The following is a 42,125-nucleotide window of genomic DNA, read 5'->3' on the forward strand; positions in this document are numbered from 1 at the left end:
CAACATTTACGTTAGGGGCTGGCGCTCCGGCGGTCCCTTTCGCGTTTCCGAGGCCGGGTGACATGCGGGCGGAACGGCTGCGCTCTGCATCTGTTCTGTCGGGAATGGATTGCAGACGCAGGAGTAGACGAATGACCCGTTTCGAGAACAGAACCGTCGTCGTGACCGGAGCCGGCTCGGGCATCGGCGCCGCAACCGTGCGCCGCTTTCACGACGAGGGCGCGAACGTGGTGCTCGTCGGACGGACCGAGGAGAAGCTGACGGCGGTTGCCGAGGGGCTGGACCGCACGATCTGCGTGTCGGCCGACGTCGGGGACGAAGAGGATTGCCGGCGCGTCGCCGAGAAGGCGCGCGAGGCGTTCGGGCCGGTCGACGTGCTCGTGAACAATGCCGGCACCGTGGCGCAGGGACGCGTGGACGAGGTCGCGCCCGATGAGTGGGACACGACGATCCGGACCAACCTCACCGGCGTTTACCAGATGAGCCGCGCGGTGATGGGCGATCTCATGGACCGCGGCGGGTCGATCGTGAACACCTCGTCGGTGTCCGGCACCGGCGGCGACTGGTCGATGATGGCCTACAACGCCGCGAAGGGCGGGGTGACCAACATGACCCGGGCGATGGCGCTCGACGCCAAGCGCACGGGGGTGCGCGTGAACGCGGTCTGCCCGTCGATGACCGACACCGACATGGCGGCGGGCATCAAGGACAACGAGGAGAATTTCGAGATCTTCAAGGGGCGCATCCCGCTCGGCCGCCCGGGCGAGCCCGAGGAGGTCGCGGACGTGATCGCGTTTCTCGCCAGTCACGATGCGCGTTTCGTCAACGGCGTCAACCTTCCCGTCGATGGCGGGCTTTCGGCCTCGAACGGACAGCCGGACATGGCCTGAGACGCGGCGCTGTGCTAACCGCTGTCGCGCCGTCCCGGGAGGGGCGGCGCGATTTTCGTGTGCGGAGTGGGCGATGCTGAACAGGCGGTTCGTGCGGGACATGCAGGCGGGCGAGGAGGATGCGGTGGACGCGCTCCTGCGAGCCGCATTCGGAGGTGCGGACGAGGCAAAGCTCGTGCGCGCGCTCCGCCGCTCCGGCGACATCGCGGGCGAATGCGTCGTACCGGGCGAAGACGGGATCGACGGCTATTTTGCGCTCTCTGCGATGCGGAAGCCGGAAGGATGGCTCTGCCTTGCGCCGGTCGCGGTGGCGCCCGAACGGCAGGGCGAGGGCATCGGCCGCCGGATGATGGGGTTTCTCACCGCCTGGGCGATGCAGGCCGGGCAGACGATCGTCGTGCTGGGCGAGCCCGGATTCTACGAGCGCGCCGGGTTTTCCGTCGCGCGTGCGGCGAAGCTGACCTCGCCCTATCCCGTGGACCATACCGCCATCGCGCGGCCGGGCGAGGACGTGCCGGCCGAGACGCTGGTCTACCCGAAGGCCTTCGGATGAGCCGGAAGGATCCGCGCCGGGCGCTTCTGGTGCCGCTCGATGCCAAGGGTGTCGCGGCCTTGCGGGCCATCGCGCGTGGCGGGAGCCTCGGCGATGCGGTGCGGCGGGTTGCCGAGCGTCATTCGGGGCCGGTTCGGGCGGCCCCCGTCGCGCCGCTCCGCAGGCTGCCGGTGCAATTGCCCCGGGCCCTGCTCGCGCGGATCGAGGCGAGCGCCGCCGCGGCGGGACGTACTCCCGCCGATCTGCTTGCCGGGATGGTCGCCGCCGCCGGTCGGTCCGGGCCACCGGAGGTCCGCTGATGCGGCTCTTCCTGCTTGTCGCCCTCACCATGAGCGCGTTTGCGGCCAATTCGGTGCTGAACCGGATGGCGCTGGTGGACGGTGCGATCGATCCCGGGCTCTTCGGGACGGTGCGGCTCTGGTCCGGGGCGTTGATGCTGGCGGTGCTGTGCTTCGTGACGAAGGGTGGTCTGAGGCTCGGCGGGCCGAGGCGCGCGATCGGCGTCGGGGCGCTTCTTCTCTACATCTACGGCTTCTCGGGGGCCTATCTGGTGCTCGATGCCGGGCTCGGGGCGCTGATCCTCTTCGGGTGCGTGCAGGTGACCATGTTCGGCGGCGGGCTGATCGGCGGAGAGCGCCCGCCCGCGCGGCGCTGGGTCGGGGCGGGGCTCGCCTTTGCCGGGCTCGTCTGGCTGCTCTGGCCCGGGGCGGGCGTGGAGGTCTCGCTGCCGCACGGCCTTGCCATGGCGGCGGCGGGGCTCGGCTGGGGCATCTACTCGCTCGCCGGGCGCGGGCAGGGTAATCCGCTGATGAGCACGGCGGCGAATTTCTGTCTCGCGGCGCCGGTCGGGATCCTGATCGGGCTGCTCCTGCCGGGGACGGGGGCGATGAGCCTTGCGGGGCTGGCGCTCGCGGTGCTGTCGGGAGCGGTCACGTCGGGGCTAGGTTACGCGCTCTGGTATACGGTGCTGCCGCGGCTCGCTCCGAGCGTCGCGGCCGTGGCGCAGCTGACCGTTCCGCCGATCGCGATCCTGGGCGGGGCGCTGTTGCTGGGCGAGGCGCCCTCGGCGGCGTTCCTTGCGGCTTGCGGGATCGTCCTCGGGGGCGTCGCGCTGTCGGTGCTGCCGCTCGGACGGGCGCGATGAGCCTGTCGCTGACGCTGCAGGGGGCGGAGGTGCTGCGTCCCGAAGGGTGGAGCGATGCACCGCTCGGGATCTCGGGCGGGGTCATCGTCGAGGCGGACGGACGCGCGGTGGATCTGTCGGGCTACCGCGTGCTGCCGGGGATCGTCGATCTGCACGGCGACGGGTTCGAGCGGCATGTCGCGCCGCGCCGGGGGGCGCTGCGCGAGACGCGGGGCGGCCTGATCGCGACCGAGGCGGAGCTTGCCGCGAACGGGATCACCACCGCGTGGCTGGCGCAGTTCTGGTCCTGGGAGGGCGGCCTGCGTGGCCCCGAGTTTGCCGAGGCGATATTCACTGCCTGGGGCGAGATGCGCGGGAGCGTCGCGACCGATCTGCGCGTGCAGCTCAGGCTCGAGACGCATATGGTGGACGATTTCCACCGCGTCGCCGAGACGGTGGCGCGGCACGGGATCGGGTACCTCGTGTTCAACGACCACCTGCAGCACGGGCGGCTCGCCGAGGGGCGCAGGCCCAAGCAGATGACCGGGCAGGCGCTGAAGAGCGGGCGCAGCCCCGAGGCGCATTTCGAGTACATGCTGGCGCTGCACGGACGGGGCCCCGAGGTGCCGGAGGCCTGCGCGGCGCTCGCGGCCCGGCTGGCGGAGCGGGGAGTCGCGCTCGGCAGCCACGACGATTCGACTGCGGAGGGCCGGGGGGGCTGGCGCGGGATCGGCGCGCGGATCGCGGAGTTTCCCGAGACGCTGGAGGCGGCGGAGGCCGCACGCGCGGGCGGAGACGGCATCGTGATGGGCGCGCCGAACGTGGTGCGCGGGGCGAGCCACAAGGGCAACGTGCGGGCGCTGGAGCTGATCGAGGCGGGGCTCTGCGATGCGCTGGCCTCGGACTACCATTACCCCGCGCCGCTTTCGGCCGTGCGGCGGATCGCGGAGCTGGGGGTGCTGGACCTCGCGGAGGCGTGGAGGCATGTGTCGGAGGGGCCGGCGCGGGTCATGGGGCTGACCGACCGCGGACGGATCGAGGAGGGGCGGCGCGCCGACCTCGTGATCCTCGACGGCGAGGGCCGCGTCGCGGCGACGCTGGCGGGCGGGCGCGTGACCTACATGTCGGGGGCGGTGGCCGAGCGCTTCATCCGCTGATCAGCGCAGGATCCGGTTCACGTGGCCCATCTTGCGGCCCGGGCGCGCCTCGCCCTTGCCGTAGAGATGCAAGGCGGTGTCGGGCTCTCCGGCAAGCTCCTGCGCGCGGGCTATGTCGTCTCCGATCAGGTTCTCCATCACCACGTCGGCGTGCCGCTGCCCGTCGCCGAGCGGCCAGCCCGCGATGGCGCGGATGTGCTGCTCGAACTGGTCGACGGCGCATCCGTTCTGCGTCCAGTGGCCGGAATTGTGCACCCGCGGCGCGATCTCGTTCACGACGAGGCCCGACGGCGTGACGAAGAGCTCGACCCCGAGCACGCCGACATAGTCGAGCGCGTTCAGGATGCGGCCCGCGAGGAGCACCGCGTCGGTGCGCTGCGCGACGGTGAGGCGGGCGGGAACGGAGGTGGTGCGCAGGATGCCGCCCTCGTGCACGTTCTCGCCGGGATCGAAGCAGGCGACCTCGCCGCCGAGGCCGCGGGCGGCGATGACCGAGACCTCGCGCTGGAAATCGACCACGCCTTCGAGCACCGACGGCGCGCCCTGCATCGCGGCGAGTGCTTCCTCGGCCTCACCCCAGGAGCCGATGCGCGCCTGCCCCTTGCCGTCGTAGCCGAAGCGGCGGGTCTTGAGGATCGCGGGCGCGGGGATGCTCTCGAGCGCGGCTTCGAGGGATTGGGCGTCGTGGACGTTGGCGAAGGGCGCGACGGTGAGGCCGAGACCCTCGAGGAATTCCTTTTCGGTCAGCCGGTCCTGGCTGACGCGCAGCGCCTCGCGGCCGGGGCGGATCGGGCGCGCGGCCTCGATCCGGTCGAGCGCGTCCGTGGGGATGTTCTCGAACTCGTAGGTGACGACGTCGACCGAGGCGGCGAAGGCGTCGAGCGCGTCGTGGTCGTCGAAGGCGGCTGTGGTCACGGCATGGGCGACGTCACCGGCGGGGGGCTGCTCTCCGGGGTCGTAGACATGGGTGCGAAAGCCGAGACGGCTCGCCGCGACGGAGAGCATCCGGCCGAGCTGGCCGCCGCCGAGGATGCCGATGGTGCTGCCGGGGGCGAGGGCGTCTGTCATGGGGCGGGCCTTTCGGAAAGCGTTCAGTCGTCCTGCGGGGCGTCGGGGATCGCGGCCGAGAGCTCGGCCCGCCACGCGATCAGGCGTTCGGAGAGGGCGGGGTCACCGAGCGCGAGGATCTGCGCCGCCATCAGGCCCGCATTGGCGGCGCCCGATGGGCCGATGGCCATGGTCGCGACGGGAAAGCCGCGCGGCATCTGGACGATGGAATAGAGGCTGTCGACGCCCGAGAGCGCCTTGGACTGCACCGGCACGCCGATCACCGGCAGGGGCGTCTTGGAGGCCATCATGCCCGGCAGGTGCGCCGCGCCGCCCGCACCCGCGATGATGACGCGGATGCCGCGGCCGGCGGCTTCGGTGCCGTAGGACCAGAGCCGGTCGGGCGTGCGGTGGGCCGAGACGATGCGCGCCTCGTGGGTCACGCCGAGCGTGTCGAGGATCGTTGCCGCCTCCTTCATGGTGGGCCAGTCGGACTGGCTGCCCATGACGATGCCGACCTGCGGCGCGTTCTCCTGGCTCATCTCGGCTCCCTCGTTCTTGGGCGCGGGTTATAGCCGTGCGGGCTGGCCGTGCAATGGGGCCCGGTCAGGCGATGATGTCGGGAAAGAGCCGGTCCTCGATCAGCGCGATGCGATCCTTGAGGTGCAGCTTCTTGCGCTTGAGGCGCTGGATGGTCAGCGCGTCACCGACTCCGCGCTCCTGCATCTCGCGGATTTCCTCGTCGAGATCGCGATGCTCGCGCTTGAACACTCCAAGCTCCACGCGGAGCACCTCGTCGGTCTTCATCGAGAGGTCAGTGAGAGCGTTCATGGCGGTCAGGATCCGTTGGCTGGAAGAGCGAAATTATCTTGCACACCATACCGCATCCCGGTGCCGCAGGGAAGTCTCGTGCGCAGTCCGGGACTTGCAGGACGACACGTCGCGACCCATATTTCCATCGGGTTGCCGGAAAGGGACCCGACAGACGGTCGCTTGCGAAAAGGACGTGTCGATGACCAAACTCACTCTGGGGTCGCATCCCCACATGCTGGGCTTCGAGCAGCTCGAGCGTCTGCTCGAACGGACCGCCAAGACCGGCAACGAAGGATATCCTCCCTACAATATCGAGCAGACGTCGGAGAACTCGTACAGGATCACGCTGGCCGTGGCCGGGTTTTGCGAGGACGACCTCTCGATCACCGTCGAGGACCGCCAGCTCGTCATCCGCGGCCGCCAGGCCGAGGACGAGGAACAGCGCGTCTTCCTGCATCGCGGGATCGCCGCGCGGCAGTTCCAGCGCAGCTTCGTGCTCGCGGACGGGGTCGAGGTGGACGAGGCGCAGATGGAAAACGGTCTGCTGCACGTGGATCTGAGGCTCTCGCGGCCCGAGACCGTGGTGCAGACCATCAATATCAGGAAAGGGTGAGTGTCATGGATACCAAGGTGAATTTCGACGCGCTCGACGAGGGCCGCACGGTCTACGTCCGCCCGGTGACGGTGGACGAGCTGCCCGACGAGGTCAGGAAAGAGGTCGAGGGGATCGACGTTCTCTACGCGGTACACCGCGCGGACGGGGAACGTCTGGCGCTGGTGAAGGATCGCGGGCTGGCCTTCGTGCTGGCGCGGCAGAACGACTTCGCGCCGGTCACGGTGCACTGAGCAGCAGGACGTTGCGGCCCTACCTGGCCTCAGACAATCCGATCGGCTGAAACGAGAACGGCGGGCCCCAGAAGCCCGCCGTTCTTTTTTTGTGTTGCGCTCAGGCTTCAGCCCGCGATGAGACCCATCGCTTCGAGCTTGAGAACCACCTGGTGGGCGCAGTTGTCGACGTCCTGGCCCTCGGTGTCGACGCGCAGCTCGGGGGTCTCGGGCACGTCATAGGGGTCGGAGATGCCGGTGAACTCCTTGATCTTGCCCTCGCGCGCGAGCTTGTAGAGCCCCTTGCGGTCGCGCTTCTCGCATTCCTCAAGAGAGGTTGCGACATGCACTTCGACGAAGGCGCCGTATTGCTCGATCTCCTCGCGGACCGCGCGGCGGGTGGCCGCGTAGGGCGCGATCGGAGCGCAGAGCGCGATGCCGCCGTTCTTGGTGATCTCGGAGGCCACGTAGCCGATGCGGCGGATGTTGAGGTCGCGGTGCTCCTTAGAGAAGCCGAGCTCCGAGGAAAGGTTCTTGCGCACGATGTCGCCGTCGAGCAGCGTCACCGGGCGACCGCCCATCTCCATCAGCTTGACCATGAGCGCGTTGGCGATGGTCGACTTGCCCGAACCCGAGAAACCGGTGAAGAACACCGTGAAGCCCTGCTTGGCCCGCGGCGGACGGGTGCGGCGCAGCTCCTTCACGACTTCCGGGAACGAGAACCATTCGGGGATGTCGATGCCTTCCTGCAGGCGGCGGCGCAGCTCGGTGCCCGAGATCGACAGGATCGTCACCTTGTCCTGGTCGACGATCTCGTCCGCGGGCTCGTACTGGGCGCGCTCCTGCACGTAGACCATGTGTTTGAACGGCACCATCTCGATGCCCATCTCGGCCTCGTGCTCCTTGAAGAGCTCCTGGGCGTCGTAGGGGCCGTAGAAATCCTCGCCCTGGCTGTTCTTGCCGGGGCCGGCATGGTCGCGGCCGACGATGAAGTGGGTGCAGCCGTGGTTGCGGCGGATGAGGCCGTGCCAGACCGCCTCGCGCGGGCCGGCCATGCGCATCGCCAGCGGCAGAAGCGACATGGTCGTGGTCGAGGCCGGGTACTTGTCGAGCACTGCCTCGTAGCAGCGCACGCGGGTGAAGTGGTCGACGTCGCCCGGCTTCGTCATGCCGACGACCGGGTGGATCAGCAGGTTCGCCTGGCTCTCGCGCGCGGCGCGGAAGGTCAGCTCCTGGTGGGCGCGGTGCAGCGGGTTGCGGGTCTGGAACGCGACAACCTTGCGCCAGCCGAGCTTGCGGAAGCGCGCGCGCAGCTCGTTCGGCGTATCGCGGCTGGCGCGGAAATCGTAATGCACCGGCTGCTGGATGCCGGTCACCGGGCCGCCGAGATAGACGGGGCCGGCGGTGTTGTGCAGGTAGTTGACCGCGGGGTGCGCGCTGTCGTCGGCGCCGAAGACCTTCTCGGCCTCGCGCGACTTGTCCGGGCTCCACTTGTCGGTGACGGTCATGGTGGCGAGGATCACGCCTTCCTGGTCGCGGAGCGCGATGTCCTGACCGATCTCGATCTTGTCGGCGAAGGCCTGACCCACGTCCAGCGTGATCGGCATCGGCCAGAGCGAGCCGTCCTTGAGGCGCATGGTCTCGACGACGCTGTCGTAATCCTCCTGGCCGAGGAAGCCTTTCAGCGGCGCGAAGCCGCCGTTCATCAGCAGCTCGAGGTCGCAGATCTGCCGCGGGCTGAGGTCGTGGCTGACGAGATTGCCAGCCTCCACCTTCATCTTCTGGGCACTTTCGTAAGAGACGTAAAGCTCTGGGATCGGGGCGAGGTTCGGAAGGGACATGGCGAATGCCTTCTGGAAAAACGGGGCTTCGGTATCTGCGACCGCGCCGGGAGGGGACGCTGCGTCGCTTGCGCGCCTCCTAGCCCTGCGGAAACCGGATTTGCAAGCTGCACGGCGTTCAGGGTGAACAAAGAGACCAAAAAACCCCGCTTCGTTGCACAACCGGAACACGAGTTCGCCTGCCGATCCCACACGCGAACATTCGGATGCGGAACCACATGTGCCGGATGCCGTCAGGAACGTGGCAACCCCTCGCGGGTTGGGACCGCGTGATCAATTCAGCGGAGGGCAGATGAGCGATACCGATCTGGGCACATGTACGGCGGCGGAATTGTCCCGCCTCTACGCACGCAAGGAGGCCTCGCCGCTGGAGGCGACGCGCGCCGCGCTCGACAGGATCGAGACATTCAACGACGCCGTGAACGCCTATGTCCATGTCGACCGCGAGGGCGCCGAGAAGGCGGCCCGCGCCTCGGCGCAGCGCTGGGGCCGGGGCGAGCAGCGCTCGCCGCTCGATGGCGTCCCGGTGTCGATGAAGGATCTCACCGAGGTTGCCGGCATGCCGGCGCGGGACGGCTCGCTGCTGACCTCGGACGAGCCCTGCGAGACCGACGCGCCGCCGGCGGCGCGGATGCGCGAGGCGGGAGCGGTGATCCTCGGCAAGACCAACACGCCGGAATTCGGTTGGAAAGGCGTGACCGACAACCGGGTCTTCGGTCCGACCCGCAACCCCTGGGATACCCGTCTGACGCCAGGCGGTTCCTCGGGCGGGGCGGCAGCGGCCGCGGCGCTCAACATGGGCGCGCTCCACCAGGGCGGCGATTCGGGCGGGTCGATCCGCATTCCCGCTTCGTTCACCGGGACGTTCGGCTTCAAGCCGACCTTCGGCTGGACACCGCAATGGCCGCCGGCGAACGTGCCGACGCTCAGCCATATCGGTCCGCTCACCCGCACGGTCGAGGATGCGGTGATGATGCTGAACATCATCGGGCGCTACGATCACCGCGACCCGTATGCCACGCGCGGTATGCCGGAGGATTGGGGGCGCGACATCGGCGAGGGGCTGAAAGGTCTCAAGATCGCCTATGCCCCGACGCTGGGAGAGGTCGAGGTCGATGCGGAGGTCGCCGCCCGGGTACTCGAGGCGGCCGAGAAGTTCGAGGCGCTCGGCGCCGAGGTGGTGGAGACCCAGCCGCCCGATTTCGACTGCCCTATCGAGACGTTCAAGAAGATCTGGTGGACCGCGTCGCGCGACGTCTACCTCAAGCTCTCCGAGGCGGATCGCGACAGGCTCGACCCGGGGCTCGTGGACAACGCGATCTCGGCCGAGGCCTGGACCGCCGTCGACCTCTTCCGGGCCGAGGCCGCCCGCGCCGCGCTGACGCAGAAGCTCGAAAAGTTCAATCAGGAGTACAATCTCCTGCTCTGCCCCACCGTGCCGATCCCGCCCTTCCGGGCCGACCACGACGTGCCGCCGGGCTCGGGCATGACCGACTGGATCGAGTGGTCGCCCTTCACCTACCCGTTCAACCTCAGCCAGCAGCCCTGCTGCTCGGTCCCCTGCGGGTTCACCGACGCGGGCCTGCCGGTGGGCTTCCAGCTCTGCGGCGGCAAGTACGACGACGTGCGCGTGCTGCGCGCCGCCCATGCCTACCTGGCCGAGCATCCCGCGCGGTTCCCGACCGTGCCGGACCCGGCCGAGACCGCCTGATATCATCACAGCACTGCAAGGAGATACCGATGATCGTTCGCGACCAGAAGGATGCCGAAAGCACGGCCGTCGACGAGGAGAAGTTCGTCTCGAAGCGCTATACTTTGCGCCGCGACGGGATGGGGCACTCGGTCCACGAGACCTACATCAAGCCCGGGCAGGAGCTGCACATGTGGTACAAGAACCACAAGGAGACGGTGATCTGCACGGAAGGCAAGGGCCGTATCCAGGATCTGACCGAGGGCGGGACCTGGGATCTCGAACCGGGCGTGCTCTATGCGCTCGACAAGCACCAGAAGCACATCCTCTCGAGCGAGGAGGGCATGACGGTGCTCTGCGTCTTCACGCCGTCGCTGGTCGGGCCCGAGGACCACGACGCGGAGGGCAGCTATCCACTCTACGAGGACGACGGCACCGTCGTGAAGCACTGACCTTCGGGCGCGCCGCCCGGGCGGCGCGCTCTTGTGATCCGGGGGGAGTGCCTCCGGCGGGGATATTTCGGTCAAGAAGAAGCGGGCGCGTGGCCACCTGCGGTTGGGGCGGACCGCCTCCGGCGGGAGTATTTCTGCCAAGAAGAAGGGGGCGTGCGCAGGTTCCGGGGGCCTCCGAGATGCCGGCCGGGACCTGGCTTTGACCGCTGCTCGCTGGCCCAAGGGGCGCGCGAGGAAGGCCGCGCCGGGGGCGGCCTTCTCGCTCCGGGGCGCCTTATTCGGCGGCCGAGTCGACCGGGGCGCCGTAGCCGAGCGGTTCGGTCTCGTCCTTGCCCTCGACGATGTCCTGCTCGGAGAGCCAGCGTTCCGCCTCGAGTGCGGCCATGCAGCCCATGCCCGCGGAGGTCACCGCCTGGCGGTACTTGTGATCGGTCAGGTCACCGGCGGCGAAGACGCCCGGGATCGAGGTCTCGGTGCTGTCGGGCTTGGTCACCACGTAGCCGCCCATATGCGTTTCGAGCTTGTCCTTCACGAGCTCGTTTGCTGGGGCGTGGCCGATGGCGATGAAGACGCCCTTGGCGGGGATCTCGCGGATCTCGCCGGTCTTGACGTTCTTCACGCGCACGCCCTCGACGCCGAGCGGGCTCTCGGTGCCGGTCACCTCCTCGAGCCCGTGGTCCCAGAGCATCTCGATCTTGGGGTTCTTGAAGAGGCGGTCCTGCAGGATCTTCTCGGCACGCAGCTCGTCGCGACGGTGCACCAGCGTGACCTTGGAGGCGAAGTTGGTGAGGAACAGCGCCTCCTCGACCGCGGTGTTGCCGCCGCCGACGACGACGATCTCCTGGCCGCGGTAGAAGAAGCCGTCGCAGGTGGCGCAGGCCGACACGCCGAAGCCCTTGAACTTCTCCTCGGAGGGCAGGCCGAGCCATTTCGCCCGCGCGCCGGTGGCGAGGATGATCGCATCGGCCTCGTAGATCGTTCCGCTGTCGCCATGCGCCTTGTAGGGGCGCGTCTCGAGGTCGAGCGAGGTAATGTAGTCGCCGATGATCTCGGTGCCCATGGCGTGGGCATGCGCCTCCATCCGGACCATGAGGTCGGGGCCCTGAACCTCGGTGTCGCCGGGCCAGTTTTCTACGTCTGTCGTGGTGGTGAGCTGGCCGCCGGGCTCGATCCCCTGCACGAGGATCGGCTCGAGCATGGCGCGGCTCGCATAGACGCCCGCGGTGTAGCCCGCGGGGCCGGAGCCGATGATGAGAACCTTCGTGCGGCGCGTGTCGGACATGGGACGGGCCTTTCGTGACTGTGTCCGGGCGATATAGGCGAGATGCCGCAGGCATGAAAGGGTGTGTCGGCGGCGGGCCGACTGCCTCACGGGCCGGCACCGACGCTCTTTTTCTTCGTAATAATCTTGTGCTCCCTTGAAACTTTATTGCGTCCGGACTTAGTCGAGAGTAAGGAAACCGCAGGACCATCAGGGGGACGTCGATGCCGGGCCACCGTCTCGATGAGATCGATCGCAAGATCCTCGCCGAACTGCAGCAGGACGGGCGCATGACCAACGTGGAGCTTGCGCGACGCGTCGGGATCTCGGCGCCGCCGTGCCTGCGTCGGGTGCGCGCGCTCGAGGAACAGGGATTCATCCGCGGATACCATGCCGAGGTCGATCCGAGGGAGCTCGGCTTCGAGGTTCAGGTCTTCGCCATGGTCGGGCTGCAGAGCCAGGCCGAGGCGGATCTGTCGGCATTCGAGGCGCGCTGCCGGTCCTGGCCGCTCGTGCGCGAGTGCCACATGCTGAACGGCGAGGTGGATTTCATCCTGAAATGCGTCTCGCCCGACCTCTCGACCTTCCAGAGCTTCCTGACCTCGCAGCTTCTGACCGCGCCGAATGTCGGGTCGGTCAAGACCTCGCTGGTGATCCGCGGCGCCAAGGACGAACCGGGCGTGCCGTTCGAGGTGCTCGAGGAGCGGCTGTCCCGCTCAGCGTGAGCCGAGGTTCTCCAGCACCTCGCGCGAGGTGCGCGGCAGGCTGAGCTCGCCGAAACCGTCGAGCCCCCTTAGATGCGGGAAGAGCGTCAGGAACGTCTCCGCATGCGCCTCGCCGAGCTGACGGCGGATCCCCGTGCCCGGGTGATAGGTCTCCATCAGCATGCCGCCGACGCGGATCAGCGCGTGTCGACGCGTCGCGAGATGATAAAGCCGGACCGTGCCGGCCGGGGTGACGGGTACGAAACGCTCGCCGTCACGGTAATCCGAGACCGGGACAAGCACCCGCGACAGGCCGATCAGGGTCTTGAGGCGGGCGTTCTCGACCATCATGCGCGCGCCCGGCCCGAGGATCAGGTCGCTGTCCGGCCGCCCCGGGGCGAGCGCGTCTTCGACGACGCGGGTGAGCCCTGTGAGCGCACTGCCCTCGCTCCGGACGCCCGGAACGAAGCTCGTGCCGCCGATCCAGACCACCGGTTCGGGGCCGGTCGTCGTCTCGACATAATCGCCGGGACGGAGATCCTCGACCGCAACCGGGCCGAGCGTGGTCTGCAGGACCGTGCCGCGGGCGAAGGCGGCCGTCGCCTCCTCGAAGACCGGCAGGGCAGGCGCCGTCACGGCGACGTGGACGACGGTCAGATCGGCGCGCAGCGCGGCGGCCTCGTAGTGGCGGGTGTCGCGAGCCGTAGGTCCTGAGCAGGCGGCGGGTCCGTTCGGGTCGCGGAGACGGCGTGCGGCGTCGTGGTCCGTTCGGACAGAGGCAGGACTGGTCATCTGATGTTCCCAAGGGCTTTGGGTCACATCCGTGCTGGCCCCCACCAACAACGACAGACGGACAGGGATTGCTGCTGAGACAGGATCATGGCCTCATCCGGTGCCTGCTGTCAAAAAGGGGCCGCGACTGGGATCGGCACGCGGATCAATGGATGGCGCCGGGAGCCATTGTTATCCGAAGCGGCGGCGATCCTGCCGCAATCGAGGGCGAATCGCGACCGGTCGGGGGCGCTCAGACCCGGATCGCCGAGATCATCCGGCCGTAATCGGCTTCCTGCGCATGGGTGGCGCGGCGGTAGGAGAAGAACCGCTCGGGATCGTGGTAGGTGCAGTGACGCGTCCACTCGGCCTCGATCCCGGCCCGGCGGAGACGGTCGACGCCGAAGCCGGGAAGATCGAATTGCAGGCGATCCTCGGCGCCGCCCGCGAAGAAGCGCGCGTAGTCGGGATCCTCCTCGAGGAAGGCGTCGAGGAATTCGGGGCCGACCTCGTAGGCGCGCTGGCTGATGGTCGGGCCGATGACGGCGCGGATCGCCTCGCGCCGGGCGCCGAGGCGGATCATGGCTTCCACGGTCTCCTCGAGAATGCCGCTCAGCGCCCCGCGCCAGCCGGCATGGGCGGCGCCCACCACACCCGCGGCGGCGTCGGCGAAGAGCACCGGCTGGCAATCGGCGGTGAGCACGCCGACTGCGATGCCCGGCGTTGCGGTGACCATGCCATCGGCGCGCGGACGCGAGCCGTTAAGGGGCGTCGTGACGTGCACGACCTCGGCGGAATGGACCTGGTGCACGGTGACGAGGTTGTCCGTCGCGACGCCCATGGCCTCGGCCACGCGGGCGCGGTTGATGCGGACCATTTCGCTCTGATCGGTGGAGCCGGTGCCGCAATTGAGGCCGGCGAAGATCCCCGACGAGGCACCGCCGCGGCGGGTGAAGAACCCGTGGCGCAGCGGGTGGAGCGACTTGGCGGTGATTGCTTCGAGCGTCATGCGTCCAGTCCGGGTGGCGGGGCCGCGCCCTCGGGGGTGAGTCCGAGGACTTTGAACACCGTTCCCATTTGTCCGGGGTGGGTCAACCGGTGATGCGCGGCGATATGCGCCTCGAGCGCCTCGCCCTCGAGCTTGCGGGCGAGCGCCTGGGCGCGGGCGGTGATTCCGAGCCTCTCGAGGAAGACGCCCTGCGGGGTGAGGCGCGTCGTCCTGGCCGGGGAGGCGGCACTCGCGAGCGCCTCGAAATCCACATGGGCGGTCAGGTCGGCGGTGCCCGGGGCGTCGAGCGGCGGCACGCTCTCGTGACGCCGGACCGCCTGCAGGGTGTCGCCGAGGCTGCGCCAGTCGCCGTAATCGACGACGAGGCCGGCGCCGCCATGAGCCGCGATGCGCGCGCCAAGCGCGGTCACGATGGCGCTCGCGGGGCCGCAGGTCTCGACGATGTCGCCGCCCCTCGTGTCCTCTATCCGGTGGGCGAGTTCCTCGCGCGGCAGGGCGTCGGTCAGCCCGAAGGTGAGTGCGCCGTCCTCGCCGCGTCCAATCATGCGCTCGCGCCAGCCGTCGCCGTCGCGCTGAAACTGGCGGATCGGAAGCGCGTCGAAGAACTCGTTGGCGACGACGAGGAGCGGCGCTTCGGGAAGGCTCGAGACCGTGTCGTGCCAGGTGGGGGAATGGTCCGCGAGCGTCTCGGCCTGCCGGGCGCGGAGCGCGGGCGAGGCCTCGACGAGATGCACGGAGATGGCGTCGTGGAAGCCGGGAACGCGGGCGGTGGCGCGCAGGATGTCGGCCATGAGCGTTCCGCGGCCGGGGCCGAGCTCGGCCAGCACCGCTTTCGTCGGCGATCCCTGGTCCATCCAGGCCTGCGCGAGGGAGAGGCCGACCAGCTCGCCGAACATCTGGCTGATCTCGGGTGCGGTGGTGAAGTCGCCCGCAGCGCCGAGCGGGTCGCGCGTCGCGTAATAGCCGTGCTCGGGATGCCAGAGGCAGGTCGCCATCCAGTCGGCGACGCTCATCGGGCCTTCGGCCCGGATCCGGGCCGTCAGCGTGTCGGTCAGCGGACTCATGCGGGCTGCGTCGCGCCTGCCCGCCTGCGCGCCCGGAGGATGAGGACAACGCCGAGCGCGATCATCGGCAGCGACAGGATCTGGCCCATGGTGAGGCCGTAGCCGCCGATGTGCCAGGCGAGGCCGAGCGGGTTGTCCGGGGTCTGGAACTGGGCGTCGGGCTGGCGGACGAATTCGACGGTGAAGCGCGCGAGGCCGTAGCCCGCGGCGAAGACGCCGGTGACGAGGCCGGGGGACTTCAGCGCGCCGCGGGCGAAGGCGAGCCAGAGGAGGATCGCGCCAAGCACCAGCCCCTCGAGCGCCGCCTCGTAGAGCTGCGAGGGGTGGCGGGCGCAGAGCTCGCCCAATGCCTGCCCGCAATCCTGCGCCGCGGCGCCGGGGAAGATGACGCCCCAGGGCAGGTCGGTCGGTCGGCCCCAGAGCTCGGCATTGACGAAATTGGCGAGGCGGCCGAGCAGGAGGCCGGGCGGCGTCGCCAGTGCCATCATGTCGGCGGTTGGCAGGACCGGCGCGCCGCGCCTGCGGCACCAGAGGAGGAAGGCGATCGTCACGCCGATGAGCCCGCCGTGGAAGGCCATGCCGCCTTGCCAGATCATCGGGATCTGGCTCGGGTTCGCCAGGTAGTAGTCCGGCTGGTAAAAGAACACGAATCCGAGCCGTCCGCCGAGGATCACCCCGAGCACGACCCAGGTCATCAGGTCCTCGACCGCCCCCGGCTTCATCGGCGGCGCGTTTCCGGGCCAGAGCGCGGCGCGCTTCACCGCCTGAACCGCGAGGGCCCAGCCGATCAGGATGCCGACGATGTAGGCGAGCGCGTACCAGCGCAGCGCGATTTCCATGCCGCCGACCTCGAACGAGACGAGGTTCGGGGAGAGGTTCGGGAAGGGGATCGCGGCGAGCATCGATGACTCCTTTGCTGACGCCCCCGGGGGAAGTCAACCTTGTGAGCGGCGGGTGCGAAGGCCATATACGTCGGGATGGCCACACACGCGAGAGACAAGGGATTTCCCGACATGCAGAGCCGCAACAAGGTGTTCGACGACCTCAGCCAGCTGATGACCAACGCGATGGGCGTCGCGCAGGGCGCCCGCGCCGAGGCCGAGACGGCCGTGAAGGGCATGATGGACCGCTGGCTGGCGGACCGCGACCTCGTCACCCGCGACGAGTTCGACGCTGTGCGCGCCATGGCGCAGAAGGCGCGCGAGGAGAACGAGGCGCTGAAGGCGCGGATCGACGCGCTGGAGCAGGGCCGGGGCTGAGGCCCAGGGATCCGGCGGAGCGCGCTGACGCGCGCGCTCGATTGCCGGGGGCTGGCGCCCCCGGACCCCCTCGGGGGCTCTGCCCCCGACACCCCCGGAATATTTGTGCCAAGAAGAAGACGCGGTCTCAGCGCTTTAGGTCGCGCAGGATGACGTTCGTCTGCGCGCTGCGCACGGCCGGGAGCGTGAAGAGAAAGTCCTCGAGAAAGCGGTTGTAGGCGGCGATGTCGGTGGTGCGCACCCGCAGGTGGTAATCCGCAGCGCCGGTCGTCGCGTAGCATTCGCGCACCTCGTCGCGGGCCGTGACGCTCGCGAGGAACGCCTTCAGCGCCTGGCGGTCGTGGCGGGTGAGTTGCACGTGCACGACGGCGTGGAAGGCGAGGCCCATGCGGTCGGGATTGAGGACGGCGCCGTAGCGCTCGATCACGCCCGCTTCCTCCAGCGCCTTGATGCGCCGCCAGCAGGCGGAGGTGGACATGCCGAGCTCGGCGGCGAGATCGGCGTGGCTGCGCCGCGAATCGCGTTCGAGCAGGTAGAGGAGGCGTCTGTCCCGTTCGTCGATCTGCATGTGAACCCTCGTTTCGCGCCTTCCCGATTGCCGGAACGAGGTTCCGGGCATCGGCAATCTCGGGCAACGAATGGAAATACGCAACCGGTGCTGGCGGTCTACATTGTGCTCCTGAGGAGGAGAGTGTCATGTCCGAGCCGCGTCCCGATTTCACCCACTACGATCTTTCCGATCGCTATGCCCGCAGCGAGGGCCGGGTCTTCCTGACGGGCACGCAGGCGCTCGTGCGGATCATGTTCGATCAGGCGCGGCGGGATCGTGCGGCGGGGCTGAAGACGGCGGGCTTCGTGTCGGGCTATCGCGGCTCACCGCTCGGGGCGCTCGACCTGGAGTTCTGGCGCGAGCGGACGCGCTGCGAGGAGACCGGCATCACCTTCATGCCTGCGGTGAACGAGGATCTCGGCGCGACGGCGGTGCTGGGGGCGCAGCAGGCGGTGCTCGATCCCGGCTGCGAGGTGCAGGGCGTCTTTTCCATGTGGTACGGCAAGGGTCCCGGGGTGGACCGGTCGGGCGACGCGCTGCGGCACGGCAACGCCTACGGATCGTCGAAGCATGGCGGCGTGCTGGTGGTCGCAGGGGACGATCACGGCTGTGTCTCGTCTTCGATGCCGCACCAATCCGACGTCGCCTTCATGACGTGGTTCATGCCGACGCTGAACCCCGCCTCGGTGGAGGAATATCTGACCTTCGGCGAGTACGGGATCGCGCTGTCGCGGTTCTCGGGCACCTGGGTCGGGTTCAAGGCGGTGTCGGAGACGGTCGAATCGGGGCGGTCTGTGGAGTTGCCGCAGGACCGGCGTTTCGAGCTGCCGGAGATCGACCTGCCGCCCGGCGGGCTGCATGTGCGGCCCTCGGACCTGCCGTCGCCCGAGATCGAGACGCGGATCGGCCACAAGCTGCGGGCGGTCGAGGCCTTCGTCGAGGCCAATCCGATCGACCGGCGGATCTACGGTATCGAGGATGCGGCTTACGGCTTCGTGACCACGGGCAAGGGGCATCTCGACCTGATGGAGGCGCTGCGGCTCCTCGGCCTCGACGAGGCGGCGTGCCGGAGGCTCGGGATCGACATCTACAAGGTGGGCATGGTCTGGCCTCTGGCGCGGCGGGATGCGCTGGCCTTCGTGAAGGGCAAGGCGGAAGTGCTCGTCGTTGAGGAGAAGCGCGGCATCATCGAGAGCCAGTTCAAGGAGTACTTCTATGACTGGCCGGGCACGAAGCCCGCGAAGATGGTGGGCAAGCATGACGCGGCGGCGACACGCGACCTCATCCCCTGGACCGGCGAGCTGTCGCCGCTCGGGCTCGTGCCGATCGTGGCGGAGCGGCTGGAGAAGTTCTTTCCCGGCGAAGGCCTGCGCGAGAAGGCGGCGGCGCTGACCGCCGAGGAGCCGCCGGTGCTGAACGTTTCTGGCGCGACGCGGACGCCCTATTTCTGCTCCGGCTGCCCGCACAACACCTCGACAAAGGTGCCCGAGGGCAGCCGGGCGCTGTCTGGCATCGGCTGTCACGTGATGGCGAGCTGGATGGGCCGGAACACCGGCGGTTACGCGCAGATGGGCGGCGAGGGGGTGCCGCATGCGGTGTCGTCGAAGTTCTCGGGAATGGGTCACATCTTCCAGAACATCGGGGAGGGGACGTGGTACCATTCGGGCTCGCTTGCGGTGCGGCAATCGGTGGCCTCGGGCGCGAACATCACCTTCAAGATCCTCTTCAACGACGCGGTCGCGATGACCGGCGGGCAGCCGGTGGACGGGCCGGTATCGCCGTCCGGGATCGCGTGGTCTTCGCGGGCCGAGGGTGTGGAGCGGATCGCGCTCGTGTCGAACGACATCGGCAAGTTCTCGAAGGGGGATTTCCCGCCGGGCACGTCATTTCATCCGCGGGACGACATGGATCCGCTGCAGCGCGAGCTGCGGGGCGTGAAGGGCACGAGCGTTCTGATCTACGAGCAGACCTGCGCGACCGAGAAGCGGCGGCGCAGGAAGCGCGGCACGCTCGAGGAGCCGGACGCGATCCCGGTGATCAACGAGCTTGTCTGCGAGGGGTGCGGCGATTGCTCGGTCGAGAGCAATTGCCTGAGCGTCGAGCCGGTCGAGACCGAGTTCGGGGCGAAGCGGCGCATCAACCATTCGTCCTGCAACAAGGATTACTCGTGCCTGAAGGGGTTCTGCCCTTCGTTCGTGACGTTGACCGGCGCGACGCGGAAGAAAGAGGGCGCGGCGCTCGATCTGCCTGCGCTGATGGCGAACGTGCCTGCGCCGGACGTGCCGGGGCTGGAGGAGCCGTTCGATCTGCTGGTGACGGGTGTCGGCGGCACCGGCGTCGTGACCGTGGGCGCACTGATCACCATGGCGGCGCATCTCGAGGGGCTGGGGTCGAGCGTGCTCGACTTCACCGGCTTTGCGCAGAAGTTCGGGACTGTGCTGTCCTACATCCGCATCGGCGCGTCGCCGGAGACGCTCCATCAGGTGCGGATCGAGCGCGGGGCGGCGGACGCAGTGATCGGTTGCGACGTGGTGGTCTCCTCCGCGCCGAAGGCCTCGGCGCATTACCGGCAGGGCACGCGGGTCGCGCTCAACACCGCGGCGATGCCGACGGGGGATCTGGTTCTCAACCGTGACGCGGATCTGAAGATCGGGCAGCGCGAGAGCGAGATACGGTCGGCGGTGGGCGCCGCGAATGTGCGCGCGATGGACGCCAACCGCATGGCCGAGCGGTTCATGGGAGATCAGGTCTTCGCCAACGTGATGATGCTGGGCTTTGCCTGGCAGATGGGCCTCGTGCCGGTGTCGGATGCGGCATTGAAGCAGGCAATCCTGCTGAACGGCGTTGCGGTCGAGAAGAACAACCGGGCCTTCGATCTGGGGCGCGTCATGGCGGCGACGCCCGAGGCGGTGCCGTCGGAGCCCGAGCCGGCTCCCGAGACGCTGGAGGAGGTCATCGCGCGGCGGGTTGAGTTCCTGACCGAGTATCAGGATGCGGCCTATGGCGAGCGGTTCCGGGCGCGGATCGAACGTCTGCGCTCCGCTACCGGCGACGAGGGGCTGGCGCGCGAGGCGGCGAAGTCGCTCTTCCGGCTGATGGCGGTGAAGGACGAATACGAGGTGGCGCGACTGCATACGGAAAGCGGCTTCGAGGAGCGGCTGCGCGAGCAGTTCGACGGCGATTTCGAGGTCCATTACCACATGGCGCCCCCGATCCTGCCGCTCGGGCGCGATGCCCGCGGGCGGCCGAAGAAGGCGCGGTTCGGCGGCAGGGTGCTGCGCCCCGTGCTGGCGCGGATGGCGAAGATGCGGCGGGTGCGGAACACCGCCTTCGATCCGTTCAGGTTCTCGGCGGACCGGAAGCTCGACCGCGAGCTGCTGGCGTGGTTCGAGGCGGCGCTCGACAGGATCGAGGCGCGGTATTCGAGCGAGAGCGCCGCGGAGTTCGCCGCGATCGTGCGCGCGCCGCAGGAGATCCGGGGCTACGGCCCGGTGCGCGAGGCGGCTGCGGAAAAGGTCCGGCCCGCGGCGGACGAGAGGCTCGCGGCGCTCGGCTGAGCTCTCAGCCGCGGAAGGCGCGCAGGAGGGCGAAGGCGGCGTCGACGATGTCGCCCGTCCGCGCGGCGATGTGCTCGGGCGCGAGGCCGCTTTCGGCGCGGCGGTCGAGGCGGGCGAGCAGGCGGTGCAGGCGGCGACGGTGGATGCCGAGGGCGCGCTGCACCGGATCGGCGACGAGCCCCGCGAAGGTGGTGACGACCGAGGCGACCATCGAGAGCGCGATGCCGGTCAGCACGATCCGGTGCGCCGGAATGGTGGCCGGGAAGGTGCCGTACCATGCGCGGCCGAGCGTTTCCCCGGCCCAGAAGTTCCGCGCGGCGGAGTCCTGCGCGATCTGGCCGGCGACGTTCGGGGCCAGCGACACGACCCCCGGTGTCGCGGAATGGAAGATCAGGTAGCCGCAGAGAAGGACGATGAGCGACGTGGTGATCTCCGAGACCGCGCTGCGCACGCCGGTGTAGTCCGCGATCGCCCGGCGGCGGTGCTCGTCGGAGGCGGCGGTGCCCGCGCCGAGCTCGTCGAGGCGGGCGAAAAGGCCGGTCAGCCGGACCGAGACCTCGCGCGCGACGGCGGTCGTCAGGAAGATCTGGCGGCTCGCGAGCCAGCGGGAGGTGCGGCGCAGGCGGATGAGGCGGAGAAGAAGCGCGGTCAGCTGGGTGATCAGGAAGACCGGGGCCAAGGCCACGTTGATCGGGGCGCGGAGAAGATCGAGCCCGAGCGCGGCGCGGTGCAGGCGGAGCGTGCCGCGCAGGCCGAAGGTCTCGCGCACGAAGCGGCGGATCTCGGCGTCGCGGATGGCGAAGCTGGACATCGCGGGACCCCTGGCGGGTGGCGGCGGATGGGCGCCACAGGGATCGAGGTAGCCGCAGACGGGCCCGCGCGCAACGGTGCGGCCCGCGATCGGCGGTCCGCCGCGTCGGGTCCGCCTGTCCGGGAGGCGCCTCTGGCGGCGAGGGCTCTGCCCTCGCGCTCCCGGAGTATTTGTCCCAAGAAGAAGGGTGCCGTCAGGCAATGTCCTTCAGGCGGAAGCGCTGGATCTTGCCGGTCTCGGTCTTGGGGAGGGCGTCGAGATAGGTGATGGCGCGGGGGTACTTGTAGGGGGCGATCTCGGCCTTGACGTGGGCCTTCAGCGCTTCGGTGAGCGCGGCGTCTCCGGCCTGACCTTCCGCGAGCACGACGAAGGCGGCGACGATCATGCCGCGCTCGTCGTCGGGCTGGCCGATCACGGCGCATTCGGCGACGGCGTCGTGCGAGAGGAGCGCGGCCTCCACCTCGGGGCCGGCGATGTTGTAGCCCGAGGACAGGATCATGTCGTCGTTGCGGGCGGCGAAGTGCAGGTAGCCGTCCTCGTCCATCGAGAAGGCGTCGCCGGTGACGTTCCAGCCGTTCTGCACGTAGTCGCGCTGGCGCGGATCGGCGAGGTAGCGGCAGCCCGTCGGACCGCGGACCGCGAGGCGGCCGACGGTGCCGCGGGGGACCTCCGCGCCGTCCTTGCCGATCACCTTCGCCTCGTAGCCGGTGACGGGCTTGCCGGTGCAGGCGGGGCGGTGGTCGTCGAAGCGGTTGGAGATGAAGATGTGCAGCATCTCGGTCGCGCCGATGCCGTCGAGCATGGGCTTGCCGGTCTTCTCCATCCACTCGTCGTAGACCGGGGCGGGGAGGGTCTCTCCGGCGGAGACCGCGGCGCGCAGGGAGCCGAGATCCGCGCCCTCGTCCATCGCGCGGAGCATGACGCGGTAGGCGGTCGGGGCGGTGAAGGAGACCGTCGCGCGGTACTTCTCGATGATCTCGATCATGTTCGGCGGGCTCGCGGTCTCGAGCAGCGCGGCCGCGGCGCCGAAGCGCAGCGGGAAGACCGCGAGCCCGCCGAGCCCGAAGGTGAAGGCGAGGGGCGGCGAGCCGACGAAGACGTCCTCGGGGGTGACGTTCAGCACCTCGCGCGCGTAGCCGTCGGCGATGATCAGGATGTCGCGGTGGAAGTGCATCGTCGCCTTGGGCGATCCGGTGGTGCCGGAGGTGAAGCCGAGGAGCGCGACGTCGTCGCGGCCCGTCGGCACGGCGTCGAACCGCACCGGTTTCTCGAGCGCGAGGCGGTCGAGCTCGGCGTCGTGGTTGGAGGTGCCGTCGAAGCCGACCACGGTCTTGAGGAAACGGCTCGACTTGGCGCAGGTGACGAGCTCGTCCATGAGCCGCGTGTCGCAGAGGGCGAACTCGACCTCGGCCTTGTCGACGATCTTTGTCAGCTCGCCCGCGCGCAGGAGGGGCATGGTGTTGACGACGACCGCGCCCGCCTTTGTGGCGGCGAGCCAGGCGGCGACCATGGCGGGGTTGTTGGCGGAGCGGATCAGGACGCGGTTGCCGGGTTTCACGCCGAGGTCCTCCACCAGCGTATGGGCGAGGCGGTTCGTCCAGTCCGAGAGCTCCTTGTAGGTGCGGCGGCGGCCGTTTCCGATGAGGGCCGTGCGGTCGCCATGGCCTCTCGCCACCATCGCGTCCGTCAGTTCGACCGCGGCGTTCAGGCGCTCGGGATAGTCGAAGCCGTCCAGCAGGAAGTCCGGCCACTGGTCCGGCGGGGGCAGGTTGTCGCGGGTGAAGGTGTCGGTGTGGGCACTGGGGCCCAGCAGCTGGTCGAGGGTCGGTTGCGTCGTCGTCATCGGGCCACTCCTGTTGCCGGCCCGCGGGCGGACCGGGTGACGGGCGGGTTGTCCCGCCTCTGTCTGATGCGCGGGTCCCGCGGGCCCTCAGCCCGGGCGGGCCGCGGAAAGGGTCTGGCGCGCGATGATGACCTTCTGCACGTCCGAGGCGCCCTCGTAGATGCGCAGGGCCCGGATCTCGCGGTAGAGCCGTTCGACCGTCTCGCCCGACCGCACGCCGTCGCCGCCGTGCAGCTGGACGGCGGCGTCGATCACCTTCTGCGCCTCGTCGGTGGCGTAGAGCTTGGCCATCGCGGCCTCGCGGCTGACGCGGGGCGCGCCCTGATCCTTGGCCCAGGCGGCGCGGTAGACGAGCAGGGCGGCGGCATCGACGCGCAGCGCCATCTCGGCGATATGGGCCTGCACCATCTGCAGCTCGCTGAGGGGCTCACCTTGGACCTCGCGGGTCTGCACGCGGGCGAGCGACTCGTCGAGCGCGCGGCGGGCAAAGCCGAGCGCCGCGGCGGCCACCGTTGTCCGGAAGACGTCGAGCACCGACATGGCGATCTTGAAGCCCTGGCCGGGATCGCCGATCAGCGCTGATTTCGGGAGCCGCGCGCCGTCGAAGCGGAGGGTGGCGAGCGGGTGCGGGGCGATCGTGTCGAGCCGTTCGGCTATGCTGAGGCCGGGCGTGTCCGCGGGCACGACGAAGGCCGAAAGACCCTTGGCGCCCGGGCCCTCGCCGGTGCGGGCGAAGAGCGTGTAGACATCGGCGATGCCGCCGTTCGAGATCCATGTCTTCTCGCCGTTGAGCACGAAGGTATCGCCGTCGTCGCGGGCGGTCATGGCGGAATTGGCGACGTCGGAGCCCGATTGCGGCTCGGTCAGGGCAAAGGCGGAGATGGCGCGGCCCGAGCGGGTCAGCGACAGCCATTCGGCCTGCTGGGCGGGCGTGCCGAAGAGCGAGAGTGCACCGGTGCCGAGGCCCTGCATGGCGAAGGCGAAATCGGCGAGCCCGTCATGGCGCGCGAGCGTCTCGCGACTGAGGCAGAGGGTCCGGACGTCGAGGGGCTGCGGGTCTTCGGGGTCGACCGCGGTCGGCTCGAGCCAGCCGTCCGCGCCGAGGCGGGCGACGAGGGAGCGGCAGGTCGCGTCGGTGTCGTGATGATCGAGCGGGCCGAGCCCCGCGGCCCAATCGTCCAGCGCTTCGGCATGGGCGCGGTGGCGCGGCTCTAGAAACGGCCAGTCGAGATAGGAGCGGTCGGCCATCAATCGCCCTCGAAGACGGGTTTTCCCTTGGCGGCGAAGGCCTCGAAGGCGCGGGTGAAGTCCTGCGTCTGCATGCAGATCGCCTGGGCCTGCGCCTCGGCCTCGATCGCCTGGTCGAGCGACATCGACCATTCCTGGTTGAGCATGGTCTTGGTCATCATGTGGCCGAAATTCGGGCCGTCGGCGATCCGGCGCGCCATGTCCTGCGCCGCGGTCTCGAGATCGTCGCGCGGGACAACCTGGTTCCAGAAGCCCCAGGCCGCGCCCTCCTCGGCGCTCATGGAGCGGCCGGTGTAGAGCAGTTCCGCCGCGCGGCCCTGTCCGATGATGCGGGGCAGCATGGCGCAGGCGCCCATGTCGCAGCCGGCGAGGCCGACGCGGGTGAAGAGGAACGCGGTCTTGGTCTCGGGCGTCGCAAGGCGCAGGTCGGAGGCCATGGCGATGATCGCCCCGGCGCCGACGCAGACGCCGTCGGCCGCGGCGATCACCGGTTTCTGGCAGTGGATCATCGCCTTGACGAGATCGCCGGTCATCCGGGTGAAGGCCAAGAGGTCCTTCATCGACATCTTCGTCAGCGGCCCGATGATGTCGTGCACGTCGCCGCCTGAGCAGAAGTTGCCGCCGTTCGAGCCGAAGACCACCGCCTTCACGTCGTCGCGGTAGGGCAGGGCGCGGAACCAGTCGCGGAGCTCGGCATAGCTGTCGAAGGTCAGCGGGTTTTTCCGCTCCGGCCGGTCGAGGCGGAGCGTCGCGATGCCGCCGTCGGTCTCGCAGCGGAAATGAACGGGTGAGGTCATGTCTCGTCCCTGTGGCTGACCGCATCGAAGCGGTCGGAGAGAAGGTCGGCCTCGGCCGCGTCGAAATCCGCGAGAAGTTCGGCGATCCATGCCTCATGCGCGGCGGCCTGGCGGGCGAATTCCTCCTCGCCCTTTCGGGTGAGGCGCACCATGGAGGCGCGGCGGTCGCCGGGCACCTGGACCCGCACCACGTGGCCGTCCTCGGCGAGGCGGTCGACGATGCCGGTGACGTTGCCGTTCGAGACGCGGAGCACGCCCGAGAGGGCGCTCATCTTGAGGCCGGTATCGAAACGGGCGAGCGCGGCCATCACGTCGAAGCGGGGCAGGGTCGTGTCGAATTCCGACCTCAGCCGGTCGCGCAGGACAGCCTCGACCCGGCGGGTGCTCTTGAGCATCCGCAGCCAGAGCCGCAGGCGTGCCTTGGACTCCTCGGCCTCGGTGATCTTGTCCGTCCCTTGCTGCGCCACGGGCCTCCGGCCTCCTGTCGGTTGCGCTCTTTGATCGAAGGCTAGGCAGCGTCCAAATTTATTTCAAGCAAAAAAGGTTTGAGCTTGAAATAACGAAAACGCCGGGTCAGGATCGTGGTCATGCCGGCGCAAGACCGGGTCCAACAGGGAGAGCCGCGCGTGATCCTGCATCAGATACGCGACTGGGACGACGCCTACGAGAACGGGGGAAACATCCCCGGCGGGGACGCCTATCCGGCGGCCTGGGTGCGTCCGGCCGAAGCGTATCGGGCGCAGGGCAACGTGCGGCTCGACATCCCCTACGGAACCGGCGACCGGAACCTCTACGATCTCTTCTTGCCCAGTGAGCGGCCGCGCGGCCTCATGGTCTTCGTGCATGGCGGCTACTGGGTGGCGCTCGACAAGTCCTACTGGTCGCACCTGGCCGCCGGTGCGGTGGGTAGCGGCTGGGCCTGCGCGATGCCGTCCTACGATCTCTGCCCGGATGTGACCATCGCCGAGATCACGGCGCAGATCGGCACGGCCATCACCCATGCGGCGGGAGAGGTGGACGGGCCCATCGTGCTCTCGGGACATTCGGCGGGCGGGCATCTCGTCACCGCGATGATGTGCGAGGACAGCCCGCTGCCCGAGGAGGTTCGGGCACGGCTCGTGCATGTGGTCTCCATCTCGGGTCTGCACGATCTGCGGCCGATGCTGCGCACCGCGCGCAACGATCTGCTGCGGCTCGACATGGGATCGGCCGAGGCGAACTCGCCGGCGCTCAAGTGCCCGCTGCCGGGCATACGGCTCACGACATGGGTCGGAGGGGGCGAGCGGCAGGAATTCCTGCGCCAGTCCGCGCTGCTGACGAACATCTGGCGCGGGCTCGGCGCCGCGACGCGCGAGGTAGTGGAGCCCGACCGGCACCACTTCAACGTGATCGACGGGCTGGGAGACGTCCGGTCGGTGCTGATGCGGACCGCGCTGGAGGTCGCCGAAGGGGACTGAACCGGAAAAGGGCTTGCAGAGGCAAACCTTTGCCGCCCTCAATGACAGGCAACGGCAAGGGCGCCCGGAAGACGGCGCGGCCGGATCACCGAACCAACAAGGGGAAACCAAGATGACCTTCAAGACCTCGCTTCTGGCCCCGACCGCTCTGTCGCTGGGCCTCGCCACCGGCGCCTCGGCGCAGGACGCGCCGCCCTCCGCCGAGGACGACGTTCTCAAGATCGGCCTCGTCTACACGCTCTCGGGGCCCGCCGCGGCGCTGGGCGAGCAGGCCAAGAATGGCTTCATGCTCGCCGCCGAGCGCATCGGGAATCTGGGCGGCATGGAGACCGAGATCGTCGTGATCGACGACGAGCAGCGTCCCGACAAAGCCGCCGACGACGCGCGCGAGCTCGTGCAGCGCGAGGAGGTCGATTTCGTCGTCGGGCCGATCTTCTCGAACATCCTCGTCGCGATCCACCAGCCGGTGACCGAGACGGGCACGATCCTGATCTCGACCAACGCGGGTACGTCGAACTTCGCGGGGCCGGAGTGCAGCCCGAACTTCTTCGTGACCTCCTACCAGAACGACCAGAACCACGAGGTCATGGGCGCCTATGCCGAACAACAGGGGTACCAGAACGTCTTCCTGATGGCGCCGAACTACCAGGCGGGCAAGGACAGTCTCGCGGGGTTCAAGCATTCCTACACGGGCGGCGTCGCGGGGGAGGTCTTCACCGAACTCGGCCAGCTCGACTTCTCGTCCGAGCTCGCGCAGATTGCCGCATTCCAGCCCGATGCGCTCTTCACCTTCATGCCGGGCGGCATGGGTGTGAACCTCGTCAAGCAGTACGATCAGGCCGGGCTCTCCTCGATCCCGTTCCTGTCGGCCTTCACGGTGGACGAGACCACGCTGCCGGCGACGCAGGACGCCGCGGTCGGGCTTCTCGGCGGCGCGAACTGGGCGCCGGACCTCGACAACGCCGCGAACGAGGAGTTCGTGACGGCCTATATCGAGAAGTACGGCGCGGTGCCCGGCACCTACGCGATGCAGGCCTATGACGCGGCGCAGCTGATCGATAGCGCGGTCTCGAAGGTCGGCGGCGATCTCACCGACCGCGACGCCCTGCGCGCCGCGATCAAGGAAGCCGACTTCGACAGCCCGCGCGGAGACTTCTCCTTCGGGGTCAACAACTATCCCGTCCAGGACTTCTACCTCGTCGAGGCGGTCAAGCGCGAGGACGGCATGTACGGCACCTCGATCCGCGAGAAGATCTTCGACGACTACGTCGATACCTATGCCGAGCAGTGCGAGATGGGCTCCTCGTAAGACAAACCGTCGGAGGCCGCGTCCATGGCGAATCTCTTCGTGCTCCAGCTCCTCAACGGGCTCCAGCTCGGCGTTCTGCTGTTCCTGATCGCGGCGGGGCTGACGCTCGTCTTCGGGATCATGGACGTGGTCAACCTCGCCCATGGCGTCCTCTACATGGTGGGCGCCTATTTCCTGGCGACCTTTGCGGCCCTCACCGGAAGCTTCTGGTGGGGGCTGCTGCTGATGTTTCCGGCGGCCATCGTCGTGGGGCTCGTGCTCGAGGTGGTGGTGATCCGAAGGCTCTACGCGCGCTCCCATCTCGACCAGGTGCTCGCGACCTTCGGCCTCGTGATGATCGCCAACGAGACGGTCAAGATCGTCTGGGGCGTCTCGCCGCTCTCGGTTCCTACCCCTGAGATCCTGTCGGGCTCGGTCCCGCTGATGGGGCCGCTGCAATACCCCGTCTACCGCATCGCGATCATCGTAACGGGGCTCGCCGTCGCGGGCGGGCTCTACCTCGTCATCAACCACACGCGTATCGGCATGCTGCTGCGGGCGGGCGCCACGAACCGCACGATGGTCTCGGCGCTCGGCATCGACATCGGCAAGCTCTTCGCCATCGTCTTCACCCTCGGTGCGGTGCTGGCCTGTTTCGCTGGCGCGCTGGTCGCCCCGATCCTGTCGGTCGACACCGGGATGGGCGAGAGCGTGCTGATACTGACCTTCGTCGTCGTGGTGATCGGCGGCATCGGCTCGATCAAGGGCGCGTTCCTCGGAGCGATCCTCGTCGCCGTGGTGGACACGATCGGCGGCGTCTTCGGGCCGATCCTCCTGCGCTCTGTGCTCGATCCCGCGGCGGCGGGCCAGACCGGCCGGATGCTGGCGCCGATGCTGGTCTACATCCTGATGGCCGCGATCCTCTTCGCGCGGCCCGCGGGTCTCTTCGGAGGGCGCGCATGACCGCCGCAACCGCTGTGCCGACCCGCGCACCCGCGCTCGCCCCGCGCCTCAAGGCGGCGCTGGTGCTCTTCGTGCTCTTCGCGCTGGTGCCGCCCGTCGTCATGGCGGCGGACGATCCGTTCCTCATCCTCATCGCGACCCGCATACTCGCCTACGCCATCGCGGCGATGGCGCTCGATCTCATCCTCGGCTACGGCGCGATGGTGTCCTTCGGGCACGCCGCCTATCTCGGCTTCGGCACCTACGCGGTGGCGATCCTGTCGAGCTACGGCGTCACCGACATCTTCGTGCAGATGCTCGGGGCGGTGCTGGTCTCGGCGCTCTTCGCGCTCGTCACCGGGGCGATCTCGCTCCGGACGCGCGGCGTCTACTTCATCATGATCACGCTCGCCTTCGGGCAGATGGCGTTCTTCTTCTTCATCTCGCTCTCGGCCTATGGCGGCGACGACGGCTACGGGCTGTCGCAACGATCCACCGTTCTCGGCAGCGCTATCCTCGAGAACGACGTCACGCTTTATTACGCGACCCTCGCCGTGCTGATCGCGCTCTTCGCGCTCTGCCACCGGATCGTCGGCTCGCGCTTCGGCCGGGTGCTCACCGGCATCCGCGAGAACCCGGTGCGGATGGAGGCGATCGGCTTCTCGCCCTTCCGCTACCAGCTCACTGCCTTCGTGATCTCGGGCTGCATGACGTCGCTCGCGGGCGTGCTGCTGGCCAACCAGGCGGAGTTCGTGTCCCCCGCCTTCATGTCTTGGCATCGATCGGGCGAGCTGATCGTCATGGTGGTTCTCGGCGGCATCGGCACTCTCACGGGCGCCATCGGCGGCGCTGTCGCCGCGCTGCTCCTCGAGGAGGTGCTCGGCATGCTCACCGAGCACTGGCAGCTCTGGTTCGGGATCTTCCTCGTCCTGATGGTGCTGTTCTCGCCCCGCGGCATCACCGGGCTCGTGGAGCAGATGCGGGGGAGGCGGGAATGAGCCGGCTGGAGATCACCCAACTCAACAAGAGCTTCGGCGCGCTCAAGGTGACCGACGACGTCTCGCTGAATGTCGAACCGGGCGAGGTGCATGCCATCATCGGCCCGAACGGCGCGGGCAAGACCACGCTGATCGCGCAGCTCTCGGGTGAGCTGCGGCCCGACAGCGGGCGGATTGTTCTCGACGGACGGGACATCACGCAGACGAGCATGCCCGAGCGCGTGCATCTCGGCCTCGCGCGCAGCTTCCAGATCACGCAGGTTCTGCCGAGCTTCACCGTCCTCGACAACGTCGCCCTCGCGGTGCAGGCGCGGCAGGGGTCGAGCTATCGCTTCTTCGGCAACGTCGCGAGCGAAGAGGCGCTGAATGCCGCCGCGATGCGCGCGCTCCGCGATGCGGGGCTCGAGGACCGGGCGGGCGCGCGGGCGAGCGCGCTCAGCCACGGCGAGCATCGGCGGCTGGAGCTCGCCTGCGCGCTCGCGACCGAGCCGCAGCTCCTCCTTCTCGACGAGCCGCTCGCGGGCGTCGGCGGAGAGGATGCCGAAGCCTTCATTGCGCGGCTCCGGGCCCTGCGCGGGCGCCTCACGATGGTCCTGATCGAGCACGACATGGACGCGGTCTTCGCCCTCGCGACGCGGCTGTCGGTGCTGGTCTACGGCCGCATCATCGCCACCGGCACGCCCGAAGAGGTGCGCTCCGACCCGGCCGTCCGGGCCGCGTATCTCGGCGAGGAGGAGATGCCCGCATGACCGTGATGCGCCACGCCCCTTCTTCTTGGCAAAAATACTCCCGCCGGAGGCCCCGGTCCGCCGGCCCGCGCCACCTCGCGGGGGCGCTGCCATGCTGACGGTCGAAGCCCTCGAGGCCGCCTACGGCGAGAGCCGCATCCTCTTCGGGATCGATCTCGAGGTGCGGGACGGCGAGGTGGTGACGCTGCTCGGCCGGAACGGGATGGGCAAGACCACCACCGTGAAGTCGATCTTCGGGATGCTGAAACCACGCGGCGGGCGCGTGTCCGTGGGCGGGCGCGACCTGACCGGGGCCGAGCCGCACCAGGTCGCCCATGCGGGGCTCGGGCTCGTGCCCGAGGGGCGGCAGATCTTTCCGACGCTCAGCGTCGAGGAGAACCTGCGCGCCACCGCGCGGGCCGGCAAGTGGGACCTCTCGCGGATCTACGCGCTCTTTCCGCGGCTCGCGGAACGCCGCCGCAACATGGGCAACCAGCTTTCGGGCGGCGAGCAGCAGATGCTCGCGATCGGGCGCGCGCTGATGACCAACCCGCGTCTCGTGGTGCTCGACGAGGCCACCGAGGGCCTCGCGCCTCTCATCCGCGCGGATATCTGGGCGTGTCTTAGGCAGCTCAAGGACGAGGGCGAGGCGATCCTCGTGATCGACAAGAACGTGGACGCGCTCACCAAATTCGCGGATCGTCACGTGGTGATCGAGAAGGGCCGCGTGGTCTGGACCGGCACCACCAAGGACATCCTCGCCACCCCCGAGGTGAAGGACCGCTTTCTGCACGTGTGAACTCGAGGAAGGATTGCCCATGACCATGCTGCCCGGCGTCACGAAGTCGAATTCCGGCATCGACGACATCTCCTGGAACATCCTCGGCCAGATCTACGTGCCGAAACAGCACAGCGAGGCCTCGATGGCGTGGCACGCGACGCTGCCCAAGGGCACGTTCGTTCCGCCGCACATCCACCCCACGCAGGACGAGTTCATCTACGTGCTCGAGGGGCGGTTCGACCTCCTCCTCAACGGGGTCGAGACCTATGCCGAGCCCTCCGACCTGATCCGCCTGCCGAAGGGCATTCCGCACGGGATCTTCAACAAGTCCGATCAGGCGATAAAGTGCCTCTTCTGGGTGGCGCCGTCGCGGCGGCTCTTCGATCTCTTCTGGGCGCTGCACAATCTCGGGCCCGACGCCAATCCGGCCGACGTGGTGGCGGTGTCAGCCGAGCACGAGGTCGACTTCCTGCCGCCCCCCGAGGAGGGCTGAGCTCATGACGGTCCTGATCGCGGGCGCCGGGGTCGGCGGGCTGACGACGGCGCTGATGCTGCACGCGCGCGGCATACCTTGCGTGATCTACGAGGCGGCACGGGAGGTGCGCGAGGTCGGGGTCGGGATCAACGTGCTGCCGCACGCGATCCGCGAGCTTGCGGCGCTCGACCTTCTGCCGGCGCTTGATGCCGTGGGGGTGCGGACGCGGAAGCTGTCGTATCTCACCAAGCGCGGTCAGGAGGTCTGGTCCGAGCCGCGAGGCATGCATGCGGGCCACGAGGTGCCGCAATTCTCGATCCACCGCGGGCGGCTCCAGCGGGTGATCGCGGACGCGGTGCGCACGAGGCTCGGCGGCGCGGCGCTGAAGACCGGGCGCAGGCTCGCGGGGTTCGTGCAGGACGATGGCGGCGTCACGGCGCATTTCACCGACAGCGTCGAGGGCGGGGCTGGCGAGACGGTGCGCGCCCCGGTCCTGATTTGCGCGGACGGCATCCATTCGGTCGGGCGGCGCAGCTTCTACCCCGGAGAGGGCGCGCCCTCGTGGCAGGGCGTCGTGATGTGGCGCGGCGCGGCCGAGTGGCCGGTCTGGATGGACGGCGAGAGCATGGCGATCGCGGGCGGGCTCGGCGCCAAGCTCGTGCTCTACCCGATCGCGCCGGCGGACGGGCATCGGCAGCTGATGAACTGGGTCGTGAACGTGCGGCTGAAGGATCCTTCCGTCTCGACGCCGCCGCCCGACAGCTGGTCGCGGCAGGCGCCGCTCGCGAGCGTTTTGCCCCACGCGCTGCGGTTCTCGGTTCCGGGCATGGATGTGGGTGCGCTGGTGCGGGCGACGCCCGCCATCTACGAATACCCGATGGCGGATCGCGACCCGCTGCCGCGCTGGACCTTCGGGCGGGTCACGCTGCTCGGCGATGCGGCGCATCCGATGTACCCGGTGGGCTCGAACGGCGCGAGTCAGGCGATCCTCGATGCGCGCTGCCTCGCGGATGCGATGGCCCGGGCGGAGCATCCGCGCGCGGCGCTCTGGGCCTACGAGAAGGACCGGCTGCCGAAGACCGCAGACGTCGTGCGCCAGAACCGGGTCGGCGGACCGGAGCGCGTGATCGACGAGGTGGAAAAACGCGCGCCCGCGGGCTTTTTCGACGTGAACGCGGTGCTGGGCCTCGAGGAGCGGCGGGCCATCGTCGGCGGATACGCGGCGACGGCAGGCTTCTCGGCGGTGCGGCGGGTCTCCTGAGCGGACGGAGGCGCGGAACGGGTGGCGGGCCGGTGGAGCCTCCGGCGGGAGTATTTTTGCCAAGAAGAAGCCGGCGCGGGGGACGGCGACGCCTCCGGCGGGGATATTTAGGTCAAGAAGAAGGGGGCGTGCCGAGGCGTCAGACCTCGCCGCCGGCGATGGGGACGGCTTGCCCGGTGATGCCCTCGGAGCCGGGACCGCAGAGCCAGAGGGCGGCGGCGACCACTTCCTCGGGGCGGATCAGGCGGCGCTGGGGCGACATCTTCTCGAGGCTCGCGCGCGCCTCTTCCGGTGACATGCCGGTCTTTTCGGCGATGTTTGTGATGGAGCGCTGGGTCATCTCGGTGTCGAGGAAGCCGGGGCAGAGCGCGTTCGCCGTGATGCCGGTGCGGGCGAGTTCGAGCGCGGCGGATTTCACGAGGCCGATCGCGCCGTGCTTGGCGGCGGAATAGGCCGAGACGTAAGGGTAGCCCTTGAGCCCGGCCGTGGAAGCGATGGCGATGAGGCGGCCCCATTCGGCGCCCTTCAGGCGGATCGCGCCTTCGCGGAGGGTCAGGAAGGCGCCGGTGAGATTCACGTCGAGCATGTACCGCCAGGTGTCTAGGTCGGTTTTCGGGAAGGGCGCGCTCGCCGACGCCCCGGCATTGGCGACGACGATGTCGCAGGGTCCGGTGAAGTCGAACATCGCCTGAACGGCCGTCTCGTCGGTGACGTCGGCCTCGACGGCGTGGATGTTCGGATGATCGGCAGCGAGCGCCTCGAGCGGCTCGGCCCGCCGTCCCGCGACCCATGTGATCGCGCCGGAATCCGCGAAGCCGCGGGCGAGCGCCGCGCCGAGGCCGGCGCCGCCGCCGGTGACGAGGGCGGTTTTTCCGGTGAGATCGGTCATACCCGGATCCCCATGCCTTCGCCGCGCGTCGCAAGACGGCGGAGCTGGTCGCGGCCCGGAAGGTAGGGGAGCGGCCAGGCAATGTCCTCGTCGCCGAGCGCGGCGGCGGCGTGCAGCGTCCAGTAGGGATCGGCGAGATGCGGGCGGGCGAGGCAGACGAGGTCGGCGCGGCCCGCCATCAGGATCGAGTTGACGTGGTCGGGCTCGTAGATGTTGCCGACCGCCATGGTCGGGATGCCGCGCTCGTTGCGGATGCGGTCCGAAAACGGGGTCTGGAACATGCGGCCGTAGACGGGCCGCGCCTCGACCGAGGTCTGGCCGGCCGAGACGTCGACGATGTCGACGCCGGCATCGCGGAACATCTGCGCGATCTCGACGGCCTCCTCGCCCTCGACGCCACGCTCGCCGGCCCAGTCGGTGGCGGAGATCCGCACCGACATCGGTTTCGCTTCGGGCCAGACGGCGCGCATCGCGCGGAACACCTCGAGCGGGTAGCGCATGCGGTTCTCGAGCGATCCGCCGTACGCGTCCTCGCGGATGTTCGACAGCGGCGAGATGAAGGACGACAGGAGGTATCCGTGCGCGGCGTGCAGCTCGGCCATGTCGAAGCCCGCGCGGGCGGCCATCCCGGTCGCGGCGACGAACTCGTCCCGGATCCGGTCCATGTCGGCGCGGTCCATCTGCCTCGGGGCGGCGTTCCGGTCGGACCACGGGATGGGAGAGGCGGACAGGGTGGGCCAGCCGCCGTCGGCGAGCGGCGCGTCCATCTCCTCCCAGCCGAGCTGGGTCGAACCCTTGCGCCCCGAATGACCGATCTGCATGCAAAGCTTCGCATCCGTCTCGGCGTGGACGAAGGTGCAGAGGCGCGTCCACGCGGCCTCGTGATCGGGTGCGTAGAGGCCGGGGCAGCCGGGAGTGATCCGGCCCTCGGGCGACACGCAGGTCATCTCGATGTAGACGAGGCCCGCGCCGCCCTTGGCGCGCTCGGCGTAATGGGCGAAGTGCCAGTCGGTCGGGCAGCCATCCACGGCCTTGTACTGGGCCATCGGCGAGACGACGACGCGGTTCTCGAGCCGCATGTCGCGCAAGGCGAAGGGTGCGAACATCGGCGCGCGGTGGACGCCGTTGGCGCCGGCCTGCGCCTGGAACCATTCCTCGGCCGATTGCAGCCACGCGGGGTCGCGCAGGCGCAGGTTCTCGTGGCTGATCCGCTGGGAGCGGGTCAGAAGGGAGTAGGTGAACTGCACCGGATCGAGATGGAGGTAGCGCTCGACCTCCTCGAACCATTCGGTGGAGTTGCGGGCGGCCGATTGCAGGCGGAGGACGTCGGTGCGGCGCTCTTCCTGGTATTTCTCGAAGGCGTCCTCCAGCGAGGCTTCCTTGGTGACGAGGTCGGCGAGCGCGATGGCGGATTCCAGTGCGAGCTTGGTGCCGGACCCGATCGAGAAATGCGCCGTGGCGGAGGCGTCGCCGAGGAGGACGACGTTCTCGTGGTGCCAGGTCTCGCAGAGGACGCGGTTGAAGTTCAGCCAGGCCGAGCCGCGCAGGTGCTTCATGTTCGACATGAGGGCATGGCCGCCGAGGTGATCGGAGAAAATCCTCTCGCAGGCCGCGATCATCTCATCCTGTCCCATCGTGTCGAACCCGAGGCCGCGCCATGTGTCCTCGGCGCATTCGACGATGAACGTCGCGGTGCCCTCGTCGAACTGGTAGGCGTGGGCCCAGATCCACCCCGCGTCGGTCTTCTTGAAGATGAAGGTGAAGGCGTCGTCGAACTTCGCATGCGTGCCGAGCCAGACGAACTTGCAGGCGCGGGTGTCGATCTCGGGTCTGAAGGCGTCGGCGAAACGCTGCCGCGTCTTCGAATTGATGCCGTCGGCGGCGACGACGAGGTCGTTGTCCTTCATCAGGGCCTCGATGTCGTCCACCTCGGTCTCGAAGCGCAGCTCGACACCGAGCTCGCGGGCGCGGTCCTGCAACAGGAGCAGCAGGGTCTTGCGCCCCAGACCGCAGAAGCCGTGGCCGGTCGAGGTGATCTCGGTGCTGTCCTTGATCACCTTGATGTCGTCCCAGTAGGCGAACTGGGTCCGGATCGCCTCGGCGCTCCTGGGATCGTTCTCGGCGAGATTGTCGAGTGTATCGTCCGAGAGCACCACGCCCCAGCCGAACGTGTCGTCGGCGCGGTTGCGCTCGAGCACCGTGACCTGCGCGTCCGGTTGGCGCAGCTTGAGAGAGATGGCGAAGTAGAGGCCGGCGGGGCCGCCGCCGAGACAGACGGTCTTCATCGCGCGCTCCTGTCATGTGGTATCTGGCACAATCCCATTCACCCAAAATCATTTCAAGCCTAAAACTTTAGGCTTGAAGTTTTTTGCATGCTGCCGGAGATTGAGCGGAAACGGCCGAAGGGGGATCGCCTGATGATCACGAGCGGGGAGGCGCAGACGGACGGGGCGCCATACGCGCTGCAGATCCCGGTGATGTTCCAGCACTGCGATCCCGCGGGGATCGTGTTCTATCCGCGGTATTTCGAGATGATCAACGCGGTCGTCGAGACGTTCTTCGAGCGCGCCGTCGGCTGGTCCTTCGCAGAGATGCACGGGACGGACCGCGTCGGCGTGCCGCTCGGCCGGATCGGGACCGAGTTCCATGCCGCCTCACGTCTCGGCGACGTGATCGACTGGACGCTCGCCGTGCGGCATCTGGGGGGGGCGAGCATGAACGTGGAGATAGCGGCCACGTGCGAGGGCGAGGCGCGGCTGAGCGCGGAGGCGGTACTGATCCTCGTCGATCTCGACCGGATGCGGTCGATCCGTTGGCCCGAGGCGCGGCGCGCCGTGTTGGAGACTTTCGTGAAGGAGACGGAGACGTGAGCACGATGAACATTCACCCCGAAGGCTGGAAGCCCGCGAAAGGCTACGCCAACGGCGTCGTCGGCGAGGGGCGCGTGCTCTTCGTCGGCGGGCAGATCGGCTGGACCGCCGCGCAGGTCTTCGAGGTGCACGATTTCATCGGGCAGACGCGGCAGGCGCTCCGGAACGTGGCGGACGTGGTGCGCGCGGCCGGGGGCGAGGTCACCGACATCGCGCGGCTCACCTGGTACGTGACCGACAAGACGGAATATCTTGCCCGGCAGAAGGAGATGGGCGCGGCCTATCGCGAGGTGATGGGCTACCACTTCCCGGCGATGACGATGGTCGTGGTGGCGGATCTCATCGAGGACGAGGCGCTGGTCGAGATCGAGGCGACGGCGGTCCTGCCGGCGGAGTGAGGCTGGTACCCGGTCAGGTGACCCGGGAGCGTTTCTGGTAAGCCGGGTCGCGCCAGAGCTCGTTGCCCAGCACGTCGGCCAGCACGTCCACCGCGGCCAGCACGTCGTCTTCGCCCAGATAGAGCGGCGTGAAGCCGAAGCGCATGATGTCGGGCGCGCGGAAGTCCCCGATCACGCCCCGTGCGATCAACGCCTGCATCGCGGCATAGCCTTCGGAGAAGCGGAACGACACCTGGCTGCCGCGCTTGGCGGGATCGCGGGGAGAGGCAAGCTCAAGCGAGGGGCAGCGCGCCTCCACCTCGGTGATGAAACGCTCCATGAGCGCGATCGCGGCGCTGCGCACCTCGTCCATGTCCACACCGTCCCAGACCATCAGCGCCTCTTCGAGCGCGGTCATCTGGATTACGGGAGGCGTTCCGACGCGCATCCGCTCGACGCCTGGCGCGGGACGGTAGTCGATGTCGAAGGCGAATGGCGCCTCGTGGCCGAACCAGCCCTGCAATGCGGGCTCGGCACTGTCCGCGAGATCGGGCCGGACGTAGATGAAGGCCGGGGCGCCGGGGCCCCCGTTGAGATACTTGTAGGTGCAGCCGACCGCGAATTCCGCGTTTGAGGCGGTCATGTCCACCGGCACCGCGCCGGCGCTGTGCGCAAGGTCCCAGATCATCACCGCGCCGGCATCGTGTGCCTTGGCGGTGATCGCGGACATGTCGTGACGACGGCCGGTCCGGTAGTCGACCTCGGTCAGCATCACCGCGGCGACCTCCTCGCCGATGGCGCCGTCGACCTCCTCCGGGGCCACCACGCGCAGCTCGTGCCCGCGTCCGAGCGTCCGAAGCAGTCCCTCGGCCATGTAGAGGTCGGTCGGGAAGTTGCCGCTGTCCGAGATCACCACGCGCCGGTCGGGTCTCATCGCGAGCGCCGCGGCGAGGGCCTGATAGACCTTGATCGACAACGTGTCGCCCATCGTCACCGAGCCCTCGGGTGCGCCGATCAGGCCGGCGATGCGGTTGCCGACGCGGGCGGGCTGATCCGCCCATTCAGCGTCGTTCCAGCCGCGGATCAGCATATCGCCCCATTCGTCCGTCACCGTGCCTGCGACCCGCGCCGCGACGCTGCGGGGCAGGGGGCCGAGCGAGTTGCCGTCGAGATAGATCACGCCCTCGGGCAGGTGAAAGAGCTCCTTGCGGGGCAGGGTCATCAGAGTCCTCCACGGACGTGCCAGAGCTCGGGAAAAAGCTCCACGTCCAGCATCTTGCGCAGGTAGGTCACGCCGCTCGTCCCGCCGGTGCCGCGCTTGAAGCCGATCACCCGCTCGACGGTCGTGACATGGTTGAACCGCCAGCGGCGGAAGTAATCCTCGAGATCGACCAGCTTTTCCGCGAGCTCGTAGAGCGTCCAGTGCCGGTCCGTGTCGCGGTAGACCTGCGCCCAGGCGGCCTCGACCTCCGGATCGGCCTGGTGCGGGGTCTCGCGGCGATAAGCCTCCGGCCCAAAGCCGCGGCCGGTCTCGGCGGCCAGCGCCTCTAGCGTGACATGGTAGAGCGACGGACGCGCGAGTTCGGCCTCGAGCCTCGCGTGAAGGTCGGGGCGATGCTCGTGCACCTTCATCATCGAGCGGTTGCGGTTGCCGAGGACGAACTCGATCAGCCGGTACTGGTGCGACTGGAAGCCCGAGGACCGCCCGAGGCTCTCGCGGAACGTCGTGTAGTCGCTCGGCGTCATGGTGCGCAGAACGTCCCATGCCGAATTGAGCTGGTCGAAGATCCGCGCGACGCGCGAGAGGATCTTGAACGCCTGCGGGAAGGCCCCGGAGGCGACCGCGTCCCGCGCCGCATGGAGTTCGTGCAGCGCCAGCTTCATCCAGAGCTCGGACGTCTGGTGCTGGATGATGAAGAGCATCTCGTCATGCGCGTCCGACAGAGGATGCTGCGCGTCGAGAATGCGATCGGTTCCGAGGTAATCGCCATAGCTCATGTCCCGTGCAAAGGACATCTGTGCGCCATCGTCGGACGGATCGAACGCATTGCTCATCAGAGAGCCCTTCGGCAGGATGGACCGGACAGAGGGACGCTAGGGCCGGAGAATACTTACTTCAAGTTTAAAATTTCAAGCTTCAAGAAAGTCGCTGCGATCGGCGGCCGTTCATTGCGAGGGCTCTGTTGCGCAAGGAGGGTGAAGGCCGCACTTCCCCTTTCCCCGGACGCACTTGTCCCATGGGCTCGATGACAGGTATTTCGAGCGCGGTGTAGCTGTTCAGCACGGCGGCGCGGACTTGGAGTTCTGCGACCTAGCGATCGAAGTCGCGCACCGTGAGGCTCTGCCCCGGTAGCTTCACACTATGCATTTTGGTCTCGACGCGGCTTCGGCACTGATACCCGCTCCACCGTCGCCAGATCGCGCAGCCGAGATATTTCGGCGCGTGAAGGGCGTGGCTACGGGCGATCGCGCCCTCGGTCGACCGTTTCCAGGGCTTGGCGGTCTTGCGTGGCGGTATGACGGCATTGGCGCCTCGGTCGGCAACGGCTTCGTGGCCCTTGCGCGTATCATATGCTGCGTCGCTGACAGCCCAAGGATTGTTGGCGAAAACAAGATGATCGACTCCGCCGAGTCGCTGACCTGCTCGCTGATCGTTCTTGGCTCAGGAGGGCCGGGCCCGCCGCCGCCATGGGTCGGAAAATACCCCGTAAGCGCAAGGGGCCGGACCGTCGCACCCGCGCCCGACGCAGCCGCCTATTCCCCGGCGCCGCCGTCGACCTGCTCGGACGGTTCGGGCTCCGGCATCACCAGCGTGACCTCCCCGAGATCGGTGTTGAGGAACCGGTCCCGGTGCTTCAGCCGGCCGTCCGCAATGTAGAGCTTCGAGAGTTGGTAGGACGTCGCCCCGCCCTTCTCCGGCGGCCCCGCGATGAAGAGCGCATCGCCTCCCGTCTCGCTCGGCCCGATCGAGAGGCTCGGGTCGTTCCCGGCCACCTGCGTCAGGATCTTCCGGACCTCGTCCTCGTCCGTCACCCGCTCGACCTTGAAGTAGCAGAGCCCTTCGTAGCTCCCCGCCGCGCCGAAGGTCACGGCTCCCGCGATCAGCGTCACCGGCGCCATAACCACGCTGCCGATGGTTCCGAGGATGCCGCCTGCGCCCGACAGGACCCCGCCGGCCGACGAACCCACAGTCGCGATCCCGGTCGGCGTCATCACGTACTCGCCGACGACATGCCTGCCCGCATTTGCCGCCGTCCGACTTCCCGGCGCGGTCGAGACAGCGCTCCCGGCCTTGCTCATCAGGACCGACGGCTTGTAGTCGCAGACCGCGGCGAAGGAGGGCCCGGCCGCCAATGCAAACGCAGCGGCGAGGAGGACACTGGTTTTCATATACTGCTCTCCCAATAGGTTGCTGGTATCAAGACGCCCCCGGCCCGCGCCTCGTCACTTGGTGCCGCCGGCCCGGCGCGACAAGTCGCCGATGATTGGTAGGAACCCGAGAGGCGCTCCACTCGGTTTTCCCGCCACACTCCTCACCGGTGGGCGACGCCCCCGCCGCGCCTGTCGCCCCCGCGGCCGAGAAAGCCACTCGGTCCGCACAAAAAGAAAGATGCTCGCAGACAGAGTTGGGACAGGCGAAGGAACGGCCGCCAGGAGCCCGGACTTGCCGCGCGCGAGCTCGAGTCACGGCAGCAGTCCACCGGCGACGGTCAGAACTGTCCCTGAAATGAAGGAGGCCTTGGGCGACGCGAGCCACACGGCAGCCTCGGCTATATCTGAGGGCTCGGCGATGCGGCCTAAGGGGGTCGCGGCTGCGACCATAGCGGGCCGATCAGGATTGCCTTCCCGTGCGTGCAAGTCAGTGTTCGTGGTGCCAACCCGAATTGCCGCGACGCGAATGCCCAAGGGCCCCAGCTCTTTACCTGCACCGATGGTCAGTGTCTCGACCGCCCCCTTCGAAGCAGCGTAGTGGACATATTCGCCCGGTGACCCGAGGATCGCGGCAATGGAGGACATGTTGACAATCGCTCCGCCAGCGCCTCCCCGATCGGTTCGCATCCGTCTGGCGGCCTCTTGCAGGCAATACACTGTTCCGAAAACGTTCGCAGCAAATGCACCGGAAAGGGCCTCTTCGGAAACCTCAGTGAGGGTAGCACTTCCTCCGATGATACCGGCATTGTTCACGAGGCATGAAACCGGTCCGAGTGTGCGGTCACAGGCGTCGAACATGTCGGCCACCGACACACGATGGGCTACGTTTGCGCAAACTGCAAAAGCTTGGGCGCCAGCGTCTTTGCACCGAGCGACCGTGTCGGCTGCCCCTGCTTCATCGCTCAGGTAATTCACACAGACATCGTAACCGGCCTCGGCAAATGCCACGGCAGTTGCGGCGCCGATACCCTTGCTGGCACCTGTTACGAGAGCGGTTGGACGTTCAATCATACCATGACGCTACACGTGCTTGACCGATATGCCAGTCCAATCGGGGGCATCTTTGGAATAGCCGGTCCGTCCGCGCTCCGGCCATTCAGGCGAGGCGCAGCAGATGACCGGAGCGAGCCCAACCGATGCCTCCGACGGGCGGTAGCTACCGCCGGCGAGGTAAAACTTTCCCACCACATCGTGACGTCAGTATCGCGCCTGGTTCGACTGGCCCTGGGACGAATGGGAAGTGGGAAACAACGTTCCGGCAGAGCAAACGAGAGCTGCAACGCAGACTGTGCGCAATGGCTACATCTGCTCTCTGGCAAGTTTGGCTCGCCGCGCGGCTTAGGGTCAGGACTTCGGTAACGG

General features: G+C 68.5%; 43 protein-coding genes and 1 pseudogene. 22 read left to right on the plus strand and 22 right to left on the minus strand.

Annotated elements, in window-relative coordinates; genetic code table 11:
- Positions 1–131: 131 nt before the first annotated feature.
- The 5 genes from budC (at position 132) to OCH239_RS15790 (ending at position 3,723) form a co-directional block, all read left to right on the plus strand.
- The gene (gene budC / locus OCH239_RS15770; RefSeq protein ID WP_037264690.1) at positions 132–890 is read left to right on the plus strand and encodes a meso-2,3-butanediol dehydrogenase; all 759 of its coding nucleotides are present in this window, start codon (positions 132–134) and stop codon (positions 888–890) included.
- Between the two features lie 73 nt (positions 891–963).
- On the plus strand, positions 964–1,443 hold the full coding sequence (locus OCH239_RS15775; RefSeq protein ID WP_037264691.1) for a GNAT family N-acetyltransferase: 480 nt from the start codon (positions 964–966) through the stop codon (positions 1,441–1,443).
- Positions 1,440–1,742: a hypothetical protein gene (locus OCH239_RS15780; protein ID WP_037264692.1), complete on the plus strand. Its 303-nt coding sequence runs from the start codon at positions 1,440–1,442 to the stop codon at positions 1,740–1,742. Before OCH239_RS15775 ends, OCH239_RS15780 begins: the two co-directional genes overlap by 4 nt.
- Complete coding sequence (locus OCH239_RS15785) at positions 1,742–2,587, plus strand: DMT family transporter (protein WP_037264693.1); 846 nt, start codon at positions 1,742–1,744, stop codon at positions 2,585–2,587. Before OCH239_RS15780 ends, OCH239_RS15785 begins: the two co-directional genes overlap by 1 nt.
- Positions 2,584–3,723 (plus strand): alpha-D-ribose 1-methylphosphonate 5-triphosphate diphosphatase, encoded by a 1,140-nt coding sequence (locus tag OCH239_RS15790; protein ID WP_037264697.1) that lies wholly within the window; start codon positions 2,584–2,586, stop codon positions 3,721–3,723. Before OCH239_RS15785 ends, OCH239_RS15790 begins: the two co-directional genes overlap by 4 nt.
- Here the strand turns inward: OCH239_RS15790 and OCH239_RS15795 are convergent, their stop codons facing one another.
- The 3 genes from OCH239_RS15795 to OCH239_RS15805 all read right to left on the minus strand — a co-directional run bounded on the left by OCH239_RS15795 (position 3,724) and on the right by OCH239_RS15805 (position 5,601).
- Positions 3,724–4,791, minus strand: a complete 1,068-nt coding sequence (locus OCH239_RS15795) for a 5-(carboxyamino)imidazole ribonucleotide synthase (protein ID WP_037264704.1) — start codon at positions 4,789–4,791, stop codon at positions 3,724–3,726.
- Between the two features lie 23 nt (positions 4,792–4,814).
- A complete protein-coding gene (gene purE / locus OCH239_RS15800) occupies positions 4,815–5,312 on the minus strand; it encodes a 5-(carboxyamino)imidazole ribonucleotide mutase (protein ID WP_037264706.1) in 498 nt (165 codons plus the stop codon).
- Positions 5,313–5,376: 64 nt separating this feature from the next.
- Positions 5,377–5,601, minus strand: coding sequence for a YdcH family protein (locus OCH239_RS15805; protein WP_037264708.1), 225 nt, complete (start codon positions 5,599–5,601; stop codon positions 5,377–5,379).
- 181 nt (positions 5,602–5,782) lie between these two features.
- Here OCH239_RS15805 and OCH239_RS15810 point away from each other — a divergent pair, with 181 nt between their 5' ends.
- Both OCH239_RS15810 and OCH239_RS15815 read left to right on the plus strand, forming a co-directional pair.
- Positions 5,783–6,196, plus strand: coding sequence for an Hsp20 family protein (locus OCH239_RS15810; RefSeq protein ID WP_037264714.1), 414 nt, complete (start codon positions 5,783–5,785; stop codon positions 6,194–6,196).
- A 5-nt stretch (positions 6,197–6,201) separates the two neighbouring features.
- Positions 6,202–6,429 carry a DUF1150 family protein gene (locus OCH239_RS15815; protein ID WP_037264719.1) on the plus strand — a complete coding sequence of 76 codons (228 nt, stop codon included), beginning with the start codon at positions 6,202–6,204 and terminating at the stop codon, positions 6,427–6,429.
- 107 nt (positions 6,430–6,536) lie between these two features.
- On the opposite strand, the gene OCH239_RS15820 is transcribed toward OCH239_RS15815, so the two are convergent.
- The gene (locus OCH239_RS15820) at positions 6,537–8,249 is read right to left on the minus strand and encodes a bifunctional sulfate adenylyltransferase/adenylylsulfate kinase (RefSeq protein ID WP_037264721.1); all 1,713 of its coding nucleotides are present in this window, start codon (positions 8,247–8,249) and stop codon (positions 6,537–6,539) included.
- A gap of 292 nt (positions 8,250–8,541) precedes the next feature.
- Between OCH239_RS15820 and OCH239_RS15825 the strand changes: the two genes are divergently transcribed.
- Positions 8,542–9,960, plus strand: coding sequence for an amidase (locus OCH239_RS15825; protein WP_037264728.1), 1,419 nt, complete (start codon positions 8,542–8,544; stop codon positions 9,958–9,960).
- Positions 9,961–9,989: 29 nt separating this feature from the next.
- Positions 9,990–10,391: an ectoine synthase gene (locus tag OCH239_RS15830; RefSeq protein ID WP_037264731.1), complete on the plus strand. Its 402-nt coding sequence runs from the start codon at positions 9,990–9,992 to the stop codon at positions 10,389–10,391.
- Positions 10,392–10,665: 274 nt separating this feature from the next.
- Here the strand turns inward: OCH239_RS15830 and trxB are convergent, their stop codons facing one another.
- Entirely contained in the window at positions 10,666–11,673 is a 1,008-nt protein-coding gene (gene trxB / locus OCH239_RS15835) for a thioredoxin-disulfide reductase (RefSeq protein WP_037264733.1), read from the minus strand.
- A 203-nt stretch (positions 11,674–11,876) separates the two neighbouring features.
- On the opposite strand from trxB, the gene OCH239_RS15840 reads away from it, so the two are divergent.
- Complete coding sequence (locus OCH239_RS15840) at positions 11,877–12,377, plus strand: Lrp/AsnC family transcriptional regulator (RefSeq protein WP_037264736.1); 501 nt, start codon at positions 11,877–11,879, stop codon at positions 12,375–12,377.
- Here the strand turns inward: OCH239_RS15840 and OCH239_RS15845 are convergent.
- The 4 genes from OCH239_RS15845 to lgt form a co-directional block, all read right to left on the minus strand.
- Positions 12,369–13,148: a Hint domain-containing protein gene (locus tag OCH239_RS15845; protein ID WP_084782533.1), complete on the minus strand. Its 780-nt coding sequence runs from the start codon at positions 13,146–13,148 to the stop codon at positions 12,369–12,371. The two genes, OCH239_RS15840 and OCH239_RS15845, sit on opposite strands and share 9 nt — an antisense overlap.
- 232 nt (positions 13,149–13,380) lie before the next feature.
- The gene (pgeF, locus tag OCH239_RS15850) at positions 13,381–14,136 is read right to left on the minus strand and encodes a peptidoglycan editing factor PgeF (RefSeq protein ID WP_037264738.1); all 756 of its coding nucleotides are present in this window, start codon (positions 14,134–14,136) and stop codon (positions 13,381–13,383) included.
- Positions 14,133–15,200, minus strand: a complete 1,068-nt coding sequence (locus tag OCH239_RS15855) for a class I SAM-dependent methyltransferase (RefSeq protein ID WP_037264739.1) — start codon at positions 15,198–15,200, stop codon at positions 14,133–14,135. Before OCH239_RS15855 ends, pgeF begins: the two co-directional genes overlap by 4 nt.
- Positions 15,197–16,102, minus strand: a complete 906-nt coding sequence (lgt, locus tag OCH239_RS15860) for a prolipoprotein diacylglyceryl transferase (RefSeq protein WP_037264740.1) — start codon at positions 16,100–16,102, stop codon at positions 15,197–15,199. Before lgt ends, OCH239_RS15855 begins: the two co-directional genes overlap by 4 nt.
- A gap of 111 nt (positions 16,103–16,213) precedes the next feature.
- Here lgt and OCH239_RS15865 point away from each other — a divergent pair, with 111 nt between their 5' ends.
- Positions 16,214–16,459, plus strand: a complete 246-nt coding sequence (locus OCH239_RS15865) for an accessory factor UbiK family protein (RefSeq protein WP_037264741.1) — start codon at positions 16,214–16,216, stop codon at positions 16,457–16,459.
- A gap of 127 nt (positions 16,460–16,586) precedes the next feature.
- On the opposite strand, the gene OCH239_RS15870 is transcribed toward OCH239_RS15865, so the two are convergent.
- Complete coding sequence (locus OCH239_RS15870; RefSeq protein WP_037264742.1) at positions 16,587–17,027, minus strand: Lrp/AsnC family transcriptional regulator; 441 nt, start codon at positions 17,025–17,027, stop codon at positions 16,587–16,589.
- Between the two features lie 128 nt (positions 17,028–17,155).
- Here OCH239_RS15870 and OCH239_RS15875 point away from each other — a divergent pair, with 128 nt between their 5' ends.
- Entirely contained in the window at positions 17,156–20,566 is a 3,411-nt protein-coding gene (locus tag OCH239_RS15875; protein ID WP_037264745.1) for an indolepyruvate ferredoxin oxidoreductase family protein, read from the plus strand.
- Between the two features lie 4 nt (positions 20,567–20,570).
- On the opposite strand, the gene OCH239_RS15880 is transcribed toward OCH239_RS15875, so the two are convergent.
- From OCH239_RS15880 to OCH239_RS15900, 5 genes are all read right to left on the minus strand, one after another.
- On the minus strand, positions 20,571–21,377 hold the full coding sequence (locus OCH239_RS15880; RefSeq protein ID WP_037264748.1) for a DUF6635 family protein: 807 nt from the start codon (positions 21,375–21,377) through the stop codon (positions 20,571–20,573).
- Between the two features lie 193 nt (positions 21,378–21,570).
- A complete protein-coding gene (locus OCH239_RS15885) occupies positions 21,571–23,190 on the minus strand; it encodes an AMP-binding protein (RefSeq protein ID WP_037264796.1) in 1,620 nt (539 codons plus the stop codon).
- Between the two features lie 117 nt (positions 23,191–23,307).
- Positions 23,308–24,468 (minus strand): acyl-CoA dehydrogenase family protein, encoded by a 1,161-nt coding sequence (locus OCH239_RS15890; protein WP_037264751.1) that lies wholly within the window; start codon positions 24,466–24,468, stop codon positions 23,308–23,310.
- Positions 24,468–25,265 carry an enoyl-CoA hydratase family protein gene (locus OCH239_RS15895; RefSeq protein WP_037264753.1) on the minus strand — a complete coding sequence of 266 codons (798 nt, stop codon included), beginning with the start codon at positions 25,263–25,265 and terminating at the stop codon, positions 24,468–24,470. Before OCH239_RS15895 ends, OCH239_RS15890 begins: the two co-directional genes overlap by 1 nt.
- The gene (locus OCH239_RS15900; protein WP_425280290.1) at positions 25,262–25,732 is read right to left on the minus strand and encodes a MarR family winged helix-turn-helix transcriptional regulator; all 471 of its coding nucleotides are present in this window, start codon (positions 25,730–25,732) and stop codon (positions 25,262–25,264) included. The genes OCH239_RS15895 and OCH239_RS15900 overlap by 4 nt, the downstream gene beginning before the upstream one ends.
- A 159-nt stretch (positions 25,733–25,891) precedes the next feature.
- On the opposite strand from OCH239_RS15900, the gene OCH239_RS15905 reads away from it, so the two are divergent.
- The 8 genes from OCH239_RS15905 (at position 25,892) to OCH239_RS15940 (ending at position 33,195) form a co-directional block, all read left to right on the plus strand.
- Positions 25,892–26,722, plus strand: a complete 831-nt coding sequence (locus tag OCH239_RS15905; protein WP_037264803.1) for an alpha/beta fold hydrolase — start codon at positions 25,892–25,894, stop codon at positions 26,720–26,722.
- A gap of 112 nt (positions 26,723–26,834) precedes the next feature.
- Entirely contained in the window at positions 26,835–28,031 is a 1,197-nt protein-coding gene (locus tag OCH239_RS15910; RefSeq protein WP_037264755.1) for an ABC transporter substrate-binding protein, read from the plus strand.
- A gap of 24 nt (positions 28,032–28,055) precedes the next feature.
- Entirely contained in the window at positions 28,056–28,973 is a 918-nt protein-coding gene (locus OCH239_RS15915) for a branched-chain amino acid ABC transporter permease (protein ID WP_037264761.1), read from the plus strand.
- Complete coding sequence (locus OCH239_RS15920) at positions 28,970–29,950, plus strand: branched-chain amino acid ABC transporter permease (protein ID WP_037264768.1); 981 nt, start codon at positions 28,970–28,972, stop codon at positions 29,948–29,950. The genes OCH239_RS15915 and OCH239_RS15920 overlap by 4 nt, the downstream gene beginning before the upstream one ends.
- Complete coding sequence (locus OCH239_RS15925; protein WP_037264769.1) at positions 29,947–30,699, plus strand: ABC transporter ATP-binding protein; 753 nt, start codon at positions 29,947–29,949, stop codon at positions 30,697–30,699. Before OCH239_RS15920 ends, OCH239_RS15925 begins: the two co-directional genes overlap by 4 nt.
- Positions 30,700–30,790: 91 nt before the next feature.
- Positions 30,791–31,477: an ABC transporter ATP-binding protein gene (locus OCH239_RS15930; RefSeq protein WP_037264771.1), complete on the plus strand. Its 687-nt coding sequence runs from the start codon at positions 30,791–30,793 to the stop codon at positions 31,475–31,477.
- Positions 31,478–31,496: 19 nt separating this feature from the next.
- Positions 31,497–31,952, plus strand: coding sequence for a cupin domain-containing protein (locus tag OCH239_RS15935; RefSeq protein ID WP_037264773.1), 456 nt, complete (start codon positions 31,497–31,499; stop codon positions 31,950–31,952).
- Positions 31,953–31,956: 4 nt separating this feature from the next.
- A complete protein-coding gene (locus OCH239_RS15940; protein ID WP_037264776.1) occupies positions 31,957–33,195 on the plus strand; it encodes a flavin-dependent oxidoreductase in 1,239 nt (412 codons plus the stop codon).
- 139 nt (positions 33,196–33,334) lie between these two features.
- Here OCH239_RS15940 and OCH239_RS15945 read toward each other — a convergent pair whose 3' ends face one another.
- Both OCH239_RS15945 and OCH239_RS15950 read right to left on the minus strand, forming a co-directional pair.
- The gene (locus OCH239_RS15945) at positions 33,335–34,084 is read right to left on the minus strand and encodes an SDR family NAD(P)-dependent oxidoreductase (protein ID WP_037264779.1); all 750 of its coding nucleotides are present in this window, start codon (positions 34,082–34,084) and stop codon (positions 33,335–33,337) included.
- Positions 34,081–36,369, minus strand: a complete 2,289-nt coding sequence (locus OCH239_RS15950; RefSeq protein WP_037264781.1) for a bifunctional salicylyl-CoA 5-hydroxylase/oxidoreductase — start codon at positions 36,367–36,369, stop codon at positions 34,081–34,083. Before OCH239_RS15950 ends, OCH239_RS15945 begins: the two co-directional genes overlap by 4 nt.
- A gap of 132 nt (positions 36,370–36,501) precedes the next feature.
- On the opposite strand from OCH239_RS15950, the gene OCH239_RS15955 reads away from it, so the two are divergent.
- Both OCH239_RS15955 and OCH239_RS15960 read left to right on the plus strand, forming a co-directional pair.
- Positions 36,502–36,954, plus strand: coding sequence for an acyl-CoA thioesterase (locus OCH239_RS15955; protein ID WP_051489528.1), 453 nt, complete (start codon positions 36,502–36,504; stop codon positions 36,952–36,954).
- A 5-nt stretch (positions 36,955–36,959) separates the two neighbouring features.
- On the plus strand, positions 36,960–37,352 hold the full coding sequence (locus tag OCH239_RS15960; protein WP_425280291.1) for a RidA family protein: 393 nt from the start codon (positions 36,960–36,962) through the stop codon (positions 37,350–37,352).
- A 13-nt stretch (positions 37,353–37,365) separates the two neighbouring features.
- Here OCH239_RS15960 and kynU read toward each other — a convergent pair whose 3' ends face one another.
- From kynU to OCH239_RS15980, 5 genes and pseudogenes are all read right to left on the minus strand, one after another.
- The gene (kynU, locus tag OCH239_RS15965) at positions 37,366–38,553 is read right to left on the minus strand and encodes a kynureninase (RefSeq protein WP_037264785.1); all 1,188 of its coding nucleotides are present in this window, start codon (positions 38,551–38,553) and stop codon (positions 37,366–37,368) included.
- A complete protein-coding gene (gene kynA, locus OCH239_RS15970; RefSeq protein ID WP_037264787.1) occupies positions 38,553–39,386 on the minus strand; it encodes a tryptophan 2,3-dioxygenase in 834 nt (277 codons plus the stop codon). The genes kynU and kynA overlap by 1 nt, the downstream gene beginning before the upstream one ends.
- A gap of 82 nt (positions 39,387–39,468) precedes the next feature.
- Positions 39,469–39,987, minus strand: a pseudogene (locus tag OCH239_RS22170) (transposase); the annotation flags it as partial.
- Positions 39,988–40,085: 98 nt separating this feature from the next.
- Positions 40,086–40,721: a hypothetical protein gene (locus tag OCH239_RS15975; RefSeq protein WP_037264790.1), complete on the minus strand. Its 636-nt coding sequence runs from the start codon at positions 40,719–40,721 to the stop codon at positions 40,086–40,088.
- 294 nt (positions 40,722–41,015) lie between these two features.
- Positions 41,016–41,774 carry an SDR family oxidoreductase gene (locus tag OCH239_RS15980; RefSeq protein ID WP_084782535.1) on the minus strand — a complete coding sequence of 253 codons (759 nt, stop codon included), beginning with the start codon at positions 41,772–41,774 and terminating at the stop codon, positions 41,016–41,018.
- Positions 41,775–42,125 lie beyond the last annotated feature (351 nt).

Origin of the sequence: Roseivivax halodurans JCM 10272 (assembly GCF_000521785.1) — a bacterium.
GTDB lineage: Bacteria > Pseudomonadota > Alphaproteobacteria > Rhodobacterales > Rhodobacteraceae > Roseivivax > Roseivivax halodurans.

Bases quoted from the DNA above. Each gene is read 5' to 3' on its own strand.
- budC (WP_037264690.1), top strand. From the start codon at position 132: ATGACCCGTTTCGAGAACAGAACCGTCGTCGTGACCGGAGCCGGCTCG.
- OCH239_RS15775 (WP_037264691.1), top strand. From the start codon at position 964: ATGCTGAACAGGCGGTTCGTGCGGGACATGCAGGCGGGCGAGGAGGAT.
- OCH239_RS15780 (WP_037264692.1), top strand. From the start codon at position 1,440: ATGAGCCGGAAGGATCCGCGCCGGGCGCTTCTGGTGCCGCTCGATGCC.
- OCH239_RS15785 (WP_037264693.1), top strand. From the start codon at position 1,742: ATGCGGCTCTTCCTGCTTGTCGCCCTCACCATGAGCGCGTTTGCGGCC.
- OCH239_RS15790 (WP_037264697.1), top strand. From the start codon at position 2,584: ATGAGCCTGTCGCTGACGCTGCAGGGGGCGGAGGTGCTGCGTCCCGAA.
- OCH239_RS15795 (WP_037264704.1), bottom strand. From the start codon at position 4,791: ATGACAGACGCCCTCGCCCCCGGCAGCACCATCGGCATCCTCGGCGGC.
- purE (WP_037264706.1), bottom strand. From the start codon at position 5,312: ATGAGCCAGGAGAACGCGCCGCAGGTCGGCATCGTCATGGGCAGCCAG.
- OCH239_RS15805 (WP_037264708.1), bottom strand. From the start codon at position 5,601: ATGAACGCTCTCACTGACCTCTCGATGAAGACCGACGAGGTGCTCCGC.
- OCH239_RS15810 (WP_037264714.1), top strand. From the start codon at position 5,783: ATGACCAAACTCACTCTGGGGTCGCATCCCCACATGCTGGGCTTCGAG.
- OCH239_RS15815 (WP_037264719.1), top strand. From the start codon at position 6,202: ATGGATACCAAGGTGAATTTCGACGCGCTCGACGAGGGCCGCACGGTC.
- OCH239_RS15820 (WP_037264721.1), bottom strand. From the start codon at position 8,249: ATGTCCCTTCCGAACCTCGCCCCGATCCCAGAGCTTTACGTCTCTTAC.
- OCH239_RS15825 (WP_037264728.1), top strand. From the start codon at position 8,542: ATGAGCGATACCGATCTGGGCACATGTACGGCGGCGGAATTGTCCCGC.
- OCH239_RS15830 (WP_037264731.1), top strand. From the start codon at position 9,990: ATGATCGTTCGCGACCAGAAGGATGCCGAAAGCACGGCCGTCGACGAG.
- trxB (WP_037264733.1), bottom strand. From the start codon at position 11,673: ATGTCCGACACGCGCCGCACGAAGGTTCTCATCATCGGCTCCGGCCCC.
- OCH239_RS15840 (WP_037264736.1), top strand. From the start codon at position 11,877: ATGCCGGGCCACCGTCTCGATGAGATCGATCGCAAGATCCTCGCCGAA.
- OCH239_RS15845 (WP_084782533.1), bottom strand. From the start codon at position 13,148: ATGACCAGTCCTGCCTCTGTCCGAACGGACCACGACGCCGCACGCCGT.
- pgeF (WP_037264738.1), bottom strand. From the start codon at position 14,136: ATGACGCTCGAAGCAATCACCGCCAAGTCGCTCCACCCGCTGCGCCAC.
- OCH239_RS15855 (WP_037264739.1), bottom strand. From the start codon at position 15,200: ATGAGTCCGCTGACCGACACGCTGACGGCCCGGATCCGGGCCGAAGGC.
- lgt (WP_037264740.1), bottom strand. From the start codon at position 16,102: ATGCTCGCCGCGATCCCCTTCCCGAACCTCTCCCCGAACCTCGTCTCG.
- OCH239_RS15865 (WP_037264741.1), top strand. From the start codon at position 16,214: ATGCAGAGCCGCAACAAGGTGTTCGACGACCTCAGCCAGCTGATGACC.
- OCH239_RS15870 (WP_037264742.1), bottom strand. From the start codon at position 17,027: ATGCAGATCGACGAACGGGACAGACGCCTCCTCTACCTGCTCGAACGC.
- OCH239_RS15875 (WP_037264745.1), top strand. From the start codon at position 17,156: ATGTCCGAGCCGCGTCCCGATTTCACCCACTACGATCTTTCCGATCGC.
- OCH239_RS15880 (WP_037264748.1), bottom strand. From the start codon at position 21,377: ATGTCCAGCTTCGCCATCCGCGACGCCGAGATCCGCCGCTTCGTGCGC.
- OCH239_RS15890 (WP_037264751.1), bottom strand. From the start codon at position 24,468: ATGGCCGACCGCTCCTATCTCGACTGGCCGTTTCTAGAGCCGCGCCAC.
- OCH239_RS15895 (WP_037264753.1), bottom strand. From the start codon at position 25,265: ATGACCTCACCCGTTCATTTCCGCTGCGAGACCGACGGCGGCATCGCG.
- OCH239_RS15910 (WP_037264755.1), top strand. From the start codon at position 26,835: ATGACCTTCAAGACCTCGCTTCTGGCCCCGACCGCTCTGTCGCTGGGC.
- OCH239_RS15915 (WP_037264761.1), top strand. From the start codon at position 28,056: ATGGCGAATCTCTTCGTGCTCCAGCTCCTCAACGGGCTCCAGCTCGGC.
- OCH239_RS15920 (WP_037264768.1), top strand. From the start codon at position 28,970: ATGACCGCCGCAACCGCTGTGCCGACCCGCGCACCCGCGCTCGCCCCG.
- OCH239_RS15925 (WP_037264769.1), top strand. From the start codon at position 29,947: ATGAGCCGGCTGGAGATCACCCAACTCAACAAGAGCTTCGGCGCGCTC.
- OCH239_RS15930 (WP_037264771.1), top strand. From the start codon at position 30,791: ATGCTGACGGTCGAAGCCCTCGAGGCCGCCTACGGCGAGAGCCGCATC.
- OCH239_RS15935 (WP_037264773.1), top strand. From the start codon at position 31,497: ATGACCATGCTGCCCGGCGTCACGAAGTCGAATTCCGGCATCGACGAC.
- OCH239_RS15940 (WP_037264776.1), top strand. From the start codon at position 31,957: ATGACGGTCCTGATCGCGGGCGCCGGGGTCGGCGGGCTGACGACGGCG.
- OCH239_RS15945 (WP_037264779.1), bottom strand. From the start codon at position 34,084: ATGACCGATCTCACCGGAAAAACCGCCCTCGTCACCGGCGGCGGCGCC.
- OCH239_RS15950 (WP_037264781.1), bottom strand. From the start codon at position 36,369: ATGAAGACCGTCTGTCTCGGCGGCGGCCCCGCCGGCCTCTACTTCGCC.
- OCH239_RS15955 (WP_051489528.1), top strand. From the start codon at position 36,502: ATGATCACGAGCGGGGAGGCGCAGACGGACGGGGCGCCATACGCGCTG.
- OCH239_RS15960 (WP_425280291.1), top strand. From the start codon at position 36,960: ATGAACATTCACCCCGAAGGCTGGAAGCCCGCGAAAGGCTACGCCAAC.
- kynU (WP_037264785.1), bottom strand. From the start codon at position 38,553: ATGACCCTGCCCCGCAAGGAGCTCTTTCACCTGCCCGAGGGCGTGATC.
- kynA (WP_037264787.1), bottom strand. From the start codon at position 39,386: ATGAGCAATGCGTTCGATCCGTCCGACGATGGCGCACAGATGTCCTTT.
- OCH239_RS15975 (WP_037264790.1), bottom strand. From the start codon at position 40,721: ATGAAAACCAGTGTCCTCCTCGCCGCTGCGTTTGCATTGGCGGCCGGG.
- OCH239_RS15980 (WP_084782535.1), bottom strand. From the start codon at position 41,774: ATGATTGAACGTCCAACCGCTCTCGTAACAGGTGCCAGCAAGGGTATC.